This is a genomic window from Chryseobacterium gossypii (genome assembly GCF_041361455.1).
Lineage (GTDB): Bacteria > Bacteroidota > Bacteroidia > Flavobacteriales > Weeksellaceae > Chryseobacterium > Chryseobacterium gossypii.
This window is the reverse complement of the sequence record NZ_JBGCUR010000007.1, coordinates 1-57,671: the sequence shown is the minus strand read 5'-3', so window position 1 is coordinate 57,671 and position 57,671 is coordinate 1. Positions and strand designations below refer to the sequence as shown.

General features: G+C 39.5%; 54 protein-coding genes (1 of these 54 running past the window's edge). 36 read left to right on the top strand and 18 right to left on the bottom strand.

Annotated features, from left to right (window positions below; translation table 11 throughout):
• The 3 genes from ABMQ40_RS06140 to ABMQ40_RS06130 form a co-directional block, all read right to left on the bottom strand.
• A protein-coding gene (locus ABMQ40_RS06140) for a MotA/TolQ/ExbB proton channel family protein (protein WP_370897616.1) crosses the window boundary here: on the bottom strand, nt 1-441 show its 5' portion. It extends 432 nt beyond the left edge of the window; 441 of the gene's 873 nt are visible here — the first part of the coding sequence; the start codon lies at nt 439-441; its stop codon lies beyond the left edge, outside the window.
• 241 nt (nt 442-682) lie between these two features.
• Nucleotides 683-3,496: a leucine--tRNA ligase gene (gene leuS / locus ABMQ40_RS06135; protein WP_370897614.1), complete on the bottom strand. Its 2,814-nt coding sequence runs from the start codon at nt 3,494-3,496 to the stop codon at nt 683-685.
• Between the two features lie 187 nt (nt 3,497-3,683).
• A complete protein-coding gene (locus tag ABMQ40_RS06130; protein ID WP_370897612.1) occupies nt 3,684-4,151 on the bottom strand; it encodes a lipocalin-like domain-containing protein in 468 nt (155 codons plus the stop codon).
• A gap of 187 nt (nt 4,152-4,338) precedes the next feature.
• Between ABMQ40_RS06130 and ABMQ40_RS06125 the strand changes: the two genes are divergently transcribed.
• The gene (locus ABMQ40_RS06125; protein ID WP_370897610.1) at nt 4,339-5,316 is read left to right on the top strand and encodes an acyltransferase family protein; all 978 of its coding nucleotides are present in this window, start codon (nt 4,339-4,341) and stop codon (nt 5,314-5,316) included.
• A gap of 41 nt (nt 5,317-5,357) precedes the next feature.
• The gene (locus tag ABMQ40_RS06120; protein WP_370897608.1) at nt 5,358-6,116 is read left to right on the top strand and encodes a glycosyltransferase family 2 protein; all 759 of its coding nucleotides are present in this window, start codon (nt 5,358-5,360) and stop codon (nt 6,114-6,116) included.
• On the opposite strand, the gene ABMQ40_RS06115 is transcribed toward ABMQ40_RS06120, so the two are convergent.
• The 6 genes from ABMQ40_RS06115 to ABMQ40_RS06090 form a co-directional block, all read right to left on the bottom strand.
• Nucleotides 6,109-7,350, bottom strand: a complete 1,242-nt coding sequence (locus ABMQ40_RS06115) for a 3-deoxy-D-manno-octulosonic acid transferase (protein ID WP_370897606.1) — start codon at nt 7,348-7,350, stop codon at nt 6,109-6,111. The two genes, ABMQ40_RS06120 and ABMQ40_RS06115, sit on opposite strands and share 8 nt — an antisense overlap.
• 15 nt (nt 7,351-7,365) lie before the next feature.
• On the bottom strand, nt 7,366-7,704 hold the full coding sequence (locus ABMQ40_RS06110; protein WP_370897604.1) for a cupin domain-containing protein: 339 nt from the start codon (nt 7,702-7,704) through the stop codon (nt 7,366-7,368).
• A gap of 1 nt (nt 7,705) precedes the next feature.
• The gene (locus ABMQ40_RS06105) at nt 7,706-8,179 is read right to left on the bottom strand and encodes a DUF1648 domain-containing protein (RefSeq protein WP_370897602.1); all 474 of its coding nucleotides are present in this window, start codon (nt 8,177-8,179) and stop codon (nt 7,706-7,708) included.
• Between the two features lie 3 nt (nt 8,180-8,182).
• A complete protein-coding gene (locus ABMQ40_RS06100) occupies nt 8,183-8,902 on the bottom strand; it encodes a C40 family peptidase (RefSeq protein ID WP_370897600.1) in 720 nt (239 codons plus the stop codon).
• A gap of 85 nt (nt 8,903-8,987) precedes the next feature.
• Entirely contained in the window at nt 8,988-9,635 is a 648-nt protein-coding gene (locus ABMQ40_RS06095) for an O-methyltransferase (protein ID WP_370897598.1), read from the bottom strand.
• 373 nt (nt 9,636-10,008) lie between these two features.
• The gene (locus ABMQ40_RS06090) at nt 10,009-10,842 is read right to left on the bottom strand and encodes an OmpA family protein (protein ID WP_370897596.1); all 834 of its coding nucleotides are present in this window, start codon (nt 10,840-10,842) and stop codon (nt 10,009-10,011) included.
• An 87-nt stretch (nt 10,843-10,929) separates the two neighbouring features.
• On the opposite strand from ABMQ40_RS06090, the gene tilS reads away from it, so the two are divergent.
• The 6 genes from tilS (at nt 10,930) to ABMQ40_RS06060 (ending at nt 17,277) form a co-directional block, all read left to right on the top strand.
• Nucleotides 10,930-12,261: a tRNA lysidine(34) synthetase TilS gene (tilS, locus tag ABMQ40_RS06085; RefSeq protein ID WP_370897594.1), complete on the top strand. Its 1,332-nt coding sequence runs from the start codon at nt 10,930-10,932 to the stop codon at nt 12,259-12,261.
• 1 nt (nt 12,262) lies between these two features.
• Nucleotides 12,263-14,338 (top strand): protein-disulfide reductase DsbD family protein, encoded by a 2,076-nt coding sequence (locus ABMQ40_RS06080; protein WP_370897592.1) that lies wholly within the window; start codon nt 12,263-12,265, stop codon nt 14,336-14,338.
• Between the two features lie 225 nt (nt 14,339-14,563).
• Complete coding sequence (locus tag ABMQ40_RS06075) at nt 14,564-15,085, top strand: ExbD/TolR family protein (RefSeq protein ID WP_370897590.1); 522 nt, start codon at nt 14,564-14,566, stop codon at nt 15,083-15,085.
• 63 nt (nt 15,086-15,148) lie between these two features.
• Nucleotides 15,149-15,667: a hypothetical protein gene (locus tag ABMQ40_RS06070; protein ID WP_370897588.1), complete on the top strand. Its 519-nt coding sequence runs from the start codon at nt 15,149-15,151 to the stop codon at nt 15,665-15,667.
• A gap of 11 nt (nt 15,668-15,678) precedes the next feature.
• Complete coding sequence (locus tag ABMQ40_RS06065) at nt 15,679-16,461, top strand: alpha/beta fold hydrolase (RefSeq protein ID WP_370897586.1); 783 nt, start codon at nt 15,679-15,681, stop codon at nt 16,459-16,461.
• 3 nt (nt 16,462-16,464) lie between these two features.
• Nucleotides 16,465-17,277 carry a patatin-like phospholipase family protein gene (locus tag ABMQ40_RS06060; RefSeq protein ID WP_370897584.1) on the top strand — a complete coding sequence of 271 codons (813 nt, stop codon included), beginning with the start codon at nt 16,465-16,467 and terminating at the stop codon, nt 17,275-17,277.
• A gap of 12 nt (nt 17,278-17,289) precedes the next feature.
• On the opposite strand, the gene ABMQ40_RS06055 is transcribed toward ABMQ40_RS06060, so the two are convergent.
• Nucleotides 17,290-18,294, bottom strand: a complete 1,005-nt coding sequence (locus tag ABMQ40_RS06055) for a DHH family phosphoesterase (protein ID WP_370897714.1) — start codon at nt 18,292-18,294, stop codon at nt 17,290-17,292.
• Between the two features lie 221 nt (nt 18,295-18,515).
• Here ABMQ40_RS06055 and rpmH point away from each other — a divergent pair, with 221 nt between their 5' ends.
• Both rpmH and ABMQ40_RS06045 read left to right on the top strand, forming a co-directional pair.
• Entirely contained in the window at nt 18,516-18,674 is a 159-nt protein-coding gene (rpmH, locus tag ABMQ40_RS06050; RefSeq protein WP_162031914.1) for a 50S ribosomal protein L34, read from the top strand.
• Between the two features lie 153 nt (nt 18,675-18,827).
• A complete protein-coding gene (locus ABMQ40_RS06045) occupies nt 18,828-19,538 on the top strand; it encodes a cell division ATP-binding protein FtsE (RefSeq protein ID WP_370897581.1) in 711 nt (236 codons plus the stop codon).
• Here the strand turns inward: ABMQ40_RS06045 and ABMQ40_RS06040 are convergent, their stop codons facing one another.
• Genes ABMQ40_RS06040 through ABMQ40_RS06030 form a run of 3 tightly spaced genes read right to left on the bottom strand, consistent with a single transcriptional unit; the run spans nt 19,539 to nt 22,274 of the window.
• On the bottom strand, nt 19,539-20,234 hold the full coding sequence (locus tag ABMQ40_RS06040) for a tRNA1(Val) (adenine(37)-N6)-methyltransferase (protein ID WP_370897579.1): 696 nt from the start codon (nt 20,232-20,234) through the stop codon (nt 19,539-19,541).
• Nucleotides 20,234-21,688 (bottom strand): sensor histidine kinase, encoded by a 1,455-nt coding sequence (locus tag ABMQ40_RS06035; protein ID WP_370897577.1) that lies wholly within the window; start codon nt 21,686-21,688, stop codon nt 20,234-20,236. The genes ABMQ40_RS06040 and ABMQ40_RS06035 overlap by 1 nt, the downstream gene beginning before the upstream one ends.
• Nucleotides 21,678-22,274 carry a riboflavin synthase gene (locus ABMQ40_RS06030; RefSeq protein WP_370897575.1) on the bottom strand — a complete coding sequence of 199 codons (597 nt, stop codon included), beginning with the start codon at nt 22,272-22,274 and terminating at the stop codon, nt 21,678-21,680. The genes ABMQ40_RS06035 and ABMQ40_RS06030 overlap by 11 nt, the downstream gene beginning before the upstream one ends.
• A 48-nt stretch (nt 22,275-22,322) precedes the next feature.
• Here ABMQ40_RS06030 and pdxA point away from each other — a divergent pair, with 48 nt between their 5' ends.
• From pdxA to ABMQ40_RS05970, 12 genes are all read left to right on the top strand, one after another.
• A complete protein-coding gene (gene pdxA / locus ABMQ40_RS06025; protein ID WP_370897573.1) occupies nt 22,323-23,414 on the top strand; it encodes a 4-hydroxythreonine-4-phosphate dehydrogenase PdxA in 1,092 nt (363 codons plus the stop codon).
• A gap of 85 nt (nt 23,415-23,499) precedes the next feature.
• On the top strand, nt 23,500-24,030 hold the full coding sequence (locus ABMQ40_RS06020) for a YceD family protein (RefSeq protein WP_370897571.1): 531 nt from the start codon (nt 23,500-23,502) through the stop codon (nt 24,028-24,030).
• A 61-nt stretch (nt 24,031-24,091) separates the two neighbouring features.
• The gene (gene rpmF / locus ABMQ40_RS06015) at nt 24,092-24,295 is read left to right on the top strand and encodes a 50S ribosomal protein L32 (protein ID WP_100075768.1); all 204 of its coding nucleotides are present in this window, start codon (nt 24,092-24,094) and stop codon (nt 24,293-24,295) included.
• A gap of 125 nt (nt 24,296-24,420) precedes the next feature.
• On the top strand, nt 24,421-24,903 hold the full coding sequence (accB, locus tag ABMQ40_RS06010; RefSeq protein ID WP_370897569.1) for an acetyl-CoA carboxylase biotin carboxyl carrier protein: 483 nt from the start codon (nt 24,421-24,423) through the stop codon (nt 24,901-24,903).
• Nucleotides 24,904-24,991: 88 nt separating this feature from the next.
• Nucleotides 24,992-26,347: an acetyl-CoA carboxylase biotin carboxylase subunit gene (gene accC / locus ABMQ40_RS06005; protein ID WP_370897567.1), complete on the top strand. Its 1,356-nt coding sequence runs from the start codon at nt 24,992-24,994 to the stop codon at nt 26,345-26,347.
• A 104-nt stretch (nt 26,348-26,451) separates the two neighbouring features.
• Entirely contained in the window at nt 26,452-27,702 is a 1,251-nt protein-coding gene (rocD, locus tag ABMQ40_RS06000; RefSeq protein ID WP_370897565.1) for an ornithine--oxo-acid transaminase, read from the top strand.
• A 2-nt stretch (nt 27,703-27,704) separates the two neighbouring features.
• The gene (locus ABMQ40_RS05995) at nt 27,705-28,469 is read left to right on the top strand and encodes a glycosyltransferase family 2 protein (protein ID WP_370897563.1); all 765 of its coding nucleotides are present in this window, start codon (nt 27,705-27,707) and stop codon (nt 28,467-28,469) included.
• Nucleotides 28,470-29,459: a WaaS/CpsH family glycosyltransferase gene (locus ABMQ40_RS05990; protein ID WP_370897561.1), complete on the top strand. Its 990-nt coding sequence runs from the start codon at nt 28,470-28,472 to the stop codon at nt 29,457-29,459.
• Nucleotides 29,456-30,418 (top strand): WaaS/CpsH family glycosyltransferase, encoded by a 963-nt coding sequence (locus ABMQ40_RS05985; RefSeq protein WP_370897559.1) that lies wholly within the window; start codon nt 29,456-29,458, stop codon nt 30,416-30,418. Before ABMQ40_RS05990 ends, ABMQ40_RS05985 begins: the two co-directional genes overlap by 4 nt.
• Nucleotides 30,408-31,442, top strand: coding sequence for a glycosyltransferase (locus ABMQ40_RS05980; RefSeq protein WP_370897557.1), 1,035 nt, complete (start codon nt 30,408-30,410; stop codon nt 31,440-31,442). The genes ABMQ40_RS05985 and ABMQ40_RS05980 overlap by 11 nt, the downstream gene beginning before the upstream one ends.
• Before the next feature lie 89 nt (nt 31,443-31,531).
• Nucleotides 31,532-33,040, top strand: coding sequence for a glutamate--tRNA ligase (gltX, locus tag ABMQ40_RS05975; protein WP_370897555.1), 1,509 nt, complete (start codon nt 31,532-31,534; stop codon nt 33,038-33,040).
• A gap of 47 nt (nt 33,041-33,087) precedes the next feature.
• Nucleotides 33,088-34,044: an acetyl-CoA carboxylase carboxyltransferase subunit alpha gene (locus ABMQ40_RS05970; RefSeq protein ID WP_370897553.1), complete on the top strand. Its 957-nt coding sequence runs from the start codon at nt 33,088-33,090 to the stop codon at nt 34,042-34,044.
• Nucleotides 34,045-34,110: 66 nt separating this feature from the next.
• Here ABMQ40_RS05970 and ABMQ40_RS05965 read toward each other — a convergent pair whose 3' ends face one another.
• Nucleotides 34,111-34,812, bottom strand: a complete 702-nt coding sequence (locus ABMQ40_RS05965; protein ID WP_370897551.1) for a DUF6759 domain-containing protein — start codon at nt 34,810-34,812, stop codon at nt 34,111-34,113.
• Nucleotides 34,813-34,955: 143 nt separating this feature from the next.
• Between ABMQ40_RS05965 and tsf the strand changes: the two genes are divergently transcribed.
• The 8 genes from tsf to ABMQ40_RS05925 all read left to right on the top strand — a co-directional run bounded on the left by tsf (nt 34,956) and on the right by ABMQ40_RS05925 (nt 46,549).
• Nucleotides 34,956-35,783 (top strand): translation elongation factor Ts, encoded by an 828-nt coding sequence (gene tsf, locus ABMQ40_RS05960; RefSeq protein WP_370897549.1) that lies wholly within the window; start codon nt 34,956-34,958, stop codon nt 35,781-35,783.
• 227 nt (nt 35,784-36,010) lie between these two features.
• Nucleotides 36,011-39,088: an FIDD domain-containing protein gene (locus tag ABMQ40_RS05955; protein ID WP_370897547.1), complete on the top strand. Its 3,078-nt coding sequence runs from the start codon at nt 36,011-36,013 to the stop codon at nt 39,086-39,088.
• A 110-nt stretch (nt 39,089-39,198) separates the two neighbouring features.
• On the top strand, nt 39,199-42,597 hold the full coding sequence (locus ABMQ40_RS05950) for an FIDD domain-containing protein (protein ID WP_370897545.1): 3,399 nt from the start codon (nt 39,199-39,201) through the stop codon (nt 42,595-42,597).
• Nucleotides 42,598-42,738: 141 nt separating this feature from the next.
• Nucleotides 42,739-43,527 (top strand): hypothetical protein, encoded by a 789-nt coding sequence (locus ABMQ40_RS05945; protein ID WP_370897543.1) that lies wholly within the window; start codon nt 42,739-42,741, stop codon nt 43,525-43,527.
• 204 nt (nt 43,528-43,731) lie between these two features.
• Entirely contained in the window at nt 43,732-44,505 is a 774-nt protein-coding gene (locus ABMQ40_RS05940) for a DUF6759 domain-containing protein (RefSeq protein ID WP_370897541.1), read from the top strand.
• A gap of 80 nt (nt 44,506-44,585) precedes the next feature.
• Nucleotides 44,586-45,263 carry a tRNA (guanosine(46)-N7)-methyltransferase TrmB gene (gene trmB, locus ABMQ40_RS05935; RefSeq protein ID WP_370897539.1) on the top strand — a complete coding sequence of 226 codons (678 nt, stop codon included), beginning with the start codon at nt 44,586-44,588 and terminating at the stop codon, nt 45,261-45,263.
• A gap of 164 nt (nt 45,264-45,427) precedes the next feature.
• Nucleotides 45,428-46,063 (top strand): DUF6759 domain-containing protein, encoded by a 636-nt coding sequence (locus tag ABMQ40_RS05930; RefSeq protein ID WP_370897537.1) that lies wholly within the window; start codon nt 45,428-45,430, stop codon nt 46,061-46,063.
• A gap of 39 nt (nt 46,064-46,102) precedes the next feature.
• The gene (locus ABMQ40_RS05925) at nt 46,103-46,549 is read left to right on the top strand and encodes a DUF6759 domain-containing protein (RefSeq protein ID WP_370897535.1); all 447 of its coding nucleotides are present in this window, start codon (nt 46,103-46,105) and stop codon (nt 46,547-46,549) included.
• 213 nt (nt 46,550-46,762) lie between these two features.
• Here the strand turns inward: ABMQ40_RS05925 and rpsB are convergent, their stop codons facing one another.
• The 3 genes from rpsB to rplM all read right to left on the bottom strand — a co-directional run bounded on the left by rpsB (nt 46,763) and on the right by rplM (nt 48,576).
• The gene (gene rpsB / locus ABMQ40_RS05920; RefSeq protein ID WP_370897533.1) at nt 46,763-47,524 is read right to left on the bottom strand and encodes a 30S ribosomal protein S2; all 762 of its coding nucleotides are present in this window, start codon (nt 47,522-47,524) and stop codon (nt 46,763-46,765) included.
• A gap of 204 nt (nt 47,525-47,728) precedes the next feature.
• A complete protein-coding gene (gene rpsI / locus ABMQ40_RS05915; RefSeq protein WP_370897531.1) occupies nt 47,729-48,115 on the bottom strand; it encodes a 30S ribosomal protein S9 in 387 nt (128 codons plus the stop codon).
• A 5-nt stretch (nt 48,116-48,120) separates the two neighbouring features.
• The gene (gene rplM, locus ABMQ40_RS05910; protein WP_370897529.1) at nt 48,121-48,576 is read right to left on the bottom strand and encodes a 50S ribosomal protein L13; all 456 of its coding nucleotides are present in this window, start codon (nt 48,574-48,576) and stop codon (nt 48,121-48,123) included.
• 389 nt (nt 48,577-48,965) lie between these two features.
• Between rplM and ABMQ40_RS05905 the strand changes: the two genes are divergently transcribed.
• Complete coding sequence (locus tag ABMQ40_RS05905) at nt 48,966-50,051, top strand: DUF3667 domain-containing protein (RefSeq protein ID WP_370897527.1); 1,086 nt, start codon at nt 48,966-48,968, stop codon at nt 50,049-50,051.
• Here the strand turns inward: ABMQ40_RS05905 and ABMQ40_RS05900 are convergent.
• Nucleotides 50,048-50,380 (bottom strand): hypothetical protein, encoded by a 333-nt coding sequence (locus ABMQ40_RS05900; RefSeq protein WP_370897525.1) that lies wholly within the window; start codon nt 50,378-50,380, stop codon nt 50,048-50,050. The genes ABMQ40_RS05905 and ABMQ40_RS05900 overlap by 4 nt on opposite strands.
• 180 nt (nt 50,381-50,560) lie before the next feature.
• On the opposite strand from ABMQ40_RS05900, the gene ABMQ40_RS05895 reads away from it, so the two are divergent.
• The 5 genes from ABMQ40_RS05895 to ABMQ40_RS05875 all read left to right on the top strand — a co-directional run bounded on the left by ABMQ40_RS05895 (nt 50,561) and on the right by ABMQ40_RS05875 (nt 57,622).
• On the top strand, nt 50,561-53,908 hold the full coding sequence (locus ABMQ40_RS05895) for a methylmalonyl-CoA mutase family protein (RefSeq protein ID WP_370897523.1): 3,348 nt from the start codon (nt 50,561-50,563) through the stop codon (nt 53,906-53,908).
• A gap of 72 nt (nt 53,909-53,980) precedes the next feature.
• The gene (locus ABMQ40_RS05890) at nt 53,981-55,021 is read left to right on the top strand and encodes a hypothetical protein (protein WP_370897521.1); all 1,041 of its coding nucleotides are present in this window, start codon (nt 53,981-53,983) and stop codon (nt 55,019-55,021) included.
• A 105-nt stretch (nt 55,022-55,126) separates the two neighbouring features.
• On the top strand, nt 55,127-55,843 hold the full coding sequence (locus tag ABMQ40_RS05885; protein WP_370897519.1) for a Dph6-related ATP pyrophosphatase: 717 nt from the start codon (nt 55,127-55,129) through the stop codon (nt 55,841-55,843).
• A gap of 114 nt (nt 55,844-55,957) precedes the next feature.
• Nucleotides 55,958-57,091, top strand: a complete 1,134-nt coding sequence (locus ABMQ40_RS05880; RefSeq protein WP_370897517.1) for a serine hydrolase domain-containing protein — start codon at nt 55,958-55,960, stop codon at nt 57,089-57,091.
• Nucleotides 57,092-57,094: 3 nt separating this feature from the next.
• On the top strand, nt 57,095-57,622 hold the full coding sequence (locus tag ABMQ40_RS05875; protein ID WP_370897515.1) for a 2'-5' RNA ligase family protein: 528 nt from the start codon (nt 57,095-57,097) through the stop codon (nt 57,620-57,622).
• Nucleotides 57,623-57,671 lie beyond the last annotated feature (49 nt).

The window sequence follows — 57,671 nt, the reverse complement described above, 5'->3', positions numbered from 1 at the left end:
TACAGAACCCTGCTGTCTGTCACACTCCTCAAGAGCCTCGTCAACTTTATTTTCGTTAAGTAAACTTCTTACTTTAACTACGAAGTTATCCAAGTTTCCAGAACCTGCAGCTTTTCTTAAAACAAAATAACGCTCAAAAGAGAACACTAATACTGTGATCATAAAGGTAATCAGGATTGGAACGATAAATCCTCCCATGTAAACCATTCCTAGTGGAGATTCAGGGTGAAGCTCCTTGGATTCGATTGGTGAATTAGGAAATGCTACTGAAGATGCCCCACTAATCCTAGGGTCAGCTTTAAAGTTTCCTGGGCTACCCATTATAAATAAATAAATACATACACCTATAACTAATAATATAGGAATAATAATTGCAGGGTTTAACCCTCCTTTCTTTCTAGCAACTACTTGCTCATCATTTTTTGAAACATTCATTTCCATATTTAACTAAATTATATTGTTTTAAAAATTTTACAGGGTGTAAATTAAAGGCAAAATTAATTAAAATGCAAGAGTCTTAAATAAACATTTTACTTTTTTTTGATAAAGAAATTTTAATACTATTCCGATATCTCAATTATTATCTCTTTTTTTGGCAATATTCCTTAATATTCAAAAATACTTTAAAAAATCATAAAATTTAAGACCACATTTTTTTTAAATTACCAATGTTAATTTTTTTTTAAATTACAATATTCACAATTCTGTGAGGCACTACAATGATTTTCTTAGGTGTTTTTCCTTCTAAAACCTGCTGTAATTTTTGATCCTGAAGTACCAAATCCTCCACTTCCTTAGGAGACAACTGTGCAGATAGGGATAATTTGAACTTCGTCTTGCCATTGACACTTATAGGATATTCAATTTCATCCTCTACCAGGTAATCTTCGTTCAGTACAGGGAATTTCTCAAATTCAACAGATGTGTCATGTCCCAACAGACTCCAGAGCTCTTCACAGATGTGAGGGGCATAAGGAGAAATGATAACGGCCAAAGGTTCCAAAATATTGCGTTTGTTACATTTTATTTTTTGCAATTCGTTTACCGCGATCATAAACGAAGATACGGAGGTATTGAAAGAGAATCCCTCTATATCCGAAACTACCTTCTTTATTAAGGTATGCAAAATCTTATACTCGGCTTTTGCAGGCTCTTCATCCGAAACTTCAAAAACCTCTCCATTGAAATATAAGTTCCAGAATTTTTTCAGGAACCCATACACTCCGCTCAGCCCCTGTGTATTCCATGGCTTGGACTGCTCCAGCGGACCGAGAAACATTTCATACAACCTTAAACAGTCTGCCCCGTATTCTTCACAAATATCATCCGGGTTTACAACATTGTATTTTGATTTGGACATTTTCTCCACTTCACGGTCTGTAATGTATTTTCCGTCTTCTAAAATAAATTCAGCATCAGCGAAATCAGGCCTCCATTGCCTGAATGCTTCCGTATCCAGCTCGTCGGAAGCTCCTTTTAATAAAGAAACATCCACGTGGATCTTCTGGGTGTGATATTGACCGGCCAGGTTCTTAGAAACATATTGATTGGTCCCGTCAATCCTATAGACAAACGCACTCATCCCTAAAATCATCCCCTGATTGATCAGTTTCTGAAAAGGCTCATCATGGCCAATCCATCCTCTGTCTTTGAGGAACATATTCCAGAACCGGGAATACAGCAAATGACCGGTTGCATGCTCACTGCCCCCGATGTACAAATCTACCTGTCCCCAATAATCGGAAAGATCTTTAGCGCAGAATTGTTCCTGATTTTCCGGATCCATATATCTAAGGAAATACCATGAGCTTCCTGCCCAACCCGGCATGGTAGACAACTCTAAAGGAAATACTGTCTTGTCATCAATTAATTCTGTAGCCACAACTTTTTGGTTCGCTTCATCCCAGGCAAAGATTTTGGCATTTCCTAATGGCGGATCCCCGTCTTCAGTAGGTAAATATTTTTCAACTTCCGGAAGTTCCAGCGGCAATGCAGAAACCGGTAATGTATAAGGCATTCCTTCCTTATAATATATAGGAACCGGCTCACCCCAGTAACGCTGTCTGGAGAAGATAGCATCTCTTTGCTTATAGTTTACCGTCCCGAAGCCTATATTTCTTTTCATGATCTCATCAATGATCCTGGTTTTCGCTTCTTCATAATTTAATCCGTTCAGAAAATCAGAGTTGATGCAAGTACTTGTTTTGGAATCAAAAGATTTTTCCTGAACATCTTCATCGGTATCCACAACCTTTTTAATTTCCAGCCCGAATTTCTTTGCGAACCTGTGATCACGCTCATCATGGGCCGGCACTGCCATTACAGCTCCGGTTCCGTATCCCATCAGCACATAATCTGAAATATAAACCGGCATCCTTTCCCCGCTAAACGGGTTCACCGTATAGGCCCCCGTAAACGCGCCTGAAACCGTTTTCACATCTGCAAGACGGTCTCTCTCCGTTTTTCTGGAGGTCTCTTCAATATAATGATCCACCTCCTGTTTCTGAGCGGCGGTAGTGATGGTTTCCACCAAAGGGTTTTCCGGAGCCAGTACCATAAATGTAGTACCGAAAATAGTATCAGGCCTTGTTGTGAATACTTCAATAATCTCATCATGCCCTTCTACCTGGAATCTCACCTGAGCTCCCTGGGACTTCCCGATCCAGTATTCCTGGGAATCTTTCAAAGGCTGAGGCCAGTCCAGGGTTTTAAGCCCCTGCAGCAATCTTTCAGAATAGGCGGAAATTCTCATGCTCCATTGCATCATTTTCTTTTGGTATACCGGATAGCCGCCTCTCTCGGATTTGCCATCCTTTACCTCGTCATTAGCCAATACTGTTCCCAAGGCAGGGCACCAGTTTACTGTAGTTTCCGCCCTGTAAGCCAGACGATAATTCAAGAGAATGTCTTCCTTATCTATTTCAGATGCATTTTTCCATTCTTCAGCCGTGAAGTTCAACTCTTCGCTCTGATTGGCATTCAGACCTTCTGTTCCTCTTTCTTCAAAATGTCTGATCAGGGTTTCCACAGGTTCTGCCTTATCCGTATTTTTATTGTACCAGGAATGGAACAGCTGGATGAAAATCCACTGTGTCCATTTATAATAGGAAGGGTCAGAAGTTCTTACTTCCCTGTCCCAATCAAATGAAAAGCCTATTTTTCTTAATTGCTCCTCGTATCTGGAAATGTTTTGTTCTGTTGTAATCGCAGGGTGCTGCCCCGTCTGAATAGCATATTGCTCAGCAGGAAGTCCGAAGCTGTCATACCCTACCGGATGAAGTACATTGAATCCCTGATGCCTTTTATATCTCGCATATATATCCGATGCGATATATCCCAGCGGATGCCCAACATGGAGCCCGGCGCCTGAAGGATATGGAAACATATCGAGAACATAAAATTTAGGGTTGTCTGTTTTATCGGAAGTTTTATACGTTTTATTGTCTTCCCAGTATTTCTGCCACTTTTTTTCTATCTGCTGATGATCGTAAAACACTTTATACTTAGATTGTTAGATGTTAGACTTTAGATGTTAGATGATTTTCTTTAAAATCAGGATTCACAAAATTAACGAATTTAAAGGAAATGAAACTTTAATTTTAAATTAATTGCCGGAACTGTTTAACAAAAAATCTCATCCGAAGATGAGACCTTTATTCTTATTAATTATATTATTCTGTTTACTAAGGAACTCTTTTGAGCGTATAGGTTGTTGAATGATATTCATTAGGGTCTGTAGTATCTTCGATTGTAAGATTCAGGGTAGTTTCGTTGAGGGTGGTTACTTTTCCGTTATCCGGCTCTACAATTCCCTGATATTTTATCTGCACGGTTTTAGCAGCTTTATCATATGCATAGGTAAAATTACGGTCAAAAGTGGTATCACACTGTCCTGGTGTAGCACTGTCGCCTTTATCGGTACGTTTTCCGGTATTCCCTTCATTAAAGATCCATCTGGATTCTTTCTGGCAATCGGTATAGGTAATTTCATCTGAAACACCACTTCCGTCTGCCGAAACTGTCGTTATAACCTCTTTTATCGGCTGCCAGGTCCCTACAAGAGGATATTCTATCGTTGTATCGTCATCATCATTACATCCGGTAGCTACAAATAATGATAAACCTGCAAATAATAATGCTAATTTCTTCATGTATCAAATTTTTCAAGGGCTAAAATTATGATTTTTTTGATTTACTTAATAATTTTTTATGAAATTTATTTCACTTCCCTTTTATTCTTTAAAAATTTAAATTCCAGGATTCCTACTTAACAAATAAATCCCGCAATGAGCTGTATTTTATTAAAAAAGTTATTTTTGTAAAAGAAATAAAATGCAAATGCAAGACATAACGAAAAATAATTTTGACTTCATACGTGTTCTCCTCGCTTTTATCGTTTTTTTGGGCCATTTAGGAACCCTGAGCGTTTCAAAAGAACTGGCTTTTCTTGAACACAGCCCTGTGGAAATTGCGGTTTTCGGCTTTTTTATTGTAAGCGGCTTTCTCATTGCACGAAGCTATGACAGAACATCCACATTATCCCGCTATGCTAAAAAAAGATTCAACAGAATCGTTCCCGGCTATCTCCTGGTCGTATTTCTCTGTGCTATTTTACTAAGTCTGGTAAGTAAATATTCTTTTGCGGATTATTTCAGCAACACCCAGGTGTACAAGTATTTATTCTGGAATTCCATTTTCCTCAATTTCAAAGCACCGAACCTTCCCGGCGTATTTGGTAACGGTGCCGTGAATGGCGCACTGTGGACCCTGAAAATAGAGGTATGCTTTTATATTGCAGTCCCACTGATGTTTTTATTATTCGGAAAAAACAATAAATACAGGAATCTAAGCCTTATCATATTATACTTCCTGTCCCTGCTTTACCTTAATTATTTCAGGATCACGGGAAAAGAAGAATTTTCAAGACAGATCCCCGGAACATTATGCTATTTTATAGGCGGCATGCTGATTTATTTTAATTTCGACCGGTTCATCAAGCATAAGAACGTTCTTTTCATTATTGCCATCATTACGGTATGGATCGACCTCATCTTTAACATCAGACTTTTTTCTCCGATGATGCTAAGCATTATTGTACTGTACATTGCTTATTCATTTAAATTCCTGAATAATTTTGGCAAGTACGGAGACTTCACCTATGGTATTTATATTTTCCATTTTCCTATTATCAGGGTCTTCACGACATTAGGGCTTTTTGCCAGCTATAACCCTTATATCATGGGACTTTTGTGCATGCTGCTGGTAATTACGGTAGGGATATGCTCCTGGCATTTTTATGAGAAAAGATTTTTATAATTTTGACATTCTTTTTTAAAGCTAATATATTATCATCACAAATGAAAGATCATCTTGTTTCCATTATCACTCCCTGCTATAATTCCGCTGAATTTATAGAAGAGACTATACAATCTGTACTGAACCAGACCTATGAGAACTGGGAATGGATCATTACCGATGACCTCTCCAAGGATGATACCGTAGAAATAATAAGGAAATATAATGATCCGAGAATAAAGCTTGAGATCCTGGAAACGAACGGAGGCGCCGGAAATGCAAGGAATAGGGGCCTGAAAAGAGCTCAGGGAAGATATATTGCCTTTCTTGATTCGGATGATTACTGGTACCCTGAATACCTGGAAATAATGACCCGCTATATGCAGGAAAACCAGGTAGAGCTCGTATACTGCAACTATTCTAGATGCAACGAGAAGCTGGAACCTGTGCTCAAAGATTTTCTGGCTGACAGAATCGTAACCTTTTCCAATCTTCTGAAAACCTGCCGGCTGGCCCCGGTATCCACCATGTACGATACCAAAAGAGCTGGTAAATTCTTTTTTCCTATAAAAAGCAAACGTGAAGATCATGTCATGTGGCTGAATCTGCTAAAAGAAATCCCAGAAGGGCACCCGGTACGGCAAACGCTGGCTAAATATAGAATGCGTGAAAACAGCGTATCCCGTAAGAAGAAGAACATTATAAAAGACCAATATCTTGTTTATAAAGATTTCATGGGGTTTTCCACTTTGAAATCCCTATATTATACTGCCAACTGGGCAGTGAACGGCTTTTTGAAATATTCTAAGATCTTCAATTAAGATCTTCCAGAATTTTTTTAACGATCTTATTTGTAGAATCAGGCTTTTCATCTACGAATTGCTTGGCCTTTCGGGACATATCCTTTAAGGTTTCATCATCATTTATAAGAAAAATCGTGAAATCCGCTGCCATCCCCTCATTTTCAAAGGTACGGCCTCCGTTGGCCGCAATCAGGTCATCCGCTTCCGGATTTTTCCTGTAGTGGTTTCCAAAAATCACCGGGACCCCAAATGTGGCCGCTTCCAGAATATTGTGGAGCCCTGCATCATGAAAACCACCACCCACAACGGCTACATCAGCGTAAGCATATAACCGGGACAACAAACCTATGCTGTCAATAATCAGGACTTGGGATCGTGTTGCTTTGGCCTGCTGCTCATCAATCCGGCTGTATAAAAGAGCATCGGGAAAATTCTCTTTCAGGTTCTGAACCCTTTTAAGGTCATGGGGAGCAATGATCATTTTAATGTCTTTATCTCCTTCGAAGACCATTTCTGCCATTCTTTCCTCAGCCTGCCATGAGCTTCCGAAAACAACACATTTTTTATTTCCGATAAAATCTTTGATAAAATCCACATGGTTGTTACGGTTTCTTAATTGCTTCACCCTGTCGAACCTCGTGTCTCCCGTTACAGAAGATTTCATCAATCCTCTTTCCCGGGCCAGAGCATAAGAGAGCTCTGTCTGATGAAAAAACCAGTCTATATTGTTTTGTAATTGTTGTACAAACCATTTCCCGTAAGATTTAAAGAAAACCTGACCTTCATAAAATAATGCCGAAATCACATAGGTTTTTACCTTTCTGCTTTTCAATTCCGAAAGTAAATTATACCAGTAATCATATTTTACCGTAAAAAACAACCGGGTATCAAACTGTGCGACGAAATCTCTTATCTTATCTTTTTTATCAAACGGCAGATAACAGATAACATCAGCGATGTGTTCCTTCCTGACAATATTTTCATATCCTGAAGGGGAAAAAAATGTCACCAGAATTTTATATGAAGGGAACTGCTCTTTCAATTGTTCCAATACCGGCAACCCCTGTTCATATTCGCCCAAGCTGGCAGCATGCATCCAGATCACCTTATCTGATGCCGAAAAAGCCGATCTTACTTTGTTCAAAGACTGCTTTCTGCCTTCCCAGGCTTTTTTTGCCTTATCATTGAATATTGAAAATATCCTCATTCCGAAGATGAAAAGACTGACGAAAATATTATAAAAAAAAGACATGGGCTATCGGTTTTATCAGATCTCTATTCGGTCACGTTCTGTCGACGGATTTGAAATCACCAGAAATTCCAGATCTTCCGCCGATTCATTGGAAATATAATGCTTCTGTTTAGGCATGATGGAAATACTCTCTCCCGTATTTACGAAGAATTTTTCTTCTTCCATATAAAATACGGCTTTCCCGTTCAAAATATAAAAAAGCTGCTCTGCATTATTATGATAATGTCGTTTTTCTGATGTGCCTGAAGGCATTTTTTCCTGCTTGACGGACAATCCTGGAGTATCCTTCAGCACCCAGCTGTCACAATGATCTCCCCAGGTGTAGTGTTCAGCATTTACTTTTGAAATTATCATATCAGGATCTGTTAAAGTTGGGATTCCTTGCTTCTTTTATCATTATATATATCCAGGTTCCAAGGGTAATGAATAGAAGTCCCAATGCGATCCCTATAAAGCTACCGGGCTCTTGTCTTTCTCCCCGGGTGATTAAAACCGTTTCAATAACAGTATCCGCAAACATCAATAGTACCGGGGCGGATAGCGTGTATGAAAACAGCTCCAGCCTTTCCCTTTTCCTGAAGCTGTCAGGTACATTCAGCATCGGGGATTGCGGATCTCTTGGAATAGAGATCAGTATAAGAAAGATGAAGGTAGCTATGGAAGGTAAAAACCAAATAACCTTTTTATGGCTTTCTCCATCAACACTGCCATTACTAAGAAAATGAGTAGGGATGATCTCAGGTAATCCGGCATAGGTGATCCCGGTAAAAATCCAGATAAAGGCCAGCATGGCAATATTGATGAACAGTAATATCTTTGATATTTTCATATTCTACTTAAGCACATTTTTAATAACCCTCAGCCTATGGGTATGTTTATTCATTTCTTTATTGAAAATACCCGAAGAATCAAGAGTGTCAATTCTTACTTTTCCTGAAGCGTGGATAATCTTCTGATTCTCGAGCATGATTCCCACATGAATAATCTTTCCTTCATCATTTTCAAAAAAGGCCAGATCTCCGGGCTGACTTTCCTCTACAAAAGTTAAAGGCTCCCCTACTTCTGCCTGCTGATAAGTATCTCTCGGCAATTTTATATCATGAATTTTGTAAACCAGCTGGGTGAAGCCGGAACAATCAACAGCAAAAAAACTTTTTCCTCCCCATAGATAAGGGACATTAAGGAATTCTTTCGCCGTTAAGGCGATGCTCTCGCGCAGATCATGGCTTCTCCTAGAGGCTACTACCGGAAATTCGACTTCCGAACCCATTGACAGCAATGTTTTCCCGTCATTCATCAATACTGAAGAAAAATCTTCCGTAACTACGGTAACCTTACGTTTTGCCAGTTCCTCATCCATTACCGGTCTGATCTGTTTCGTATCCATCCAGCCCTCATATCCGTCGTAATGCATTTTTATTCTGGTCCAGTTTTTATTCACTTCCAGAATATCCGCACTTTCCCCGAACAATATTTCCGTGACAATTTCCGCTTTGTCTGAGCTGTCGGCACGTACCGGCGCCACTGTTACAATACAAATACCTTTATTCATTAATGCTAAATTAAGATTGGATCATGAAGAGTAAAAAATTACCGTGTAAAATCTCTGTCTTCTTTATTCTTTGAATACTTATCACTTACTTCCTGCGAAGAAAGTTCACTCCATCCCGCAAAGGTAAAATAAGATTTTCAAAATCCTCATCTTTTGCGATCAAATCATTCAATTCTTTAATAACTTGTGTAGATCGTTGTCTGGGCTGATCTTCCAACACTTTCCCGTACCATAATACATTATCAAACATTACGACAGAGCCGGATCTCGTTTTGGGCTTGATCAGCTTGAAGTATTCTACGTAATTTTCCTTATCCGCATCAATAAAAACCAGATCAAATATTTCATTGGTTTCCTTTAAAAACTCTTTTGCATCCCTCAGCTGAAAATCAATCTGTCCGGAATATTCGCTTTCTGCAAAATATTTCTGAGGCAGATAGGCCAGATCTTCATTTACATCAAGGGTTGTAATTTTCCCGTTCCCTGACAGGCCCGTTGCCAGACAAAGAGTCGCATATCCTGTGAACGTCCCGATTTCCAGAATGTTTTCCGGCTTCAGCATCTGGGAGATAATGGTCAGAAGTCTTCCCTGCTGATATCCGGAGATCATATGCGGCTGGGTTGTCTTCTGATATGTTTCCTTTCTCAGTTTTTTGAGGATTTCAGGTTCTGACGAAGCATGTGTTTCCAGATACCGGTCCATTTCGGGATTCTTTTCTTCAAAAAAGCTCATATACAAATTTTTGTTATTCAAATTTATTAAATAATAGGCAGAAGTCAGCAAAAAACAGGGAAAACCCCATCTCAAATTCCGTAAAAATACGGATATGGTTTAAGCCGCTTTATTTTACCTTTGTCACAGAGAATAACAGGGTAAAAACACTAAGAAATCATGAATGCAGAGGGTAAAAAACTTAACAGAAAGAATCAGAAATCCGCAGCGCCTTCGGGCCATGCGGGCTCTTCTGAAAAAAAAGCCAAAACCGAAATATCTAATTCATTTTTGCATCGGATTATTTCTTTGCTGAAAAGAGAAGATGTAGTCTGATAAAAAAGTTAACTCCCGAAATATTTCGGGAGTTAGTTTGTTTTATTGGCCTATAATGTTATTTCTTCGGAGCAATATCCATCAGTTTCATGAACTCATCGAGCTTAGGCATAATGATGATTTCAGTTCTTCGGTTTTCAGCTCTTCCCGAAACGCTCATATTGGTAGCTTTAGGATTGTATTCGGAGCGTCCGCCTGCCGTAATTCTTGCAGGATCTACCCCAAACTGGGTTTGTAAAATTTTGGCAACTGCGGTAGCTCTTAGAGCAGAAAGATCCCAGTTGTCTCTCGGAAGATTAGGAGAGTTGAGAGGGGCATTATCTGTATTCCCTTCGATCAGTACAGAGTACTTATCATAATCGTTAATTACTTTGGCCACTTTACCCAGCACTTCCTGAGCAGCCGGCAATACGTTGTAGTCTCCGGTTTTGTACAGCATTTTATCTGAAAGTGAGATCATTACAACCCCTTTCAGTACTTTTACCTGTACATCTTCATCCGCTACGTTATCCAAAGATCTTTTCAGCTTATTTGACAAGGCCAGATTTAAGCTGTCATTTTTAGCATTTGTAGAAATCAGCTGCTTGATATAAGAATTGGAAGCATTGATCTCACTCACCAGCTTGTCTATGTTTGCAGAGCTTTTACCGGTATTGGCCAGACAGGCATCTAAAGATGACTTTAAAGCATCATGCTGGCTTTTCAGTAAATTATTCTCCCCTGTCAAAGCTGAGTTCTGGGCTTTCAGATCCTGAATTTCTCTTTGTCTTTCTCCTACATTTTCAATACACTGCTTATAATTTGTACTCAAAGCATCATACTGCTTTTTGCTTACACAAGATGTCATTCCCAACACCATTGCAGAAACTGCTAAAATTTTTAAAATCTTCATAAATAATCTTTTTAGACGAATCAAAGTTATGGAAATTCATTTTAATTATATGGATTATCTTTGCATAAAAAGAAATTCTCAACATACATGTTGGAAAAACCAAGCTTTAAAAAACAATTGAGAAGCCTGATCCATTCGCCTGAAAATCACACTTACCTTCTTGCTGTGAGCGGCGGTGCAGATTCTATGGTTTTAGCTTCGCTGTTTCTGGATATGAGGAATGAAAGAGGTTCAGGATATGGGTTTCAAATAGCACATGTTAATTACAAACTTCGGGGGGAAGATTCGGAGGCAGACAAAAAAGTGGTCCGGGATTTTTGTGAAAGAAATCATATCCAATTTCATTTATATGAAATTTCAGATGAGGACAGGAAACCGGAAAACTCTATCCAGGTCTGGGCAAGGGATCTCCGTTACCGTTTTTTTAACCAGATCCGCGAAAAGGAAAATCTCGAATACCTCGTCACGGCCCATCACCTGAATGATCAGCTGGAAACCTTCATCATCAATCTTTCCAAGGCCGCAGGCATCAACGGTCTCAGCGGAATCCCGGCCAGCGAGAATAAGATTTTAAGGCCTCTTTTACATTTTTCCAAGGATGAGATCTATGATTTTGCAAAACAGCATGATATTGAATTCCGGGAAGATATTTCCAATCAAAAAAATGATTACTTACGCAATAAGATCAGGAATGAAATTGTACCCGGACTTCTGGAAGTGAATGATCATTTCCTCGAAAACTTTGGAAAGAGTATTTCTTACCTTAATGAAGCCAGGGCTTTTGTACAAAAACAGATATTGGAAATAGAAAACAGGATTTCAATTGCCGATCCGACCCAAAAAATCCTGTCCAAAGAAAAATTAAACCAGGAAAATGACTTTGTAAAATTCGAAATTTTAAAGAAATACGGTTTTAACCAGAGAGAGGAAATTTATAAAATTTTTAAAGCGCGGAACGGAAGCTCATTTTTCTCAAAAGAGTATCAGCTCATTGTCCATAGGGATGAATTAATCTTTACAGACAGGAATTTAAAAGAAACTAACGATGAAGTTTTCCTGATTGAAAATTTCAATTTCTCTAAAAAACAGATTAACATAAATCTAAAAGATGTTATCGGAAACATTGATAAAATCAATGAAAATTTCATGTGGGAATTTGATGCCGCCAGACTTCGATTTCCATTACGGTTGCGAAAGCAACAGGCGGGTGACGAGTTTTATCCGACAGGCTTTTCAGGGAAAAAGAAAGTTTCTAAGTTTTTTAGGGACGAAAAATTATCTATTTTAGCGAGGCAAAAAATCTGGATACTCACGGACCGTGATAATACCGTACTCGGGGTGTTACCTTTAAGACAGGACAGACGAAATGCTAAGGATGAGAAAACAACACATATTCTCAAAATTTTTAATGAAGTTTAAAATGAAATTTAGAAACTGGTTTTTATTAATTCTACTATTCCTGTGTGCAGGGCTCAATGCACAGATAAAAAATCCCGTAAAGTTTAAATTCACCGTTAATGATCTTGGCAACAATCAGTATGAAGCCGTTCTCAATGCTACTATGGAGAGCGGATGGCATATTTATTCCAAAGATCTGCCGGAGGATACAGGAATCCCTACGGAATATAAAGTTTCCGGAAAGAACATCGAACTGATCGGGAAATTTACCGAAGAAGGAAAAAAACATGAAGAGTTTTCAGAAGCTTTTGGCGGAACAATCATTTATTATTCCGGAAGTGCCGGATTCAAACAGAAGTTCAGATTAAAGGATACTTCAAAACCTGCTGATGTTGTCGCGGAGATCACCTATCAAACCTGTGATGACAGGGTTTGTCTGGCCCCCAACACTTTGGAATTCAATCAAAAGGTCACTCCGAAAGGCACTGCTGAAGAGACTGCTACCGAAGAAACCGCGGCTCAGGTAAAAGATTCCGCAAAGAAGGCGGAGCCTGTTGTTGAAAATCCAGGTCCTGCAATCAGTACAACTACGGTTTCAGAAACTTCAAAATTAGACCCAAAACAACTGAAAATTGAAACGTTGGATTTCAAAAATCCTTTAACGGATTGCGGTACCGGATCCACTAAAGTTGATGAAAACTATTGGACCTACTTGTTTTTAGGATTTCTCGGAGGACTGATCGCATTGCTTACCCCATGCGTTTTCCCAATGATCCCGTTAACGGTTTCATTTTTTACAAAGGGAAATAAAAATAAAGCGAAAGGTAAAAGAGATGCATTGATCTATGGTTTTTTCATTCTCCTTATTTTTGTGTTATTGAGTGTTCCTTTCCACCTGATTGACGGAATTGCAGGAAACATTTTCAATGAAATTTCCACCAGTGTATGGCTGAATATCGCATTTTTTATCATATTCATATTTTTTGCAGGAAGCTTTTTCGGCTATTATGATATCACATTACCGAGCTCCATTGCCAACAAATCTTCAAGAGCTGAGGAAGCGGGGGGAATTATCGGTATTTTCTTCATGGCATTAACCCTGGTGATTGTGTCATTCTCCTGTACAGGCCCTATTTTAGGAAGTCTGTTGGGTAGCGCTGTTACCGGTTCTGCCAATGTCCCTATGCTGTTGACATTTGCTTTAGCGGGATTCGGTCTGGCCTGGGCCATTGTTTTTGGTCTTCTGGCATTATTCCCGCAGGCATTGCAGAGTCTTCCGAAATCCGGCGGATGGATGAACACCGTGAAGGTAGTCTTGGGCTTCGTAGAACTTGCACTGGCTTTAAAATTCCTGTCCAAAGCCGATCTTGTCTCCAAAACATTCCTGCTAAAAAGGGAATTGTTTATTGTAATATGGATAATCATTAGCATCGGGCTGACATTATATTTATTTGGACTGATAAAGTTCCCGCATGATGATAAAAAGCCGAAAATTTCAGTGACCAGGAAAATTTTAGGGGTTTTGGGAATCGGATTTGTAATCTATCTGATCCAGGGGCTTATACCTTCGGACCGTCCGAAGCTTCAATTGCTGAGCGGAATCCTTCCTCCGCTGAATGTAAGCTACTTCCATGATGAAAATGACGGCATACTGGGCATGCATCCGGAACATGACTTCTTTAAGGCCGCAGAGATCGCTAAAAAGGAAAATAAACCTATCCTTATCGACTTTACCGGATATGGATGCGAAAACTGCAGGAAAATGGAAGAGTTTGTCTGGAGTGAAGCCGATATTTTACCTATCCTTCAAAATGATGTTGTACTGGCCTCGTTGTATGTGGATGACAAGGAAGAACTTCCCGAAGATCAAAAAACCAAAATTGATCTGGGTGACGGACAGATCAAAAAGGTAAAAACAATCGGCGACAGATGGAGCTTATTCCAGCAGGTGAATTTCAATAACAATTCCCAGCCGCATTATGTTCTGGTAACTCCGGACGGAAAAGTAATCAACACCCCTGTTTCAGGCTATATGCCAAAAGAGGATTTCAAAAAGTTCCTGGAATGCGGAGTGGATTATTATAAAAAGAACAGATAAAGACGCATCATTTTTCTGAAAAGCCGCTTATTAACAAATAAGACAACATTCTTAAAACACCATAAAACCTTGCGAAATTATATATTCGCGAGGTTTTTCAATATAAAAAGACAAATAAAAATCAAATTTTATTAGCATTTTAAAAATTAGGTATAAACTTTGTATGGATTAAAGAACAACAATACTGACCATTTAACATACTGTCTAATTTTTAAAATATTTATTATGGCTGAAGTAACCATACAGGAAAAACAGGGAGGGAGACAAAGAAAAAAATTAATTAGAATAGATATGACTCCCATGGTAGATTTAGGCTTTCTGCTGATCACCTTTTTTATGTTTACCACAAATTTCACAAAACCCAATATTTTGGATCTGGGGCTCCCTGCCAAAGACCCCAGGCCCAATCCTTCACCGGTAGATATTGACCAAAGGAATCAAATTACCTTTATTCTCGGTAAAAACGACAGAGTATTCTATCACCAGAGCAGTGAAAAGGAATTAAGCACCGGAAATTTAAAAGAAACCGATTTTAGCGGCATCAATATTTCCAGATTAATTTCTGAAGCCTATAATAAAGCTCCCAGGAAAGAAAACTTCACTATCATCCTGAAGCCTACCGATGATGCCAGTTATAAAAACTTTGTGGATATGCTTGACAATATTGCCATTTCCAAAAAAGAACGCTATGGCATTACGGATATCAAACCCTGGGAAAAGAAAGTATATGATGAACTGGTACAATAAAAAGAAAAGAGCATTTTGAAGATGCTCTTTTTTAGTTTAACTTTGAAACTGTAATTTGTATCCATGAAAAACTTTTTAACCGCTACAGCCATTATACTTTTAATAATTTCATGCTCCCAAAAAGATACCCGGCCTACACCTGCCCGTCCGGACAGCATAAAGATCATCGATTCCATAAATGCGCTGAGAATGAAAATGAATGACAGCATCAGGGCAAAAAACAGTGAAAATCATTTCAGGGATTTCAGCGGAGATCATAAATTCACTCATAATTCCATTAAAAATTCAGGCTCCGTAAATTTTAAAAAAATTGATGGCGAAAGAGACAGGTATGAAGTTTCAGGGAACATACAATCAGGGAAAGATCATGTAGACCTCAAAGGTTATATGAAAATAATTTCTGACAGGCATATGAATTTTACCGGAGAAATATATGAAAGCATCTCTGAAAATGATCACGGAAAACCTTATGTCAGAAAAGGGACTAAAACCTTCATGTCCAAAGATGGCGGAAGGACATACAGGCTTCAGGACATGGTAAATGGTTCAGGATTTGTTAATTATATTGATATCCACTTTTAATTCTTAACATTATGCTGAATTTTGAAAGAAAAGGAAACGGAAAAGAGATTCTGGTATTACTTCACGGCTTTATGGAAAACCTTTCTATCTGGGATGATATGGAGCCTCACCTTTCTGAAAATTTCTCTCTGCTGAAAATAGACCTGCCAGGGCACGGGCAGTCTGATATCCTGGCGGAAGTACATACCATGGAGCTGATGGCAGATGAAGTAAAAAAGGTCCTGGATAATCAAAATCTGGAAAAAATACATCTTCTCGGGCATTCCATGGGAGGCTATGTTTCACTCGCTTTTGCTGAAAAGTATCCTGACAGCCTTAAGAGCCTGACCTTGTTTTTCTCCACTTATTTTCCGGATGATGAAGAGAAAAAACAGCAACGCATAAAAAGCTACAGGATCATCAGGGAAGCCTTCTCGAATTATGCCAGAGCAGGCATTCCGAATCTGTTTAATCCTAATGAAAGAGATATCCTGGAAGGAAAAATAGAAACCGCGCTGGAAATAGCCCTTTCCACTAATAACCTTGGCGCCCTGGCCTGTATAAAAGGAATGGTGGAAAGAACAGACAAGAGGCACATTCTTGAAAACCTCAATGTGAAGATTCTGGTCTTATCCGGAAAGCATGACAACGCAGTGAAAACCGAAAATACCATCCGGAATCTTCCCGACAGGACCAATATCAAATCTTATATCCTGGACTGCGGGCATAACGGACATTGGGAAAAACCATGCATCTGTGCTGCGATCATCAATACAGAGCTCCTTCACAGCATGCCTAAAAATCTGATCCTTTAAGCCATGAGTCTTTTTTCCTTCAGAAAAAAGAAGCCGGTCATCGGGCTTACCCTTTCCGGCGGCGGTATGCGTGGTATTGCTCATATAGCCGTTTTGAAAGCCCTGGAGGAATACAATCTTAAGCCTGATATCATATCGGGGACAAGCGCAGGTTCCATCATAGGAGCATTTTATTCTTTGGGAAAAACACCGGATGAAATGATGGAAATTGTGAAGCAGACCACCTTTTTTTCCCGCTCCTATCTGAGACTTTCAAAAAACGGGATTTTCAGTTCCAATTTTATTTTAAAATTACTTACCGATCATTTTCCTGAAGATAACTTTAATGTTTTAAAAATTCCTGTTTATGTTGCCGCTACGGAAATGACGCATGGCATTGTGGATTTTTTCTCTGAAGGTGAGCTCTTCGGCCCGCTTCTCGCTTCATCAAGTGTACCTTTCCTGCTACCTCCGGTGAGAATCGGAGAAAAAGTGTATGTAGACGGAGGTGTCCTGGATAATCTTCCCATAGAGCCCATTATTGATAAATGCGACTTTTTGATAGCTTCTCACGTTAACTCCATCAGCTATGACGAATTGGAAAACATGAGTCTGATGAAAGAATTTGACAGGATCCTCCACCTGGCCATTGCGAAATCGGTTTATTCGAAAGTCAAATTATGCGACATTTTTTTAGATCCTCCCAAGATGACAAAATTCAGCCTGTTCAAAAAGAAAAATATGGATGAAATGTTCCGGGAAGTTTATGAATATACCTGCAATGAGCTGGAAAGTAAAGGATATAAAAAGATCAGTCCGGCTTCATCAGGAGTGTAAGGCATCCTACAATTATAAGCCTTCCTCTTCTATTCGTGTCTTGAATGTCTCAATGGTTTCATATAAAGATTCGTAAGATTTTCCACCTGCTGCATTGATATGCCCGCCTCCGTTGAAATATTTCCTTGAGAACAGATTAACGTCTACATCATCCTTGCTTCTGAAAGATATTTTAATAAAATCTTCATAAAGATCCTCCATAAAGAATGCTGACATTTTCACTCCAATGATGCTCAAGCCATAATTTACAAATCCTTCCGTATCGCCTTTCTGGAAGCCATATTCCTGCAGCTCTTCCCTCGTCAGGTATAAAACGGCCACTTTACCGTCATTTACCACTTCTATCCTTCCCAGGATCAGGGCCAACAAATGCAGCCGGGATATCGTATTGGTATCCCAGGTGTTCGATGTAATAACAGACGGATCCGCTCCTTTTTCTATGAGGTTTGCGATGATCCTGTGTGTAGTGGCACTGGTGGAACGGAACCGGAATCCTCCCGTATCGGTCATAATCCCTGTATACAGGCATTCCGCAATATCCTTATTTACATATTTCTCATCGTCCATGGCTTCAATAAAATGATAGATCATCTGTGATGTCGCCGGGATGATGGTATCTGAATACACGAAATCAAAAGATTCTGGTTGCTGATGATGATCAATAAGGATTTTCTTGCCTTCGGCTTTAAGCAGCCATTCTCCTAAAAATCCTATTCTCTGATGAGAATTGAAATCCAGACAGAAAATCACATCCGCCTCCTGGATCAGATCAAAAGCCTGCCTCCTTTTGTATTCGGCAATGATGGCCTTTTTAGCTTCCGGCATCCATTTGAGAAACTTAGGAAAATCATTCGGAACGATAATTTCAGCATGGATACCTTTTGCTCTCAGATAATGTTTCAACCCTAAGCTTGAACCAATGGCATCTCCATCAGGATTGTAATGGGTAAGAATTACTATGCTGCTGTCAGGGGTAAGAAGCGTATTGATTTCTAAGAGTTCGGCAGGTGTAAACATCATTGTGTTTCTTTCTATAAATTTAAGGCTCCAAAGATAGAGCTTTTAAATAACATAAACATTATTTTTAAATATAAAGAATTTTGCCTGTTTTCAGGCTTTGCAGGCCGCCGACTGAAAAAACATTTCAAAAAAAGATTATTAAAGTTTGTAACTTTTAAAAAATTCTATATCTTTGCAACCTGAAAATTAATAGATAATTACGATTTAAACATATAGTAATGAGTAAAAGAACATTCCAGCCATCAGAAAGAAAGAAAAGAAACAAGCACGGTTTCAGAGAAAGAATGTCTACGCCAAATGGAAGAAGAGTTTTGGCTGCGAGGAGAGCTAAAGGCAGAAAGAGGTTAACTGTAAGTGCATCACGCGCTAAGAGATAATTTCTTGAATTATCATATACAAATCATGCTTGAAAAGTAGTTTTTCAGGCATTTTTTGTTGTTAAAATTTACTAAAGTTTAGGTTCCTTAAGTTTCTTTTTTCTATTTTTAAAATCTGAAAAAATTTTGGAAACAGCCTCTTAAAATTGAATTATGCCACACACACATATAGCTGGAGATAATATTATAAGTTTGCAGCACGCAAAAATTGCACAAAAAAACTTTACTGTTCTTACTGATGTTAATCTGAATATCAAGAAAGGAAGATTTTGTTATCTTATCGGGAAGACCGGTTCGGGAAAAAGTTCCCTGCTGAAGACTCTTTACGGGCATATTCCTTTGGCGGCAGGTCACGGAGCCGTTGTTGGATTTGATCTGGCAAAGCTGAAAACCTCAGATATACCTAACCTAAGAAGAAAGCTCGGAATCGTTTTTCAGGATTTCCAGTTGCTGCCTGACAGAACCGTAGAAAAAAATTTAAGATTTGTTCTTGAGGCTACCGGATGGAGTGACAAAGTAAAGATGGAAGACCGTATCAATGAAGTACTGGGAAGCGTGAACATGAAAAGCAAAAAGCATAAGATGCCTCATGAGCTTTCCGGTGGCGAGCAGCAGCGTGTGGCTATCGCAAGAGCATTATTAAACCATCCGGATCTGATTCTGGCGGACGAACCCACAGGTAATCTTGACCCTGAGACTTCCAACGAAATTATGACCCTGCTGAAGCAGGTAGCCCTGGAAAACGGTGCCGCTGTAGTAATGGCAACGCATGATTACCATATGATACAGAACTTTCCCGGAGAAGCCATCAGGTGTGAAGATGGAAAAGTTTCTGTACTTGACACAACGGAATTATTTGAATAATTATTTACCGAAAACATGAAACTCTTTAGTGAGTTCAAGATATTGGTCCGAGTATTTTCTCGGGCTTTTTTCTATGATTATCTCAGAGTCCTCTACCGGTATGTCGAACAGGGAAAACTCCAGGACAAGTCTTTTTATTTTTGCGCTTTCTATGCCTTTAATATGGATTCTCCGTTTTAAAAACAATCCGTTTACCCGGGAAATCCGTATAAATTCTTCTCCTGCCTCAACAGGGATAATCACAGAAAAGATCCCTTTTTCAGAAAGGAGCTTTGAGGATTTTGAAATCAATTGGGTAAAGTTCAATTCCACGGTCTGGCGGGCAATCTTATCTTTGGCAGATCCGGATTCTTCAAAATAAGGAGGATTTGAAACAATCAGATCAAATCTGTCACCGGTCTCATAGGTTTTAAAATCCTGGAGAATATTATGCAGCCTCGGAGAAAAATCAGAGCTTTCAAAGTTAGTTCTGGTAAGCGCTACAGCTTCTTCGTTAATATCTATTCCCAAAAATTCGGCCAGGGGATTTCTCTGGGCCAGCATCAGCGAGATCAATCCGGTCCCCGTACCTACCTCCAGAACTCTGGCTGCATTTCCCACATCCGCCAGGGCACCAAGGAGCACTCCATCTGTACCTACACGGAAGACGTTGTGGGATTGCCGGATTTCAAATTGTTGAAACTTAAAAACCTTCATTATAGATTGGTCGGTAAGGTAATCGTGAAAGTGGACCCTTTCCCAACTTCCGACTTCACAGAAATTTCTCCTTTATAATCTTCCACCATCTTCCTCACCATAGACAGCCCCAGTCCCATCCCACTGGTTTTTGAAGTGAAATTAGGCTCAAAAATCCTTTCGAACATATTTTCGGGAATACCGATCCCGTTATCCTGAACCGAGATCATTACTCTTCTCTGATGCTGTTCAACATCTACATTGATAATTAATTTTCTTTCGTCACTCTGTGCCTGCTTGGCATTAGTAACAAGGTTGGTAATGATCCTGGAAAGGTAAATCCTGTCCATATTGATCATAATATTGGTTTTATTGGAATGCATGAAAATGCTTTCATCATTGAAAACCCGGAGTATATCTTCCACCTCGGCATTCAAATTAATCACTTCATTATTCTTTTCAGGGAGCTTCGCAAATTCTGAGAAAGCCGATGCAACAGTAGCAATCAGATCAATCTGGTCCACCATGGTCTTACTCATCTGCTTTACCTTCTCCCTGATATTGGGGTCCTGAGGATCAAACTTCCTTTCAAAGTTCTGAATAGTCAGCTTCATCGGGGTCAGCGGATTTTTTACCTCATGAGCCACCTGCTTGGCCATTTCTCTCCACGCTTCTTCGGAGGCCTTGAAGCGCAGCCTCTCCTTTTGATCCTGGATTTGAAGAATCATCCGGTTATAGGCTCTGGCCAGAGCATTCAGCTCATCATTTTTATAATACCTGATGGGGCGCATTTCATTTTCAAACAAAGTAATCCTTGTGATCATATCAGAAAACTTGGTAATTGTTTTTGCCAGGCCATTAGAGGTAATCCAGCTTATCCAGATACTGAAGAGGATAAGGAAGATATCGACGAGAAGAATATATTTCACATATTCGGAAAGAACTTCAAGATAGGCGGATTCATTATGATAGAGGGGAATATATACGATACCGATGGGCTCCAGCTCATTATTTTTAAGTATCATATAGGAAGAGGTCAGCCCTGCATCTTTTGATTTGTCATACCCTTTTATATCCACCCGTGCATCCGTTGCCAGGATTTTGTTAACAATGCTTAACGGAACCGTTCTCTGCTCGATCATGTTTATATCCTTATTAGAAAGCAGATAGTTTCCCTTTAAATCGTAGATCACTATATCATGCTGATTGATATCAGCAATTTCATAGATCTTATTCCCTAAAACCTTAGGAAGATCCTTTGTTTCAATAAGTGCCCGGCTTACTGCATAATCCAGATACCTCATTACGGCATTGGTTTTCTCCTGCATATCGATCCTGCTCTGCTGTAAGGAATTGTTTCTTAAGACGAAATAGGGAACCAGGGATGTGGCAACGACACATAAAAGACATACCAGTAAGAAACCGAAGAACACCCGATTTCTCAAGCTATATCCTTTGTATTTATTAATTGACATTCTGTTTTTTAATTAACCTAGCAATATACTTACCAATTATATCAAATTCGAGATTAACTTTATCTCCGGCCTTTAGATGCTTCATATTGGTAAATTCCCAGGTATACGGGATAATGGCAACGGAAAACCGGGAATCCTCACTTTTTGCTACTGTTAAGCTAATCCCGTTGACTGTGATTGAACCTTGCGGTACGGTAACAAAATCCCCGCCTGCATCATATTGAATGGTAATAAAATAGCTTCCATCTTTATTTTCTATGCTTACCACTTCACCAGTTTTATCCACATGGCCCTGAACGATATGCCCATCCAGTCTGCCGTCCATTTTCATACAACGTTCAAGGTTGACGACAGTTCCCACCTCCCATTTCCCAAGATTGGTCTTTTCCAGGGTTTCATTAATGGCGGTCACAATATACCGGTCGTTCTCAATTTTTACTACGGTCAGACAACAACCGTTATGGGCCAGGCTTTGGTCTATTTTTAATTCATTGGTAAAAGGGCACGTCAAAGTAAAATCTATATTACTTCCTTTTTCTTCTATTTTCTCTATTACCCCAACTGCTTCAATAATTCCTGTGAACATATTATTTTTTCCTAAATTTGTACATTATAATCTTCAAAGATAATCAAAATGAGCCCAAAAAACCATAAAGTACGAGTAGGAATTTCAATCGGTGATTTCAATGGCATCGGCCCGGAAATCATTATGAAATCTCTGAAAGACAAAGCTATCACGGATTTTTTCACTCCGGTAATCTTCGGCTCGGGAAAATTATTTACCTATCAGAAAAACATATTCAAGCTTAATTTAAACTTCAATTATATTAATGATGCTTCACAAGCCCAAGGAGGAAAACTCAACATGGTAAACCTTGTGAAAGACAATGTGAATGTAGAGCTTGGGGTACCTACCGAGGAATCCACCAAAATGGCTATTTCCTCATTGGAAGCAGCCACAGAAGCCCTGATGAAAGGAGAAATCGATGTTCTGGTAACGGCTCCCATCAATAAGGATGAAATGATGAAAATGGGATTTCAGCATGCAGGCCATACAGGATATTTTGAGGAAAAATTCCATAAAAAAGGGCTGATGTTCCTGGTAACGGAGGATCTGAAAGTTGCCGTATCAACCCATCATATCCCTATTGCCAAGGTGGCTGAAAATATTTCCAAGGAAAAGATAAAGAAACAGCTAAGGACTTTAAATCAGACACTGATTGAGGATTTCTGTATCCAAAAGCCCAAGATCGCTGTTCTGGGGCTAAATCCGCATTCGGGAGATGGCGGAGTGATCGGAAATGAAGAAATAGAAATTATAGAACCTGCCATCAGGGAGGTCTCGGAAAACGGGATTCTGGCTTTCGGCCCCTTCCCGGCCGACAGTTTCTTTCAGCCAAATAAATACAAGAGCTTCGACGCCGTTTTAGCCATGTATCACGACCAGGGGCTGGCTCCGTTCAAAACCCTGGCTTATGAAGAAGGAGTAAATTATACGGCAGGGCTTCCGTTTATCAGAACTTCTCCGGATCATGGGGTTGCATATGACATTGCGGGAAAAAATATCGCCGATGAGCAGAGCTTTACAGAAGCTATTTTTACGGCTATCAAAATTTTCAAAAACAGAAGTGAATACAATGATCTCATGAGTAACCGGCTGCAGCCTAGAAAAATGGCCGTAGACAACGGGATAGATGAAGATCTTCCGGAGGAAACTGAAGTATAAATCATTAAAGCAATTTTTTAAATAATTTTGTTTTAGATTTTATTTGTTATTATAAAAAAAATGCATATTTTTGCACACTCATTTTATGGACAAGTTAAGAAACTACGACGTAAGCTTCTCCGGACTAAAAAACGGAAAGCACGAGTTCAGGTTTGAGATAGATAAAACGTTCTTTCAATTATTTGACACTGAGCAGGAATTTACAAATCCTAGAATTACGGTAGATGTTTTACTTGATAAACACACTACTTTTCTAGAATTTGAGATCAGGATACACGGGCTTGTAGAATTGGTTTGTGATATTACAAATGAAAATTTCGACTACCCGATTGAGAACCAGATCAAAGTTCTGGTAAAGTTTGGAGAGGAATATGATGACAGTGACGAAGATGTGATCACCATACCAACCGGAGATCACGCTTTCAATGTGGCACAATTGATCTACGAAAATGTGGCACTTTCAATTCCGATGAAGAAAATATCCCCCAACGTAAGTGACGAAGATCTGGAAATCCTTGACAGATACAGCCCAAAAGACATTGAAGAAGCTAAAGAGAAAGAACAGGAAAATGACCCGAGATGGGACGCATTAAAAAAGTTAAAAGATAAAAATTAAATAATTTAAATATGATGAGATGATGAATCTCATCGCTCATCAATTAAAAAAGTTATTACAAATGGCACATCCAAAGAGAAGACAGTCGTCTACAAGAAGAGATAAGAGAAGAACTCACTACAAAGCTGTAGTTCCTCAATTGGCTAAAGATGCAACTACCGGTGAACTTCACCTTTATCACAGAGCTCACTGGCATGAAGGAAAACTATACTACAGAGGAAAAGTAGTATTGGAAAAAGCAGTTGAAACTACTGAAGAAAACTAAGAGTATCTTTTTAAAAAAAGACTCATTTTAATACAAAAACCGCCTGATTTTGATAAAATCGGGCGGTTTTTTGTTGTTTTTTATGATTTTTTGGTATCTTTGGCCCAAAATCAAATATCAAATTTATGGACATTAAAGACATACAGAATCTTATCAAATTTGTGTCTAAGGCTGAAGTATCAGAGGTAAAATACAAAACAAAAGATTTCGAGATTACTATTAAAACTCCATTAGCGGGAAGTGAAATGGCCTATGCCCAGCCGGCAGTATACCATACGGCTCCACAACAGGTAGCGGCCCCTGTACCTGCTGCTGCGCCTGCGGCCGCCCCTGCTGAAAAGAATGAAGTGGCGTCTGACGACAGCAAATATGTAGCGATCAAGTCTCCGATGATCGGAACCTTCTACAGAAAACCGGCTCCTGATAAGGATGTATTTGTAAATGTAGGAGATGAAGTTTCCGCCGGAAAAGTAGTTTGTGTAATTGAGGCAATGAAGTTATTCAACCAGATCGAGTCTGAAATAAGCGGAAGAATTGTTAAGATTTTAGTAGACGATGCTACGCCTGTAGAATACGATCAACCATTATTCTTAGTAGATCCATCTTAAGGAATTTTAGATTAACAGATGATCATTTTAGATGAGCCTTCATTTAAAATAGTTTAAAATTCAAAATTTAAAATTTAAAATTTCGGAGATGTTCAAAAAAATATTAATAGCCAATCGTGGCGAAATTGCAATGCGTATTCTGCGCACTTGTAAAGAAATGGGGATCAAGACCGTTGCTGTATATTCCACTGCAGACAAAGACAGTCTTCATGTAAGATTTGCTGACGAAGCGGTTTGCATTGGCCCTGCAATGAGTAAAGACTCATATCTTAAAATTCCTAATATTATTGCAGCTGCGGAAATCACCAATGCGGATGCCATTCACCCGGGTTACGGATTCTTATCTGAAAATGCCAATTTTTCAAGAATCTGCCAGAAAAATGGGATCAAATTTATCGGAGCTACTCCTGAACAGATTGAAAAAATGGGAGATAAGGCGAATGCCAAAGCTACCATGAAAGCTGCAGGAGTACCGTGTGTACCCGGATCTGACGGACTGATCGGGTCTTATGAGGACGCTGTAAGGATCGCTGAAGAAATCGGATATCCGGTAATGATCAAGGCTACTGCCGGAGGTGGTGGAAAAGGAATGAGAGCAGTATGGAAAGCCGAAGACCTTAAAGATCACTGGGAATCTGCTATTCAGGAAGCTGTTGCCGCCTTTGGGAACGGAGGCATGTATATGGAGAAGCTGATTGAGGAGCCGAGACATATCGAGATCCAGGTTGCAGGCGACCAGTACGGTAAAGCTTGTCATCTTTCTGAAAGAGATTGCTCGGTACAAAGAAGAAATCAGAAATTAACCGAAGAAACCCCTTCGCCTTTTATGACGGATGAGCTTCGTGAAAGAATGGGAGAAGCAGCGGTAAAAGCGGCAGAGTTCATCGGTTATGAAGGTGTGGGAACCATTGAATTCCTGGTAGACAAACACAGAAATTTCTATTTTATGGAAATGAATACCAGGATCCAGGTAGAGCACCCTATCACCGAACAGGTAATTGACTATGACCTTATCAGGGAGCAGATCCTTCTTGCAGCCGGAACTCCTATTTCAGGAATCAACTATTATCCGAAGCTGCATTCTATTGAGTGCAGGATCAATGCCGAAGATCCTTACAATGATTTCAGACCTTCACCAGGTAAGATCACAGGATTGAATATCCCTGGCGGACATGGAGTAAGGGTGGATACCCACGTTTATTCGGGATACACCATCCCTTCCAACTACGATTCCATGATCGCGAAGCTTATCACGACTGCCCAGACCCGTGAGGAGGCAATCGCAAAAATGAGACGTGCTCTGGAGGAATTCTATATTGAAGGAGTAAAAACCACCATCCCTTTCCATAGACAGCTAATGGATAATGACGATTATCTTTCCGGCAACTACACTACAAAATTTATGGAAAGCTTTGTCATGGATAAAAAATATGATAATCATTAAGATTGTCTGAATATATTCCACTGAACTGCCTCTGCCTGAGGCAGTTCTTTTAATTTATGTCTTCTCATATTAAATTATTAACTTTGTCCAAAAAGTAAGAATATATGTCAACAGTAGAAAAAGCAAAAAATTCACAATATTTTATCGACCTTGAAGACCAATACGGAGCTCATAATTATCATCCTCTTCCTGTGGTGCTGGATCGTGGTGAGGGAGTTTTTGTATGGGATGTGGAAGGCAGGAAATATTATGATTTCCTTTCAGCTTATTCTGCTGTAAACCAAGGACACTCCCATCCTAAAATTGTAAAAGCCCTGATTGACCAGGCCCAGAAACTGGCTCTGACTTCAAGGGCATTCTATAATTCAAAGTTAGGAGAATACGAGCAAAAAATAACCTCTCTTTTCGGCTTTGACAAGGTTTTACCTATGAATTCCGGGGCCGAAGCTGTGGAAACGGCTGTAAAATTAGCCCGAAAATGGAGCTACGAAGTAAAAGGAATTTCTGAAAATGCAGCCAGGATCATCGTTTGTGAAAATAATTTTCATGGAAGGACGACCACTATTGTTTCGTTTTCCAATGATCCTGATGCAAACAATAATTATGGTCCTTTCACTCCCGGCTTTATTAAAATCCCTTATAACGATATCCACGCTTTAGAGGAAGCGCTAACCAAAGATGCCCAAAATATTGCTGCATTCCTGGTAGAGCCCATCCAGGGAGAAGCCGGGGTATATGTTCCTGATGAAGGCTTTCTGAAAAAAGCTTCGGAATTATGCAAAAAGCATAACGTACTTTTCATTGCCGATGAAGTTCAAACCGGAATTGCAAGAACAGGAAAGCTGATCGCCTGTCATCATGAAGATGTTCAGCCGGACATTCTCATCCTGGGGAAAGCCCTTTCAGGTGGAATGTATCCTGTATCCGCCGTTTTAGCCGACAATGACGTGATGAATGTGATCAGGCCGGGCCAGCATGGCTCTACTTTTGGCGGAAACCCGCTAGCCTGTGCGGTTGCTATAGCCGCTTTAGATGTGGTTTCAGAAGAGAATCTATCCGGGAGGGCTGAGCATCTCGGGCAATTATTCAGAACTGAGATCGAAAAAGTGATTGAGAAGACCGATCTGATCACTAAAGTAAGAGGAAAAGGCTTATTAAATGCCATTTTGATCAATGACACACCTGAAAGCTCTACTGCATGGAACCTTTGTTTAAAGCTTAAAGACAATGGCCTTCTCGCTAAGCCTACCCACGGAAATATCATAAGGCTGGCCCCTCCATTGGTTATTACAGAAGAGCAGCTGTTAGACTGCGTGAGGATTATAGAAACAACGATCTTAGATTTCAAAAAATAGACATGCCTGAACTCACTGAGAAAGTAAGTGGCTTAATCATAACCTATAACGAAGAGAAAAACATTCGGGAAGTACTCGGATGTTTTGATTTTTGCGATGAGATCATTGTTGTAGATTCTTTCAGTACAGATAATACCTTAGAAATAGCAAAATCTTTTCAGAATGTAAAAATCATTGAAAACAAGTTTGAAGATTTTACCCGGCAAAGAAACCTGGCTTTAGATCATGCCAAAAATGACTGGGTATTGTTTCTGGATGGTGATGAAAGAATAACCCCTCAGCTTAGGGAGGAAATCATCAATGAACTGAATAAAGCCGATAAAAAAGATGCTTACTATTTTTACAGAAAATTCTTTTTTGCAGGAAAGCCCATCCATTTTTCAGGAACCCAGACTGATAAGAACTTCAGGCTTTTCAGAAAATCTAAAGCAAGATATATTACCGAGAAAAAAGTTCATGAGACACTGAAAGTTGACGGTACAATTGGCGAACTGAAAAATAAACTCCTCCACTATTCCGTTACAGATTATAAATCTTACAGGCAAAAGATGATTCTTTACGGGATTTTAAAAGGACAGGAGCTGGCAGCAAGAGGAAAAAGATTCAATGTTTTAACACAATATTCTAAAACAGCATTTAAATTCTTCAAGGCATACATTTTGCGGTTAGGAATCCTGGACGGCAAAGAAGGGTATCAGCTTTCTTACTTACAGTCCTTAAGTGTTTTTGAAACCTATGAATCATTAAAAAGGAGCAAAATTAGTTGAATGAAGATTTGTGTAATTAGTTTCGACTTTTGGGGATATGATGAACATATTGTGGATGCATTATGCAATAAAGGCATTGATGCCCATCATATTAAAATTGGGGACGTTACTCATTCCAACTTCCAGGAAAGGGCTGTAAATGCTTTAAGCAAGACCATCCTGAATAAAAATTTAAAAACAGAAAAACGTCAGCAATACGTATTGGATTCATTGCAAGAGCTGGGATACCAGGACCAGATCCTGGTTTTGAATCCTGATACTTTTGACAGGTCCACACTGGAAGAGATCAAGATGCATACCGGCAGGCTTATTACTTATCTTTATGACAGCCTGGACAGGTTCCCGGTAGAGAAGGATAAATTAAACCTTTTTGATAAGATTTTTTCATTCGATATCGCTGATGTTCAGAAATACGGATTTGAGAAATTGACCAACTATATTTATCTGCCTTATCTGCCCTGCAATGCCCAGAATCCTGAAATGGACCTTTTTTATATAACCTCATACGATAATAAGAGAATCTCATTTATAAAGCTGCTGGCCAAAAGGCTGACTGAACTGGATCTCAAATTTCAGATCATGGTCATCGGGAAAAAAGGCTGGAAACATCAGCTGAGAAATTTGTTCATCAAGGTTCCGGAAAGCTTGTCTGTGATCTTCAGCATAAAAAAAGTTTTCCATGAAAAGCTTCCCGGCTATTACAGGAACTCAAAAGCTTTACTGGACCTTACCCGTGAGAACCAGTATGGATTAAGCTTCAGGGTTTTTGAAGCCATGGCGTTGGAAAAGAAAATCATTACAGATAATGATGCCATCAAAAGCTATGATTTTTACAATCCCAATAACATCCTGGTTTTGAACAGTTCATGCAGCAATCTGGAAAAAGATTTTTTTGATCGTCCTTATGAAAAAATCCCCGAAGATATTTACTATAAATATACACTCGATAATTGGGTAAATAAAGTATTTGACTTAAATAAGAATACATGAAGAAGCTTTTATTTATAGCCCCAGGATATTATGGTTTTAATGAGGTTGTTTACGAAGGTCTGAAAAAATATAGTGGCTATGATGTAGTACACATTAATTCTACTCTGCCTTATCAATACAAAAATTTTTTCGAAAGAATCTATAATTTTTTCCTAAAAACTTTTTTAAAGAAAAATATTAAGAATATCAAAAGGGGTGAGCATATTCAACGGATCATCAATGCATCCGATTATGACCTGCTGATTGTTAACAGACCCGATGTTCTAAGTGAGTATGATCTGAACGCGGCCATCCGTAAATCTAAATTCTCAGTTACTTTATTCTGGGATAGTATTCAGAAAATCCCTTCTCAAAAAGAATATATTCAAAAGTTCAACGTCTGCTGCAGCTTTGATTCCGATGACTGCAAAAATTATGATTTGAAATATATTACCAACTTTTATTTTGTAAAAAATAAAAATACCTCTGTAAAATATGACATCTCTTATCTGGCTACCTATGATCAGAGAATTGATGAGACAATTTCCCTTTTCCGGTATTTTAAAAACAATCATATTTCCGCAAAGGGAAAAATTTTCACCTATAAATCCATTCCCGTAAAAGAAAAATTACCCGATACTATAGAAGTTGTTCATCAAATCATCCCATTTTCAACATCCTATCAGTATTATCTGGATAGCAAAATTATACTGGACATCGCCCATCCCCATCAGAAAGGATTATCTTTCAGGCCCTTTGAAGCAATCGGATTACATAAAAAGATCATAACCACCAATCAGGAAATTGTTCATTATGACTTTTATGATCCTGAAAATATTCTGGTGATCAAAGATGTAAATAATTTTACAATTCCCGAAACTTTCATTAAAAGCGAGTACAAGGAACCTACTGAAGAAATAAAAGAAAAATACTATATTCGGAACTGGATAAAAACCATACTTTCTTTTAATGAAAACTAAAATCTATTTCATATGCCCCAACAATAATTTCGCAAGCGGAGGTGTAAAACAGATCTACCGACAGGTAGAAACATTGAACAACAACGGTTTCGAAGCCTATATTCTGCATAAAAAAACAGGAAAGCGTGATCAATGGTTTAACATCAACGTCCCTATTGTATATAGCCCCGCATTATTTAAGCAGCTCAAATACCTCTATAAAAAGAAGAAGATGACCTTCACCAGGAAGCTGATCTTACAGTTCCTGGCAATGCGCAGCAAAAAAATTGAAAAGAATGCTGTTTTGGTATTCCCGGAAATCTATGGCCCGGATATTCATAGCATAGAACCGGAAATTTCAAAAGTGATCTTCAATCAGAACTGTTACTATACTTTTGTCTATTTTTCAATATATGAAGATTATAAAATCAACCCATATAATCACCCGAAAACCCTGGCAACCATTGTAGCTTCCGAGGATGCTAAAAACTATATGCAATACGCATTTCCGGAATCCAGGATTCTAAAAATGAGGCTGGGAATCAATAACGATATTTTCAGCTATTCGGATAACAAAGAAAAGCAGATTTGCTTTATGCCAAGAAAACTGGGTGATGATGTCACACAGGTCATCAGCATTTTAAAGCAACGGAACGCATTAAAAGACTGGAGACTTGTACCGATAGACAATAAAACTGAAGCTGAAGTGGCAGAGATCATGAAAAAAAGCACTTTTTTCTTAAGCTTTAACCATAAGGAGGGTTTCGGACTGCCACCGGCTGAAGCAATGTCATGCGGATGTTACGTAATAGGCTACACCGGCCAGGGAGGGAAAGAATATTTTAAGCCCGAGTTTTCATCAGCGGTAGAGGACGGAAATATTATTGAGTTTGTTCAGAAAATTGAAGCCTCAATAAAAGCTTATGAAAATAATCCCGGAGATATTTTACAAAAAGGGAAAAGAGCTTCTTCTTATGTTTCAGAAAATTATAGTTTGGAAAACGAGATACGGGATACTATTGATATCTGGAACAGCGTAATATAATAGCAGCAATTTAAAAGCTATTGCCTAAATCATATCAAGCACTCTTAAAAACCCATAATTTTAAGTAAATTTGCACAAAATTTATTGAAATGGAGAAAGTAAGAGTACGTTTTGCTCCAAGTCCTACAGGGCCTTTGCATCTGGGAGGCGTGAGAACTGCATTATATGACTATCTTTTTGCTAAAAACCAGGGTGGTGAGTTTGTATTGAGAATTGAAGATACAGATACGGCAAGATACGTGGAAGGAGCTGAAGAATATATTGAAGAAGCTTTGGAATGGTGCGGAATTATTCCGGATGAAAGCCCTAAAAAAGGAGGGAAATTTGCTCCTTACAGACAATCTGAAAGACGAGAAATTTACGACCGCTATACTGAGCAGATTTTAAAAACAGATTATGCTTATCTGGCTTTCGATACCCCTGAAGAACTGGATGCCATCCGTGCCGAATTTGAAGCAAGAGGTGAAGTTTTCTCTTACGATAATAAAACAAGGAACCGGCTGAGAAACAGCATTGCTCTCTCCGAGGAAGAGGTACAGGAATTGCTGGCTCAGAAAACCCCTTATGTGGTAAGATTCAAAATGCCTGTTGACAGAACTCTGAACCTTGAAGACATCATCCGTGGAAAATTTTCTGTAAACACCAATACCCTGGATGACAAGGTGCTGGTAAAAAATGACGGGATGCCTACCTACCATTTTGCCAATATCATTGACGACCACGAAATGGAGATCACCCACGTTATCCGTGGAGAAGAATGGCTGCCTTCATTAGGCCTGCATATGCTACTTTATGAAGCAATGGGATGGAAAGCACCTCAGTTTGCCCACCTTTCGTTAATCCTGAAGCCTGAAGGCAAAGGAAAATTAAGTAAAAGAGACGGTGATAAATTCGGGTTTCCGGTGTTTCCTCTGGATTTTAAGGATCCTGCGACCGGCGTTATCTCTAAAGGCTACAGGGAAAACGGTTACCTTCCGGAAGCTTTCATCAATATGGTTGCACTGCTGGGCTGGTCACCTGCGGATGACAGAGAGATCTTATCCCTGGATGAGATGGCTAAAGAGTTCGACCTTCATAAAGTTCATAAAGCGGGGGCAAGATTCAGCAAAGAGAAGGCGGAATGGTTCAATCACCAATACATCCAGATGAAATCAGATGAAGACCTTCTCGGAATTCTGAAAAATACGGATCTCAACTTATCCGGCATCTCAGATGAAAAGCTGTTGAAGATTATCCATCTGATGAAAGAGCGGGCTACTTTTCCTAAAGATATTTACGAAAACGGAAAGTTTTTCTTTGAAGCCCCAACCTCTTATGACGAAAAAGCTTCTAAGAAAGCCTGGAGTGAAGAAACCCCATTAGTTTTAAATGAGCTCATTTCAAGACTTGATAATGCTGAGTTCACTGCTGAGAAGCTAAAACAGGAAATTCATGATTTTGCTGAAAACAAAGGATTGGGAATGGGCAAAGTAATGATGCCGCTCAGGTTATCTCTGGTAGGCGAGCTGAAAGGTCCTGATGTGCCGGATATTCTGGAAATCCTTGGAAAAGAGGAAAGTACATCCAGGATAAGCAATGCGATCAATAATTTTAAATAGGTTTTCATAATTTTTCATAAATTTGAAAGATTTAATTTACTTCAAGAATGGAATATTTAAGTTTCGAGCTCCCTATCAAAGAATTAATGGATCAATTACAAACCTGTTCTTTAGTAGGAGAAGAAAGTGGTGTTGATGTAAAATTGGCGTGTAGCCAGATAGAGGATAAAATCATAGAGAAGAAAAAAGAGATCTACGGAAATCTTACGCCCTGGCAAAGGGTACAGCTGTCCCGGCATCCGGATCGTCCGTATACATTAGATTATATCAACGGAATGGTAGACAAAGGAAGCTTCCTGGAGCTCCACGGCGACAGGAACTTTGCTGATGATCCTGCGATGGTAGGGGGATTGGCCACCCTTGATGGTCAGAGAGTGATGATCATAGGAACCCAGAAAGGAAGAACAACCAAGGAAAGACAGCACAGAAGATTCGGGATGCCGAATCCTGAGGGATACAGAAAGGCTTTAAGGCTGATGAAGCTTGCCGAAAAATTCAGCATTCCTGTTGTAACCCTGGTAGACACTCCCGGAGCTTATCCCGGGTTGGAAGCAGAGGAAAGAGGACAGGGTGAGGCCATTGCCAGAAATATTTTTGAGATGGTTCAACTGAAGACTCCGATCTTCACCTATATCATCGGGGAAGGTGCCAGCGGCGGGGCTTTAGGAATTGGTGTAGGAAATAAAGTATATATGTTGGAAAACACATGGTATACCGTGATCGCACCAGAAAGCTGCTCTTCTATCTTATGGAGAAACTGGGATCATAAAGAAGATGCGGCCAATGCTCTAAACCTTACTCCAAAGGATGCATTAAGAGAAAAGTTTATCGACGGAATCATTGAGGAACCACTGGGGGGAGCGCATTATGATCCCCAAACGGCATTCCTGAATCTGAAAAACTCGATTTTACAAAATATTAAGGCCTTTTCTAAATTCACAGGACAGGAGCTTGAAACCCAAAGGCAGGAAAAATTTATTGCCATGGGACAGTTCAAAGGATAAAAAAAAGGCTAAGAAAATTTATACTTTCTTAGCCTTTTTTACTAGTCATTGCATTGACATCCATTATTATTCCTCTCTCAAATTCAGTTCGATCTCAATATCTTTATTGATTTTCTTCACCGACGAATATTTGGCATCACAAACCATCGTCGTCAAGACATAATCTCCCTTTTCTATAAGGATATAATTTTGTCCGCTGGCCGGTACATCAAGATTATAATACTTTTTTCCGCTTATCTTAACGATCAGATTGCATTTAGATCTGTTCTTAATATTGATATAAGCTTCCTTATCCATCGGATCATTATTAAAGAGATGGGTGAGCATGGCAGCCGTTTTCTTGTTTTTCTCACTCGGCTCGGATTTTTTACTGCTATTATCTATACCTGCATAATTTACGGTTCTGGTCGCAGAAGCGTTACCGGTATTAGAAGCCAGTGTTTTTGCAGACCCGGCTTCATTATTATTGGTGATCTTAGCAATTTTATCTTTACTCAGGGGGGTAATTGTAGGCTTTGCTTCCGGAGAATTGTCAGCCATAATTATTTGGATCAATTTTCGTTTAAAATAATCGGTTTTAGGGTGCCCTGGGTTCTGCTTTAAAAATCCGGCGATTATTCTTGCTTCATGTGTGCTTTCCGCATCACATTCCGTATAGATGATCATGGTTTCTTTTTCAGCGACGGCCTTGGCTTTTGCTTTTTTCTTCTTCTGAGACAAGCCAAGGGTAAAAATGCATAAAAATAGGAGAAGAAATATTTTTCTCATTAACTAAACATTTAAAAAATTATTAAATAATTAAATAACGTAAAAAGTCATTTTTTAGTTTATCATTAAAATCATTATCTTTGCACTGCTCAAAAATAAACTAAAAATTAATACTAATTTCAAATAAAAAAATAATAAATATTATGTCTTATACACCAGCTGCTGCAGACGTAGCAAAATTAAGAAACACAACAGGTGCAGGTATGATGGACTGCAAAAAAGCTCTAGTTGAAGCTGAAGGAGACTTCGAAAAAGCAATCGAAATCCTTAGAAAAAAAGGACAAAAAGTTGCTGCTAACAGAGCTGACAGAGAGTCTACTGAAGGCGCAGTTATCGCTAGAGTAAATGAAGACAACACTTTAGGTGCTATCATTTCTTTAAATTGTGAAACGGATTTCGTTGCTAAAAATGAAGCTTTCATTGAACTGGCTTATGAATTGGCTGAAATGGCAATCTTTGCTGCTACTAAAGAAGAGCTTCTGGCTACAGATTTCCACGGAATCACTGTTGCTGAAAAACTAGTTGAGCAAACAGGTGTTATCGGTGAAAAAATTGAGATCGGTGCTTTTGAAAGAATCGAAGGACCTTTCCTTGGAGCATATATCCATGCAGGAAATAAAATTGCTGCGATCACTTCCCTTTCTGCTAAAGTAGATGGTGCTGACGAGGTTGCTAAAACCGTTTCCATGCAGGTAGCCGCAATGAACCCAATTGCTTTGGATGAAACTCAGGTTTCTCAGGAAACGATCGATAAAGAATTAGAAATCGAAAGAGAACTTCTTACCAAAGAAGGAAAACCTGAAAATATCATCGATAACATCCTTAAAGGTAAAATGCAGAAGTTTTACAAAGAAAACACTTTGGTTCACCAGGCCTTCATTAAGGATGGAAACCAGTCTGTTGCCGACTATGTAAAATCAGTAAATGCAGACTTGAAAGTTACAGGATTTGTAAGAGTAAGCTTGTCTTAACAAACATATTTTTAAAATCTGAACCCGGTGAAATTCACCGGGTTTTTTATTGATTTTTAAGCTCTGTAGCTTACAAGCTGAAATAGCTTAATCTCAAATATCATTTTATACACACAGTGATTATTAAGTCAGCAATCATGCATAATTTTAAATTTTATTTAACTTTAATTAACAATATTTCAAATATTATTTTAATTTTGTAAAAATCCTAATATTCCAAAAATCCTATGAAAAGATTTTTACTCAGCTTAGTATTCGTTTTTTTAACAATTAATACCCTCTTTGCCCAAAGAGATACAGAACATTGGATAGCCCCTTACTTTGATTCCGTTGGCGGATATACAAACGCATTATACCTGTCGACCGATTCCACAACCCCTGTTGATGTAAGGATATACAGCAACAATACTTTAGTAACCACGGTTACCATCAGTAAAGGCAATCCACAAACATATACCGTTAGTAATAACCTTATTGTAGCCACCAATTCTGCTGACGCCTTCAAAGTGATCAATAAAGGATTATACCTGAATGCGGATAAACCTTTCTTCTGTAGCCTTAGGCTGGCTCAGCTATCGCATGGTGAGGTCATTACAAGTAAAGGAAAGGCAGGTATCGGTAAAGAATTTTATGTAGCTACCAGCCCTAACACCTCCACAAGTACATTATACAACTTTACTGCTGGAATTTTAGCTACGGAAGACAATACTTCTGTAACGGTAACATGGAATACTCCGGGAATAACTTTTACAGGAGGAACCGCTACAGGAAACTCTCATACGTTTACCTTAAACAAAGGACAATCTTTTATATTTTCAGGCCCTGGTACCGCCGCTGCCAGCCAGGCCGGGTTTATGGGGGCTAAAATTGTTGCGGATAAACCGGTAACCCTGACCAACGGGAGCTGTAACGGTAATTTCGGGATTGGATTCTCCAGCGGTTCGGATGCGGTTCTTGACCAGTCTGTCCCTGTAGAAAGGCTGGGAAGCACTTTTGCCATTGTTAAAACCAAATCTACGGACCCCAGCGAAAACATGGAAGGAGGGATTATCGTTGCCACAGAAGACAATACCCAGATATTCCTGAACGGCTCTACAACCGCTGCTGCCACGATCAATGCAGGACAATGGTACAGGATTGATGAAAGCAACTATATCACGCAACCCGGAGCCGGCACACATTCCAACATGTTTATTTCAACCTCACATAATGTCTATCTGTACCAGTTGGTTGCTGTAGGTTCCAGTAACGCAACCTGCGGATTTAATTATATCCCGCCTTTAAACTGTTTCCTTCCAAGGAAAATCGATGAGATCGGAAAAATCAATGAAATGCCGGGCATTAGCAGCCCGATCAGCTTAAAGCTGAATATATTAACGGAAGCCGGTGCAACCATTCTAGTGAACGGTACGGCCCCTACCCCTGCACAGGGCCCTTATCCTCTGACAGGAAATACGCAATGGCAAACCTATGCCATAGAAGGGATTACGGGAAATGTGACCATTACTTCCACTAAAGCTGTAACAGCCGGTATCAACGGCGGATATAGTACTGCCGGCTACGGCGGATATTTCGCAGGGTTCTCCTCTATTCCTGTTATTGCGAAAAAAACCGGAGACTGTGTTCCTGGTATCGTACTGGAAGTAGATGACAGCTATGAAACCTATCAGTGGAACCTGAACGGAGTAGCAATTGCCGGTGCCACATCCAATACATATACTCCGACACAGCCAGGAAATTATACTGTAAGAGTGACAATGGGAACGTGTCCTCCGGTAACTACACCTATCTATAAGGTTTTCCCTTGTCTGAAAGAAACTACAGCAACCATGAACGCCTGTGCATCCAAGATCATAACACCTACATTCTCCTACACGACTTCACAGGTTCCGGTTCCTAGTACTGTAACTATCATTAGCTACCCTACCAATGGTACGGCAACTTTAGATACCGCGACCGGTAAGATCACCTATATTCCTAATCCCGGCTACTTTGGCCCTGACCAAATCATTTATAAATTCTGTGGGAATGCTCCTGAGTTTATTGAATGTGAACAAGTGACTCTAAACCTCACCGTTGTTCCGTTTACTTTAACTGATGCCACCATAAAAGCATGTCAGTATAACGGAAAAGGATTTTTTGACCTTACAACGGCAGCTGTTACTTCTTATGACCCCGTAACTAAAAAGTTCTATCCTACTTTAGCGGATCTCAATGCCGGAACCAATCAGATCAACAATCCTACCAACTATCTTTCTGCGGCAGGATCTGTTTATGTAACGGTAACCACCAATGAAGGCTGTATAGGAAACGCAAAAATAACACTGGAATTCCTGCCTTCTCCGGTAGTGAATGAAGCCACATTGGAAGAGTGCTTTATTGAAAATAATGAAACAGCCGCTTCATTTAATTTACCAGAAGCTAACGTAACCGCAGAGTCTCCGGTAACCAAAAAATTCTACCCTACCTTCACTGATGCGAGTAACGGTACCAATGAAATTCTTAACAATATCAACAATTACATCTCTGGCGACGGAGCCGTATATGTAAGAGTTTATAATGCTCACGGATGTTATTCAATCGCTAAGATCAATCTCCACGTGATCCCTCCTAAGAGATCTTCCCTGCTGGTAGACCAGTATATCTGTATCGATGACAGAACAATTATAGATGCCGGCCCTGGCTATGATTCTTATGAATGGAGTACCGGAGCCACCACACAATCTATACAAGGAGTTCCTGTGGGAGAATATTGGGTGATCCTTGAAGACCACGGATGCTTTGTGAAACAAACCGTTAGCGTTAAAAAAGCTCCGGACCCGGTAATTCAGGAAATCCAGATCTCCAACAATACGGCGACCATAATAGTTACCGGAGGAAAAGCCCCTTACCAGTATGCTGTAGACGGCACCACCAACTGGCAGGATTCTAATGTAATTACCGGACTTACCAGAGGACAGCATACATTCTATGTAAAAGATGCCTATGATTGTACCCCTATCGCCGTAGAGATTACCGTACCGAATTTATTGAACGTAATTACACCGAACGGAGATAACAAAAACGATTATATTGATTACAGCGAACTGGCTTACAAAGACAATCTAATGTTTGTAATCTATGACAGGTATGGCAATAAAATATTTACCGGTGATAAATTCAACAACTACAGATGGGATGGCAGACATTTCGACAAGAAAATCTCTACGGGAACATATTGGTACCACATCAACTGGAATGAACCGAATAAAGAAAAAACCCCAATAAAATATACCGGTTGGATTCTGGTTAAAAATATAGATTAACCATTTTTTAACTCATTTTTAAACCACGATTTTAAAATCGTGGTTTTTTATTATTTTTTCAAGCCATCAATACATTTTATTATTAAATTTGTGGTAAAAGCTATAACTGGATGAAGAAAATTCTATCTTTTTTATTTATATTTTTTATTTTCACCTATACTTTTGCTCAACTGGACAGGGAACACTGGTTTGCGCCTATGGTTGACAGAACCGGAAACCCGAATCCTTATCAGACATTATATCTGTCCACCAACCGGACTAGTCCGTTCCCAGTCAGCATCTATAATAATAATGTTTTAATAGGCACTGTAAATATCAGCAAAAACAACCCTCAGAAATTTGATGTTTTAAGGGATTATATTATCACCACCCAACAGACAGATTTATTTACTCCTACTACAAAAGGGCTGTACCTGAAGGCAGAGTTTCCCTTCTATGCCAATTTAAGGTTTTCAGTCTTCAATCATGCTGAAATTATTACTTCAAAAGGAATTCCTTCCACAGGCAAGAATTTTTATGCCGCAAGCGCTCCTATCAGCGTGAGTAACATCATCCTGAATTTCATGATGAGTGTACTGGCAACAGAAGACAATACCACCGTTACCGTTACCGGATATAAAAGCACGGTCCAGTTTTCAAACGGGATGACCGGAGCTACAAACCCCACCCTTAATTTCACATTAAACAAAGGGCAGTCTTATATCATCGATGGTATCGGAAATATTGCGGGGAATTTTGACGGATTTATCGGAGCCAAGATTACGGCTAATAAACCCGTAAATATAACCAATGGGAATTTTAACGGGCAATATGCCGGAGACTATCCTACAAGCTCAGATATTCTAATGGACCAGGCCGTTCCTGTAGAGAGATTAGGCAACGAGTTCGCCCTGGTTAAAGGTAACGGATCTATTGGAACAAATATGGAAGGAGCCGTGGTTATTGCCACAGAAGACAATACCCAGATTTTTGTCAACAATGAGATCCCTCCGGTGGCCACCCTTAATACAGGCCAATATTTTGTGATCCCTGATACCAAATATCAGCCTCAGGGAAGCAACCATTATAACCTTTACATACGGACTTCGAAAAATGCTTATGTTTATCAAATTCTGGCGGGTAACTCCAATACCGGAAATGAAGTGGCAACAGGTGGGTTCAATTTTATCCCTGCCCTGAACTGCTACCTGCCTAAGCAGATTAACGAGCTGGGCTTTATCAATGAAAATTTTGTGCATTCCAATAATAATCCATCAGGAATCCTTGCTATTCCCACAAAGCTAAACCTGATCACGGAAAGAGGAGCTGTAGTTACCGTGAACGGTGTTACTCCACCGGCAACTACAGGCCCTTTTAACATGACTGGAACCAATAATTGGGTTACTTATGGAATCCCTAATGTAACCGGAACTATTACTGTTGTTTCCAGTAAAGCAATTACGGCAGGAATTAACGCAGGAAGTGATGCTGTAGGATATGGCGGCTTTTTTGCAGGATTCCCCACCCAGCCTGTAATATTAAAATCCGGAGGTGATTGCATCCCGGGAATTATTCTCACTGTGGACCCGATCATCTATGACACCTACCAATGGTATGTGAACGGCATATTGATCCCAGGCGCTACTTCAGCCTCCTATACTCCTACGCAACCAGGGTATTATACCTGCTCAGTAACAATGGGGAGCTGCGCTCCGCTGGTAACGGAGCAGTTCAAGGTATTGAACTGTACCAAACAAAGTACAGCCATCTACGATGTCTGTACAACGAAAGCCATTACTCCTGCATTTACCAGTTCCACGCAAACTCCCGTTCCTTCCACCGTAGCCATCACCACAGCGCCCACCATGGGAACAGCAACGGTGGATCCAGCCACCGGAGTGATCACCTATACCGTAACCAATCCGGGAACCACCGGAACAGATACCTTTACCTACACCTTCTGTGGCAACGATCCGGATTTCCCTGATTGTGAAACAGTAACGGTAACTATAAACATTCAGGTCCTCACCGTTACAAATGCTACATTGTATGCCTGCAACATAAACGGACAGGGAACCTTTGATCTGACGACTGCTAATGTTACCAATAATTCTCCGGTAACCATTACCTATTACCCTACTTTGGCAGATGCCCAGACAGAAAACCCCGCGGCATTGATTACAACAACTACAGCCTATACTGCCACCAACGGAACCATTGTCTATGCCGTGGTTAAAAACACTATTGGCTGCAAAAGCATTGCTGAGATCACACTTAACCTGTTTCCCCTGGCGGCCGTATTGGAAAACTATACCGGAACTTTTTGCGACGATAACCTGGATGGTATTGTTAACATTACATTATCAGACATCACTGCGATCGTATTAAATAATCCTGCTTATTTTACCAATGTAAGATATTATGCCAACTTAGCTGATGCCAATGCAGGAAATAATAATACTTTACCCAACAACTGGACTTATACAGCAGCTACAACAATTTATATAAGAGTAGACTCTCCGGATGGCTGTGCCCCGGTAATCAAACCTTTAAACTTCAATGTAGGGCCTAAAGTTCCTTTATTAACTACCTCAGTAATCGTAAGTGTCTGTGATGATGACCTGGACGGCATCAAGCAGGTAGATCTATCCCAATACATTGCCCAGTTTACCACAGATCCGGGGGTTTCCGTAACCTATCACGGTTCTCAGGCAGATGCCCAGAATAATGTAAATAGCTTAAACAATCCGATGAACTTAACAGGCACCCAGACCATTTATATCAGATTTGAAAAAAATGGAATTTGCCCTAATGTAGCATCGATCAGCATTACTATAAAAACGCCTAAAAAATCGGATATCCTTGTAGACCAGGTTATTTGCCCAGATACCAAAACTACCCTGGACGCTGGGCCCAATTTTGAAAGTTATTTATGGAGCACAGGTGCCACCACTTCATCCATCACCAACGTTTCTGTGGGGACTTATTGGGTAGACCTTACCTATCAGGGATGTGTATACAGGCAATACGTGAATGTCATTGAATCTCCGCTGCCGGCAATTACGGCAATAGAGATTAACGGGCAGACAGTAACGATCACCGCGGGTGGCGGAACTCCTCCTTATGAATATTCTTTGGACGGAATCAACTGGCAAAGCTCAAATGTGTTTCAAAATGTTCCCAGAGGAAATCATATAGCCTATGTAAGAGATTCTAAACGATGCAAAGACGTTACACGCCCTTTCGTTATCATTAATCTGATCAATACCATTACTCCTAACGGAGACGGCTACAATGATGATATAGACTATTCTGCACTGATGAATAATGATAATCTGGAGTTCCGGATCTTCGACAGGTATGGTGCGGAAGTCTTCAGAGGAACCCCAACCAACCGATATATCTGGGACGGAACAATGGGAGGAAGGCCTGTGAATACGGCAACATACTGGTATTTTATAAGCTGGACCGAATTCGGCGGGACCACTACTGTGAAGTACACGAGCTGGCTGCTGGTAAAACACAGATAGCCGGCCACAGAAGCTTTCCATGCGAATTAAACTTATAACATTCATTAACAGTTCCGGGATAAAGTTTAATATAACTTTAACCCCTTTTTGTTATCTAATGGATACGAATTGCGGTATTTCTACGTAATTTTGCCGTATTATATGAAAAAACTCATTACTCTGTTGTTATTGGTTTTTCTGGCAAAGATCAATGCTCAAATATATTCTGGTGAAGTATTTCTAAGGGACAATTCTGTATTATATCTCAATCAGGTATACGTAACCAACCTCAATACCCAGACAACCGTTCTTACAGACTATAACGGTGATTTTACCATCCGTGCCAATCCCGGTGATGTTATCCGTTTCACTTCCATTGTAACGGAAAGAAAAGATATCAAGCTTTCGCCACAAATGTTCGGGCCTAAAAACCTGATCGAATTAAAGATTGCCTATCACGACATCCAGGAGGTTGTCATCAGCAGATTTAAACCTACCGGAAACTTAAGATATGATGTTAACGCACTGAAAAAAGAGGATAAGGGTTTGGCGATAAAAAAAGTGATCGGCCTGCCTGAACCAAAAGGTGACGGAACTCCTCCGGAATTGCCTGTTGCCGGATTAAGGGATGGAGGACTTACCTTCAGCCTGGAAAGCATTTATGATATCCTTTCAGGAGAAAGAAAGAAAAAGCAACGGTACATGGCTTATGAACGGATGAATAATTCTGTTGTCCAGATTAAAAATTATCTGGGTAAGGATTATTTTACAAAGTTTAAAATTCCTGAAAACTTAATCGATAATTTTCTTCAGTTTGTTTATACTTCAGAAAATATAGAGCCTTATATTCTTGCAGGAAACTATGAGGCCGTAAAAATCCCTATTGAAAAATATTTGCCCATTTACCAACGAAGACTGAGAAACTCTCACCTTCAGGAAGTTATAAAATAATCGCCCGTTCATTGTGGTTCGGGGAAACTTATATCATTTAAATTTCATTAGATACATTTTTAAAAAGTCTGAAATTATTTTTATTTTTATCGCACATTTAAGGTGGTTTAAAATAAAAAACATAAAAATTCGTTATCATTTTAAACACTAATAGCCAAAACACAATAAAGAAAAAACTTTATCCCTAACTTAATATTAGTGTGAATGAAAAAATTACTTTTACTCTTTAGCGTGCTGGTATTCGCTAATCTTTCGGCTCAGAAAAGAAATAAGGATTACAGTGACATTCTGAAAAGCAAAAATATTTTTGAGATCAATGCTTTCCTGAGAGATGCTCACCCCGATGATCCCCGCAGGTCAGTATTAAAGCCCAGAGTAATGGAAATGATGAAAGAGTATATCAAAAATGCTCACCCTGCGGATCAGAAAGTGAAACAAATGCAAGAATGGCTGGCTATGCTGAAAAGAAGACCTTCTACAAAGATTTCTTTTGAGGAGATGAATGCCATCATCAAGCAAAAACAGATCGCAAAATATAAAGCAGAACTGGCCGCAAAACAATCCACAGTGGTTTATACTCCAAGTAATCCACAAAATGCTATCGTTGTCAATACGGCTTCCAATGTTGCTGCCATCCCCGATGCTGAAGCAGAAGAATTTAATATGCTGATGACGGTTTCCCCGGTAGAGCACAAAAACAAAACCGTGCAAATCCTGAACTCCCTTTTTGATAATGACCCGATGAGCAAAGAATGTATCGTTCTTATCGAAAACAAATCGGATTGCAACATTATCGTAAGAATGGAAGGCGTAGGTACTATCAAATACAGACTGCCTGTGCCGGCACATGGAGACAATTCCATTGTTGTACAGAAAGGAGACTATCTTTTTACCAGTATTGTCTGCGGAGCCCAGTATGCCTCCCAGAAAACCATTCAAAAACCTATTATGGTGGCATTGGGAAGCTCTGTAAAATAATCTTATACAGAGATCTATTTTTACCCCGGAACGGTACCATCTGATAAATTTTGCTATTTTTGCAGGATTTTAAATATCTCATGGGAAAGAATAAATTAGCAAGATTCGCAGAAAATAAAATATTACCGAACGTAATTCAGCCTACAAGAGAAGAGGCCTTAAGTGGTTTCAGACTTAAAGGGAAATGGAGGACAGATTTTTTTAAGAATGCCAACCCCATCGTTCTTGAACTGGGCTGTGGCAAAGGTGAATATTCCGTAGGGCTTGCCAAGGCATTCCCGGAAAAAAACTTTATAGGCATTGATATCAAAGGAGCAAGATTCTGGTTTGGTGCCAAGGAGGCTGTTCAGAACAATATGGGAAATGTAGCATTCCTGAGGACACAGATCGAGCTGGTAGATTATTTTTTTGCAGAAAATGAAGTCGACGAAATCTGGATTACGTTCCCTGATCCGCAGATTAAATATAAACGAACCAAACACAGGCTTACCCATCCCGACTTTCTGAACCGCTATAAAAAATTCCTGAAGCCGGGCGGGATTATTCATTTAAAAACCGATTCCGAGTTTTTACACGGATATACCCTCGGTTTGCTACAAGGCCTGGGCTACGAGATCCTTACTGCTCACCATGACATCTACGGGGCTCCGGAATATGACCCCAATACTGAACATCTGAGAGATATCAAAACCTATTATGAAGAACTTTTTTCCGCAAAAGGAAAAACCATTACCTATATCAAGTTTAGAATAAATTAACAGCACAACCGATGAAAAAAATTCCCTCATTCCCAAAAAACACGTCATAGCTGATGCCTTTCAGGTGATGGTATATCACTATATCCGGCCGTAATTATAATATTACAGCTGTGCTTTTATATTTCCCTCAACACAAATACACGAAAAAAATATCAAAACACATATTGAGAAAAACCTATCTCATTGCCTTATTATTGGAGGTCATTCTTTCCGGCTACGTCCAGGCTCAAAAAAGCAGCCGGAATATTTTAAAAAGTACAAATATTGGAGAGATTGAAGAATACCTCAGGACTGCTCATCTTGAAGATCCTAAAAGAAGCGTACTGAAGCCTAAACTTATCGCTTTAAAAAATGAAGAATGGACAAAGGGCAGAAAAGAGGCCAAACCTATGGAAGCGAGACCCGTTGTTACCGATATTTCCGGCAGAATAGCGGGTGATCCCCGGGAAGTAGAAGAATTTAAACGGCTGATTGCTGAAACGTCCAGTGAGCATAAAGATAAAACAGTTCACCTTTTAAATAAGATGTTCGACCAGGATCTCAGTAACAAAGAAGCTATATTACTGGTGAAAAACAATTCTGACTGCAATCTGATCATAAGAATCCTGGGGAATAAATTATATAACCTGCCCATTCCGGCCGGAGCAGAAAACTTTATCGTCATAGATAAAGGTTTCTATAAGCTGACCGGCAATGTTTGTAATGCACCATATACTTCCCAGAAAGAGATTAAAAATAATATTTTTATTACGATAAATAATCCTGAAGATCCAAAAAATAAAAACAATGGCTTCAAATAAAAGTAAAAATTTTAAATTTATGCCGTCAAAAACAAAGGCATGAAAAATTTAGTATCATTATCAGGCCTACTGATGGTATTGGTTAGCTGCAGCAGCCTGAGCAATAATTCAAATTATCCGGTCAGGCGAACCTATCCCGGTGCTACCCCCCATGCTCCTTCTGCCATAAATACTGAAAAGGAATATAATGATCTTTTAAAGACCTATAAACCTGAAACGGCAGAAGTGCTTACCGATCTGCTGAACAGTTCCTCAAACAGCCCGAGAACTTCTATTTCCGTGCAAAACAAATCCAGATGCAATATGGTACTTACCGTAAGTGGAAACAATTTTTATAAGAAAATTCCTATCGGTGCCGGAAAAATAGGGTACACCATGGTTCAGAAGAACCAGAGCTACAAACTTTCCGGAATGGTCTGCAGATCAACATACCAGAGCACAAAATTTATTACCGATTCCTACGCAATTACGCTTTCAGATAAATAACTACGCCGCCGGATAAATCCGGCGGCGTAGTTCAAATACGGGCTCATTAATCAGCTTTTCACAACCCATAATGGGAAAAACAAAAGAGGCTGTCTCAAAAGTACCCCCTCTCTCGGACTCCTGTCTGACAACTTTTGTCATTTAAGAGATTCTCAGAGCGTTAATTTACCTTTTGAGACAGCCTCTTTATATTATTATAAAGACAGATCCTTATTATTCTGCATCGAAATCAGCATCTGTATCAGCAGATACTTTTTCTCCTTCTTCTTTGGATTTTTCCTTATCAGCTTTTCTTTGAGATTGTCCTTCCTTGATAGCTTCAGAAACAACGCTTAAAATCATATCAATAGATTTAGAGGCGTCATCATTTCCAGGAATAACGAAGTCTACTTTTCTAGGATCGGAGTTGGTATCAACGATACCGAAAACCGGAATACCTAATTTCTTAGCTTCAGTTACAGCAATGTGCTCTCTTAGAATATCCACTACAAATACTGCAGAAGGAAGACGAACCATGTCTGCGATAGATCCCAAGTTTTTCTCTAGGTTTGCTCTTTGTCTGTCTACCTGAAGTCTTTCTTTTTTAGATAAAGTTTCGAACGTACCGTCTTTTTTCATTTTATCGATAGCGTTCATTTTCTTAACAGCCTTTCTGATAGTAACGAAGTTCGTTAGCATACCACCTGGCCATCTTTCTGTAATATAAGGCATGTTAAGTTCCTGTGCGTGCTTGGCAACAACCTCTTTGGCCTGCTTTTTAGTCGCTACAAATAAAACTTTTTTACCTGCAGAAGTTAACTTTTCTAAAGCATTACAAGCTTCATCCAATTTAACTGCTGTTTTATGTAAATCTACGATGTGAATACCGTTTTTCTCCATAAAGATGTATGGAGCCATATTTGGATTCCACTTTCTGGTCATGTGACCGAAGTGTACACCAGCCTCTAAAAGGTCTTTTACATTTGCTTTTGCCATGTCTTTGTTTTTTGTTAGTTTACTTTCCGCTTTTTAGGCAATCAACAACTTCTTTAGATGGGAGAAGTGTTTGGATGCTAAACGTAACGGGCAATTTTTTTGCTTTAAGCTTTAGGCATTAAGCGGTAAGCTTTGAAGCGGATTAAAAATTTTAATAAGTTTTTAAAAAGCTTATTGCATATTGCTTTAAGCCTATTGCAATTCTTAACGTTTTGAGAACTGGAATCTCTTTCTTGCTTTCTTCTGACCTGGTTTCTTTCTTTCCACCATTCTTGCATCTCTCGTAAGTAAACCGGCAGGCTTCAATGTCGCTCTGAACTCAGCATTGATTTCGCATAAAGCTCTTGAAACCCCTAATCTGATAGCTTCTGCCTGTCCTGTATTCCCTCCACCGAAAACATTTACGGTAACGTCATACTGACCTGCAGTTTCAGTAAGGATAAACGGTTGGTTTAATTTATAAACCATTACATCTGTAGAAAAATATTCTTTAGCATCTTTACCGTTTACTGTAATGTTACCAGAACCTGGCTTTACATAAACTCTTGCTACAGAAGTTTTTCTTCTACCAATTTTATGAACTGTAGACATATTAATTATTTAAATTCGTTAATATTAATTGTTTTAGGCTGTTGAGCTTCATGCTTATGCTCAGTTCCCTCATATAAATAAAGGTTCTTCAATAAAGCAGCTCCCAATCTGTTCTTAGGTAACATCCCTTTTACAGATTTTTCCAATACTTTCAAAGAATCTTTCTTTTGAAGTTCAGCCGCAGTCATAGACTTTTGACCTCCAGGATAGCCTGTATGCCAGATATAAGTCTTGTCAGCCCATTTGTTTCCGGAAAGTGTAATTTTCCCTGCATTCAAAACAATTACGTTATCACCACAATCTACGTGGGGTGTAAAGTTAGTTTTGTGCTTACCTCTCAAAATCTTTGCAACCTGAGAAGCTAATCTTCCCAACGGTTGTCCTTCAGCGTCTACCACAACCCATTCTTTATTAGCAGTAGCTTTATTCGCTGAAACAGTTTTGTAACTTAATGTATTCACACGTTTTAGTTAAAGATTAAACATAATTTTCCCTTTAAGGATGCGCAAAGGTACGAATAATTTTTGTAATGAGAAAAACTTATTTGATTTATGTACAATAACAGCCTGTACAGGCTAACAGATTTTATCTATAAAAATTATTCCTGGCATAAATATTGTAAAATGATTTTTGATGAAAAAAAAGTTTTAGAAGATTCTAAAAACACGAGTGATAAAGTAATGAGTTTGGTTCTCTCCAACTCTTACTTTATTAACTTTCTTAAAAACTTCCGCAGTTCTGCCAGATAGCATTATTTAATTTCTTAAAATGCAGTTTCATATTATTTAATTTCAAAGATTATTTTCATCTTAAGAAATAATTATATTTGCTCAAAATCTTAAAAACAACTATGAGCCACGGAAAATTAAGAGAAGATAAGACGTGCTTAAATTGCGGACACGTAGTAGACGAAAGATTCTGTACCCACTGCGGGCAGGAGAACACCGAAACCAGACAGCCTTTCTATTACCTTTTCACCCATTTCATAGAAGATTTTACGCATTATGACGGGCAGTTCTGGCAAACCATAAAAAACCTCCTCTTCAAACCCGGAAGGCTCACCAGAGAATACCTGGCCGGGAAAAGACAAATGTACGTTGCCCCCGTAAAGCTGTATATATTCGTAAGCTTCATTACATTTTTTGTTCCTGCCATTTTTCCCGAACTCAATTCAGACAGGGATACTGATGAAGCCCATGTTTCTACAACTCAAGAGGAAGAAGAAAAGAAACAAAAGATCCTTGTAGCAAAAAATCTGAAAAAAGCTCTTGGAACAGAGAATGATTCCATGATATACAGACGTATACAGGAAGAAATTGAATCACAGGAAGATTCAAAGGAATCCGCAATAGCCTCATCCGGAGACAAAATATTTATACTGGGAGCAAAAAACATGAAGCAATACGACTCTTTACAGAAAGCAACAGGAAAAGATAAGCTTTATACAGCCCTGAGGCCCTATGCCGAAAAGACTTTTCATCTTCAGGAAAAAGGAATGAGTAAAGATGAGATCAATAACCGGTTTAAAGAGACCTTTGTTCATACGTTACCCAAGGCCCTCTTCATCTATCTGCCAATATTTGCCTTCTTCCTGTGGTTATTCCATAATAAAAAGAAATGGTGGTATTTTGACCATGGGATCTTTACCCTGCATTATTTCTCATTCCTGCTTCTGGGTACGCTTATATTTATTTTAGGTGAAAGAATCACCGCTGTACTGCCTGACAATACCCTCTTGAAATTGATATTTGCCCTGGCTTCTACCGCTTTGTTTTTCTATATGTGCATTTACTTTTTCGTGGCGCATCACAGAGTATACGAAACCAGAAAGAGGATGAGCATTTTAAAAGGTTCTCTCCTGTTCATCGTAAACTTTATCGGCCTGCTTGCGATGTTTATATTACTGATCTATGCAAGCTTTTTTATGCTGCATTAATTACGCAACGATTTACTTCCTCTAAAGCTCGCGATCAGATAATAGGCGACAAAAACCGTAGAAAATTTCAATACTGAAGGGATCGCCCGTTCAAGATCAAAGATCAGGGTTCCTGCCAGTACCAGAATTCCCATTGCTACAAATGACAGCCCTAATTTTTGAGGCAGGGTGAAGTTTGGCGTATCCAGGTAATACGCAATTCCCCAGGCAAAGCCAAAGGCTATTGCATAATATACGTCAAGACCGATATTTTCACTGCTCAGAAAAAAATAATTGATAAGGAAACTTACCATTGTTCCCAATATGAAATAAATTAAAGCTTTTTGCATTTTAGTAAATAATAACACAAAAGTAGACAAATTCCCTGTTATTTCTAACAGATGTTCGTTCAGCGGGAAGATCCGGTATCTGAAAAATCAACAAGACACTTTAAACCAGATATTTAGCCATCAAACAAGGGTTCCTATTTTATTATTATATTTGGAGATTCAGAAATTTTCTAATTTTTTATGGAAACCCAAAAATATACTCCTAAAAACAAAGTAAGAATTGTAACAGCAGCGTCGTTATTTGACGGTCATGATGCTGCCATTAATATTATGCGTCGTGTAATTCAGGGAACCGGATGCGAAGTAATCCACCTTGGCCACGACAAATCAGCAGAGGAAGTTGTAAATACAGCGATTCAGGAAGATGCCAATGCCATTGCCCTAACCTCATATCAGGGTGGGCACAATGAATATTTTAAGTATATCTACGATCTTTTAAGAGAGAAAAATTCGCCCCAGATTAAAATCTTCGGTGGCGGAGGAGGAGTGATACTACCCGAAGAAATCAAAGACCTTATGTCTTATGGAATCGACAGGATCTATTCTCCTGATGATGGCCGTGAACTTGGTCTTCAGGGAATGATTGATGATCTTGTTCAAAGATCAGATTTTGCAACAGGCAGAGATGTAACGGCTAAAGACCTGGATTCCATCCGGTTTGAGAATCCGTCAAGTATTGCCCAGATTATTTCAGCAGTGGAAAATTTCTCGGAAGAAAAACCTGAGCTGGTAAAAGCTATTGATGAAAAATCAAAAGACTTGCATATCCCGATCATTGGGATCACCGGTACCGGAGGTGCAGGAAAATCTTCTTTAACGGACGAGCTGGTAAGGCGTTTTTTACGATCAAATACCGATAAAAAAATTGCCATTATCTCTATCGATCCTTCAAAAAAGAAAACAGGCGGAGCCCTGCTAGGTGACAGAATCCGTATGAACGCGATCAATGACCCAAGGGTGTACATGCGTTCAATGGCTACAAGAGAGAACAATGTTTCCGTATCTCCCTTTATTCACTCCGCTCTAAATGTTTTAAAGCTGGCACATCCTGATGTAATCATCCTGGAAACTTCAGGGATCGGCCAGTCCGGATCAGAAGTATCGGATTTCGCAGATATCTCCATGTATGTAATGACTCCGGAATATGGAGCTTCCACACAGCTTGAGAAAATAGACATGCTGGATTACGCTGATCTTGTAGCATTGAACAAATCTGATAAACGCGGGGCTTTGGATGCGCTTCAGGCGGTGAGAAAACAGTTCCAGAGAAACCATCATTTATGGGACAGCCAGCTCGAGGAAATGCCGGTCTTTGCAACAAAGGCATCCCAGTTCAATGACCATGGGACAACAGAGCTCTACAACAGGCTGGTTTCAAAAATAAACGAGAAGTTTTCAGGCCTGGGCTTAAAAACTTTTGCAGAACAGGAAATCACAGAAGAAGTTACGATCATTCCTCCGAAAAGGGTTCGCTATCTGTCCGAAATTGTTGAAAATAACAAGCAATATGACGCCACAGTAGAAAGGCAGGCTGAGCTCGCCAGAAAAATGTATCATATTGAAGGCATAAAAAACATCATATCCAATGAAGTTCTTGAAGCGGAATATCAGAAAGCGGAAAAAGAGCTTCAGCAGGATAATATTGATTTCCTGAAGACTTGGGAAGACACTAAAAAAGCTTTCCAGGCCGAGTTTTATTCTTATTTCGTACGTGGGAAGGAAATTAAAGTGGAAACCTCAACAGAATCCCTGTCCCATTTAAGGATCCCGAAAATAGCATTACCCAAATACCATGACTGGGGTGACCTGATCAAATGGAAAGGACAGGAGAATCTTCCGGGAAGCTTTCCTTATACCGCCGGGATCTATCCGTTCAAGAGAACCGGGGAGGATCCTACCAGAATGTTTGCCGGAGAAGGCGGCCCTGAAAGAACAAACAGAAGATTCCATTATGTTTCTGCGGAAATGCCGGCAAAACGTCTGTCTACGGCTTTCGATTCCGTAACCCTGTATGGGCAGGACCCAGCGCTACCACCGGATATTTACGGTAAAATCGGAAATGCGGGGGTTTCCATTGCTACTTTGGATGATGCGAAAAAACTGTATTCCGGATTTGACCTGGTCAATGCCCTGACTTCGGTTTCAATGACGATCAACGGGCCTGCGCCTATGCTGTTGGCCTTCTTTATGAACGCTGCTATTGATCAGAATGTTGAAAAATATATTGTTGAGAATAAGCTTGAAGCCAAAGTGGAAGCAGCTTTAAAAGCTAAGTTTGATGATAAGGGTCTGGAAAGGCCGAAATATAACGGAGAACTTCCTCCTTCCAATAACGGCTTGGGATTAAAGCTCCTGGGAATTACCGGGGATGAAATACTCCCGAAAGAGGTGTATGAGGAGATCAAGGCAAAAACCATTTCAACAGTACGTGGTACTGTTCAGGCAGATATCCTGAAGGAAGATCAGGCACAGAATACCTGCATCTTTTCTACGGAATTTGCCCTCCGTTTAATGGGTGACGTTCAGGAATACTTCATTAAGGAGAAGGTCAGGAACTTCTATTCTGTTTCTATCTCCGGATATCATATCGCCGAAGCCGGCGCCAATCCTATCTCGCAATTGGCATTTACACTGGCCAACGGATTCACCTATGTGGAATATTACCTGAGCCGTGGTATGAATATCAATGATTTTGCACCTAACTTGTCATTCTTCTTCTCAAATGGTATTGACCCGGAGTATGCTGTAATCGGACGTGTGGCAAGAAGAATCTGGGCAAAAGCCATGAAATTCAAATACGGAGCCGATGAAAGGAGCCAGATGCTGAAATACCATATTCAAACATCCGGACGTTCCCTTCATGCCCAGGAAATTGATTTTAACGATATCAGAACCACGCTTCAGGCATTGTATGCCATTTATGACAACTGCAACTCTCTTCATACCAATGCTTATGATGAAGCCATTACAACCCCGACCGAGGAGTCTGTAAGAAGGGCAATGGCCATACAGTTGATCATTAATAAAGAACTTGGTTTGGCGAAAAATGAGAATCCACTACAGGGATCATTCATTATTGAGGAATTAACGGATCTGGTAGAGGAAGCCGTTTATGCAGAATTTGACAGGATTACGGAAAGAGGAGGTGTCCTCGGAGCTATGGAAACAATGTATCAGCGTTCCAAGATCCAGGAAGAATCGATGTATTATGAATGGCTGAAGCATACCGGTGAATATCCGATCATCGGGGTAAATACTTTCCTTGGAAAAGATGGCTCGCCTACGGTACTTCCGGGAGAGGTCATCCGTTCTACCGAGGAAGAAAAGCAGGCCCAGATCAGTGCTCTCCATAATTTCCAGAAAGCTAATGAGGGAAGATCTGAAGAGGCTCTGAAACAACTTCAGCACGCGGCCATCAATCAGCAGAACTTATTCGAAGTGATGATGGAAGCCGTAAAATATTGTTCTTTAGGACAGATCACCAATGCTTTGTTCGAAGTAGGCGGCAAATACAGGAGAAATATGTAATTGGCCGATCACATGATATGAGCTGCCTGCTTGCGGGCAGCTTTTTTTAAACATAACTATTTACAATAAAATATGATGAAAAATAAATTAAAAAAGATAGGGCTGCTCATTGCCGTAGGACTGTTCGGAATCACAGCTGCCCAGAAACGCATCGAAGATTTTTCCATAAGCATGCCGGATCAAAAGCTGGAAAAAAGCTACTACAAAACCATTAAACTTGTGGATGCCCGCATTGACACTACCTCGCTGGGAATTGTTCAGAAGGGCGCATTCAACACAAAAGCCAGGGTCGTTCCCACAACAAGTCTCGCCAGTCAGTTCCAGAACCTTCTGGATCATATCAATGGGAGCAATGCCGAAGAAGGAGCAATTGTAATGTATCTGAAACAATTATACTTTGCGGAGCTTACCGGAGCGTTCAGTGAACATGGATACTGTTATTTCCAGGCGTTCCTGTTTGCCAGGAATGACGACGGCACTTATTCCTATCTTGATAAAATAGACTCGGTCATCGACCATTCGTCACTAGACGTAACCAAGGCGACAATGCGAAAGGGAAGCGAAATGGTAAGCAATTTCATCAGCAAAAACATCTCTAAAAAAGCTGAGACCACAGATCATTATACTTTTGAGGATATAAAAAACTTTGATGATATTGAAAAGCAGAAACTCAGCCTTTATAACACCACAGAACTAAAAGAAGGATTGTATAGAAGCTATAACTCTTTTAAAGACCAGCAGCCCGAAAAGGGGATCAGCAATGTAAAGTTCTATGGAAAATCCTCTAAGAAGATCATCAAGATTTATGAGATGGTAGATGGTAAAGAAAAAGAAATCAAAAGAGAAGATCCCTATGCTATTGTTTACAAAGGCTCACCATACATATATGTCCCTGTAGAAAATCTCTTTGCCAAGGCAGAAAAGATAGATAATGATTTTTATTTTACCGGCAAAATAAAATCTACTGCCCAAACGGGAAATGTGATAATGGCATCTGCCTTTTTCGGGATCATCGGAGGGCTGATCGCTTCCAGCCCTGCTTCCACTTCATTTGAATTAAAGATCGATTATTTGAACGGCGGGTTTATACCTCTTAAAGAAATTGACAGATAATAAAAAACGGCACAAATTTGTGCCGTTAATCATTATGCTTCATTTTACGGATCAGCACCTATTAATAATCTAACTACATCCCTATTAACAGCATCTAAATTATAAATGAAACCAAAGGCTATATTCAACTGGAGCAGTGGAAAAGATTCCGCTCTTTCATTGTATAAGATCCTAAAGCAGGATGATATTGAAGTTTCCGCTCTTCTGACAAGCATTAACAAGGAATACCGCCGCATTTCGATGCATGGGGTTCCTGACACACTTCTTGAACGGCAGGCCGAAAGCCTCGGTATTCCCCTGATCAAAATGGAGCTACCCAAAGCACCTACTATGGAAGAATACCGTGAAATAATGAGCCGGACAATGACCGGAATAAAATCACAGGGGATTACCCATTCTGTTTTCGGGGATATCTTCCTTGAAGACCTGCGCAGGTACCGTGAAGAACAGTTGAGCACCATTGGAATAAAAGCCATTTTCCCGCTCTGGAAACAAAATACGACTGATCTTATTCATGAATTTCTGGATCTTGGATTCAAAACTATTGTTACCTGTGTCAATGAAACCTATCTTGATCAAAGCTTCGCCGGAAGGGTTATAGACAGGGACTTTATTGCCGATCTGCCGGCCAATGTCGACCCTTGTGGTGAAAACGGAGAATTTCATACCTTTACTTTTGATGGTCCTATTTTCAAGTCTCCGGTTAAGTTTGAAATTGGAGATATTGTGAAAAAGACGTATCCGAAACCCAAAACTGGGGACGAAGAAGAGGGAGAATATGTATTCTGGTTTTGTGACCTGATTCCGGAATCAACAGTATAAACACACATTTCAAAATGAATTGCCATCAATACAGAAGATCCTTATGACCATAAACAAACCTGGATTTTTTGTTTTCATTCTTTTTGATTATTTTTAGCATATACTTATCACAAAATGCTGAAAAAATTCAATCAATATCTGATTGTGGCCATCTTGATCTGTTTAACATCCTGTGAAAACAAACCCATTCCGGTAAAGACAGATAATAAAAACAAAGTTATAGATTCCACAATTGCCGCTTTTGAAAAAAAGCTCCTGGAGCAGCAGATAGATTCTGCTTTTCAAAAATATGACTTTAACGGAAGTGTTGCTATCTTCAAAGATTCAATAAAGCTGTATCAAAAGGAAAACGGATTTTCTGATTTTAAAAATAAAACAGCCATTGACAGCAATACTATTTTTGCCATAGGATCAGTGAGCAAGCAGTTTACAGCTGTCCTGGTCTTGCGTCAGATGGAACAGGGAAAGCTTCACCTTAATGATCCTGCATCCAAATACCTGAGGGAATTTGGAACCGCGGAGTATAAGAACATCACCATTCATCAGCTTTTAAATCATACTTCAGGACTGAATGTTTTAGGCAGCAAACTGATGTTTAAAAGCGGGTCGGGATTCTTTTATTCCAACGACGGGTTCAATGCCTTAGGACGGATTATTGAAAAAGTTTCCGGAAAAAGCTATGATGAAAATGCCATGGAGCTCTTCAAAGAGGTAGGGATGATCAATTCTTCCACCGGAAATTTATTCCAGGGGACAAATTTTGCGGGAGCTTATCTTCGGGATAATAAAGAGTTCGAAAAAGTTCAGGGGATGCCGGAAAGATTGAACAATAAAGACATCGGAATTCCTGCCGGGGGTATTCTTTCTACCGTTTACGATCTTCATGTATGGAATAATGCTTTATATGGCGGCAAAGTTTTAAAACCCCGGATCCTCAAACAATTTGTTTCTAAAAGTACGGAAAGGATACATCCCGTTTTTGGGAAAATGGGGTATGGCTACGGGATCATGCTGAGTCCGGGAAAGCCGACATCATATTTTCACAGCGGATATGTGAAAGGTTCAGCTTCCCTGAATGTTTATTATCCTGAAACAAAAACCTCTGTCATCGTTTTATCCAACGTTGCCGATGAAAAAAGCAAAGCTTCAACGTTCCGACCTCATCTTGAAGTAAAGAAAATTACAGATGCCATCGAAAACGCTGTTGCTGAGATGAAACCACAGATTAAGGTTATGGTTCAACAATAGTTTATGAAAAAGTTATATTTTATAGCCATCTATCCGCCCCGCCAAATCATTGATGAGATCAGGGTATTCAAACGGGATATGGCCTTGCATTATAATAATTCCAAAGCCTTGAAAAATGATGCCCATATTACGTTATTTCCTCCTTTTGCCAGAGAACCGGAGCTGGAAAATGATATTATTGAAGTATTCCAAAAGATCAATACAAACATGTCCCCTTTTGAAATTGTCCTAAACGGTTTCGGCAGCTTTCCCAACCCGAAGAATCCTGTAATTTTCGTGCAGCCTGAAAACAGTGAAAATCTTAAATTGCTATACAACCGGGTAAAAGAAAGATTCAGCTTTAATAAACATTCCTTTACTCCCCATATGACGGTAGGATATAGAAATTTAAGTTTTGAAAATTATCTTAAGGCATGGGAGATCTATAAAACAAAATCTTACAAAACTAAATTTTTAGTTGATAAAATCTTATTGCTTCGTCATGACGAAAACTGGATTCCTATAGCTGAAAAAAAATTAATCAATGCTTAATTAGGGTGAATCGGGGGGCGGGCCTTCGGCCCGCCCCCCGATTCACCCG

Excerpts from the sequence above, each read along its gene's own strand:
- accC (WP_370897567.1), top strand. The coding sequence starts at position 24,992 with ATGTTCAAAAAAATATTAATAGCCAATCGTGGCGAAATTGCAATGCGT.
- ABMQ40_RS06095 (WP_370897598.1), bottom strand. The coding sequence starts at position 9,635 with ATGAGCTTTTTTGAAGAAAAGAATCCCGAAATGGACCGGTATCTGGAA.
- ABMQ40_RS05985 (WP_370897559.1), top strand. The coding sequence starts at position 29,456 with ATGAAGAAGCTTTTATTTATAGCCCCAGGATATTATGGTTTTAATGAG.
- ABMQ40_RS06040 (WP_370897579.1), bottom strand. The coding sequence starts at position 20,234 with ATGAAGGTTTTTAAGTTTCAACAATTTGAAATCCGGCAATCCCACAAC.
- ABMQ40_RS06045 (WP_370897581.1), top strand. The coding sequence starts at position 18,828 with ATGCCACACACACATATAGCTGGAGATAATATTATAAGTTTGCAGCAC.
- ABMQ40_RS05900 (WP_370897525.1), bottom strand. The coding sequence starts at position 50,380 with ATGCAAAAAGCTTTAATTTATTTCATATTGGGAACAATGGTAAGTTTC.
- rpsB (WP_370897533.1), bottom strand. The coding sequence starts at position 47,524 with ATGGCAAAAGCAAATGTAAAAGACCTTTTAGAGGCTGGTGTACACTTC.
- pdxA (WP_370897573.1), top strand. The coding sequence starts at position 22,323 with ATGAGCCCAAAAAACCATAAAGTACGAGTAGGAATTTCAATCGGTGAT.
- ABMQ40_RS06030 (WP_370897575.1), bottom strand. The coding sequence starts at position 22,274 with ATGTTCACAGGAATTATTGAAGCAGTTGGGGTAATAGAGAAAATAGAA.
- ABMQ40_RS05990 (WP_370897561.1), top strand. The coding sequence starts at position 28,470 with ATGAAGATTTGTGTAATTAGTTTCGACTTTTGGGGATATGATGAACAT.
- accB (WP_370897569.1), top strand. The coding sequence starts at position 24,421 with ATGGACATTAAAGACATACAGAATCTTATCAAATTTGTGTCTAAGGCT.
- ABMQ40_RS06060 (WP_370897584.1), top strand. The coding sequence starts at position 16,465 with ATGAGTCTTTTTTCCTTCAGAAAAAAGAAGCCGGTCATCGGGCTTACC.
- ABMQ40_RS05980 (WP_370897557.1), top strand. The coding sequence starts at position 30,408 with ATGAAAACTAAAATCTATTTCATATGCCCCAACAATAATTTCGCAAGC.
- ABMQ40_RS06090 (WP_370897596.1), bottom strand. The coding sequence starts at position 10,842 with ATGAAGATTTTAAAAATTTTAGCAGTTTCTGCAATGGTGTTGGGAATG.
- ABMQ40_RS06055 (WP_370897714.1), bottom strand. The coding sequence starts at position 18,294 with ATGTTTACACCTGCCGAACTCTTAGAAATCAATACGCTTCTTACCCCT.
- ABMQ40_RS06020 (WP_370897571.1), top strand. The coding sequence starts at position 23,500 with ATGGACAAGTTAAGAAACTACGACGTAAGCTTCTCCGGACTAAAAAAC.
- ABMQ40_RS06125 (WP_370897610.1), top strand. The coding sequence starts at position 4,339 with ATGCAAGACATAACGAAAAATAATTTTGACTTCATACGTGTTCTCCTC.
- ABMQ40_RS06120 (WP_370897608.1), top strand. The coding sequence starts at position 5,358 with ATGAAAGATCATCTTGTTTCCATTATCACTCCCTGCTATAATTCCGCT.
- rpmH (WP_162031914.1), top strand. The coding sequence starts at position 18,516 with ATGAGTAAAAGAACATTCCAGCCATCAGAAAGAAAGAAAAGAAACAAG.
- ABMQ40_RS05895 (WP_370897523.1), top strand. The coding sequence starts at position 50,561 with ATGGAAACCCAAAAATATACTCCTAAAAACAAAGTAAGAATTGTAACA.
- ABMQ40_RS05875 (WP_370897515.1), top strand. The coding sequence starts at position 57,095 with ATGAAAAAGTTATATTTTATAGCCATCTATCCGCCCCGCCAAATCATT.
- ABMQ40_RS06070 (WP_370897588.1), top strand. The coding sequence starts at position 15,149 with ATGAAAAACTTTTTAACCGCTACAGCCATTATACTTTTAATAATTTCA.
- rocD (WP_370897565.1), top strand. The coding sequence starts at position 26,452 with ATGTCAACAGTAGAAAAAGCAAAAAATTCACAATATTTTATCGACCTT.
- ABMQ40_RS05970 (WP_370897553.1), top strand. The coding sequence starts at position 33,088 with ATGGAATATTTAAGTTTCGAGCTCCCTATCAAAGAATTAATGGATCAA.
- rpmF (WP_100075768.1), top strand. The coding sequence starts at position 24,092 with ATGGCACATCCAAAGAGAAGACAGTCGTCTACAAGAAGAGATAAGAGA.
- ABMQ40_RS05965 (WP_370897551.1), bottom strand. The coding sequence starts at position 34,812 with ATGAGAAAAATATTTCTTCTCCTATTTTTATGCATTTTTACCCTTGGC.
- ABMQ40_RS05950 (WP_370897545.1), top strand. The coding sequence starts at position 39,199 with ATGAAGAAAATTCTATCTTTTTTATTTATATTTTTTATTTTCACCTAT.
- ABMQ40_RS05890 (WP_370897521.1), top strand. The coding sequence starts at position 53,981 with ATGATGAAAAATAAATTAAAAAAGATAGGGCTGCTCATTGCCGTAGGA.
- tilS (WP_370897594.1), top strand. The coding sequence starts at position 10,930 with ATGTTGGAAAAACCAAGCTTTAAAAAACAATTGAGAAGCCTGATCCAT.
- ABMQ40_RS06105 (WP_370897602.1), bottom strand. The coding sequence starts at position 8,179 with ATGAAAATATCAAAGATATTACTGTTCATCAATATTGCCATGCTGGCC.
- tsf (WP_370897549.1), top strand. The coding sequence starts at position 34,956 with ATGTCTTATACACCAGCTGCTGCAGACGTAGCAAAATTAAGAAACACA.
- ABMQ40_RS06080 (WP_370897592.1), top strand. The coding sequence starts at position 12,263 with ATGAAATTTAGAAACTGGTTTTTATTAATTCTACTATTCCTGTGTGCA.
- ABMQ40_RS05880 (WP_370897517.1), top strand. The coding sequence starts at position 55,958 with ATGCTGAAAAAATTCAATCAATATCTGATTGTGGCCATCTTGATCTGT.
- ABMQ40_RS05955 (WP_370897547.1), top strand. The coding sequence starts at position 36,011 with ATGAAAAGATTTTTACTCAGCTTAGTATTCGTTTTTTTAACAATTAAT.
- ABMQ40_RS06100 (WP_370897600.1), bottom strand. The coding sequence starts at position 8,902 with ATGAATAAAGGTATTTGTATTGTAACAGTGGCGCCGGTACGTGCCGAC.
- ABMQ40_RS05925 (WP_370897535.1), top strand. The coding sequence starts at position 46,103 with ATGAAAAATTTAGTATCATTATCAGGCCTACTGATGGTATTGGTTAGC.
- ABMQ40_RS06075 (WP_370897590.1), top strand. The coding sequence starts at position 14,564 with ATGGCTGAAGTAACCATACAGGAAAAACAGGGAGGGAGACAAAGAAAA.
- ABMQ40_RS05940 (WP_370897541.1), top strand. The coding sequence starts at position 43,732 with ATGAAAAAATTACTTTTACTCTTTAGCGTGCTGGTATTCGCTAATCTT.
- ABMQ40_RS06035 (WP_370897577.1), bottom strand. The coding sequence starts at position 21,688 with ATGTCAATTAATAAATACAAAGGATATAGCTTGAGAAATCGGGTGTTC.
- ABMQ40_RS06065 (WP_370897586.1), top strand. The coding sequence starts at position 15,679 with ATGCTGAATTTTGAAAGAAAAGGAAACGGAAAAGAGATTCTGGTATTA.
- ABMQ40_RS05945 (WP_370897543.1), top strand. The coding sequence starts at position 42,739 with ATGAAAAAACTCATTACTCTGTTGTTATTGGTTTTTCTGGCAAAGATC.
- trmB (WP_370897539.1), top strand. The coding sequence starts at position 44,586 with ATGGGAAAGAATAAATTAGCAAGATTCGCAGAAAATAAAATATTACCG.
- ABMQ40_RS06115 (WP_370897606.1), bottom strand. The coding sequence starts at position 7,350 with ATGTCTTTTTTTTATAATATTTTCGTCAGTCTTTTCATCTTCGGAATG.
- ABMQ40_RS06130 (WP_370897612.1), bottom strand. The coding sequence starts at position 4,151 with ATGAAGAAATTAGCATTATTATTTGCAGGTTTATCATTATTTGTAGCT.
- ABMQ40_RS06110 (WP_370897604.1), bottom strand. The coding sequence starts at position 7,704 with ATGATAATTTCAAAAGTAAATGCTGAACACTACACCTGGGGAGATCAT.
- rpsI (WP_370897531.1), bottom strand. The coding sequence starts at position 48,115 with ATGTCTACAGTTCATAAAATTGGTAGAAGAAAAACTTCTGTAGCAAGA.
- ABMQ40_RS05995 (WP_370897563.1), top strand. The coding sequence starts at position 27,705 with ATGCCTGAACTCACTGAGAAAGTAAGTGGCTTAATCATAACCTATAAC.
- gltX (WP_370897555.1), top strand. The coding sequence starts at position 31,532 with ATGGAGAAAGTAAGAGTACGTTTTGCTCCAAGTCCTACAGGGCCTTTG.
- ABMQ40_RS05885 (WP_370897519.1), top strand. The coding sequence starts at position 55,127 with ATGAAACCAAAGGCTATATTCAACTGGAGCAGTGGAAAAGATTCCGCT.
- ABMQ40_RS05905 (WP_370897527.1), top strand. The coding sequence starts at position 48,966 with ATGAGCCACGGAAAATTAAGAGAAGATAAGACGTGCTTAAATTGCGGA.